Origin of the sequence: Vibrio sp. 03-59-1 (assembly GCF_013114135.1) — a bacterium.
GTDB lineage: Bacteria > Pseudomonadota > Gammaproteobacteria > Enterobacterales > Vibrionaceae > Vibrio > Vibrio cortegadensis.
In genome coordinates this window covers 288,357-346,027 of the sequence record NZ_VTYA01000004.1, presented here as the reverse complement: position 1 = coordinate 346,027, position 57,671 = coordinate 288,357, and the positions used below count along the sequence as shown (strand labels likewise).

Genomic DNA, 57,671 nt, shown 5'->3' with positions numbered 1-57,671 from the left:
GAGGTGTTTTGCTTTATTCGTCGCTACTCATATGACGATTATTGGCGAAAGTAATGATTAATATAGTAGAGAATAAAGCTGTCTTCTGTATTTTCCAGAAATCGCGTTGCCTTGTCCTAGTGCGCTAAGAATATCCATGAATGCTTTTTTGAGATCACCATCTTGAACATTTAAATCTAAACGGATAAAAGACCATAATAGCTCTAATGCTTCTTCATCACGACTTACTTGGTGATATTGCAATGCCAAGTCATGAGCTAATTGTGTATTACTTGTATCTTGTTGAAATTGTAATTCTAGAGATTGGATTTCAGGACTATCTGCGGCTTGTTGGTGCAGTTCTAGCTTCGCAATCATGCTCTTATAATAGTTGTCTTGATATTCAAGAGGGATAGTTTTCAATTGAATTTCAGCATCAGAGAACTGACCCATTTCGAGCAAACAGTCTGCAATGGCGAGTTTTACTTCACCCTTAGTGGTTATGGATTCCGGTAGCTCACGTAAAGCTACTAATGCTTCCGCATGCTCGCCAGATTGCATTTTTTCTAATGCGTGGCGTAATTTTATCTCATCTTGATTCGGCAAATGTTTGTCTAGCATTGCGACGATAGATTCGATGGTTTGAGGTCCACCAAGGCCATCAACAGGTTGGCCGTTAACGAATAAGGCAATAGTGGGTAGGGCTTGTACGCCAAATTGGCCAGCGATGGTTTGCTCTTGCTCGCAATTGAGCAGTGCCAGAGTGAAGGCTCCATTATATTGTTGAGAAAGGCTTTGTAGCTCAGGGATAATTTGAGTGCTTTCTGGATGAGACGGAGCCCAAAAATGGATGAGTACAGGAGCTTGTGACGAACCTTCTAGTATTTGACGAAAGTTACTTTCATTGAATTCTACAACATGAGGTGACTGCATTCCGGAAATCCTTGGTAATTATCTCGAGTTCAGATTAGTTATTAAATATGGGTTCTGCTCTCTAACTTCAAGAGCTGAATCGAAAAACGCCCAAACTTAATAAAAATTAGTGGGCGTTTTCGATGCTTGATACGAATGATAAGGGGTGGTGCTCAAAACAATAAAAATAGTGTTAATGCAACACCAATACCTATCAAATTGAGTTGGTTTAGGGTCATGTATTTACCTGTCGTAACACGCTAATTGCAATCGGGATATGCTCATTTTTATAATGACAGGTGATTGTTACGAGTAAGTGACAATGTTTAATCGATCGCCACTTTATTTTGATTCAGTGATGAATACTAATAGCTAGGTCTTCCGCCCAGCCCTAAGCCAAAGCCTTTAGTCATAAGTTCTAATAATCATAAGTTCTAAGCGGCTTTGCGTAAGATAGGATCTAACCATTTCGAGGGTAGAATACGTTTTAGAAAGGCAAACACTTTCGTTGGAGTCGTGATCCTATAGCGTAACTTGGGTGACTTGGACTCTAATGCATACAGCAGTGGTGCGATACAAGCTTCTGCAGGGAGTACAAACGCATTGTTCGATTCATCGTTAGCTAGACGTGAGATTTGTTGCTGGTAGTAGGTGCTATGGACACTGTCTTCAATGTTTATCCACTTTTTAAATGCAATAAGCGCATTGGCTCGAAACTGAGTTTCGATTGGTCCGGGCTCGATAAGAGAAATATGAATGCCTGATTGATATAGCTCAAGGCGTAGAGTGTCAGTCCAACCTTCTATGGCAAATTTGGAAGCGTTGTATGCCCCTCGATATTTCATGGCGGCAAAACCGAGAACGGAGCTATTTTGAATAATACGCCCTGTTCCTTGCTTTCTCATTGACGGGAGAAGTTGAAGTACGAGTTCATGCCAGCCAAAAAAATTGGTTTCAAACTGCGTTCTTAATCCATCGGTTGGTAGATCTTCTAACGCTCCTGGCTGTCCATAAGCACCATTATTAAACAGTGCATAAAGATTTCCATCACACAAGCGTAGCGCCTCTGTCGCGCCAGAACGGATGCTATCAGTGCAACTTAAGTCTAACTGGATGCAAGTGAGACCTTCCTGCTGAAGTTTTACAACATCATCCTGGTTTCGGCATGATGCGATGACTTGATAACCTTGTTGATGTAGCGCATGAGCACAAGTGTAACCAATCCCCGTTGAACATCCTGTAATCAATATAGCCTTTGACATTGTGACTCTCATTAATGGTCTTGTATGAATTTAATTTTGGTTTTGCAGTAAATTTTTAAGAGCTGGCTCTATTCTAGAGTAAGCAAAAATGAACCCCAGCTCGGTTAATTTTTTAGGCTTGGCTCGAATACTATCAAAAAGCAAGCATGAGGATTCTCCCATCATTAATTTCAATATCCATTTAGGAGTGAAAAGTAAATGAGGTCTTTTTAGTGCTTTAGCTAAAGAGCGGCTGAAAGTTTTATTGGTAACGGGATGAGGCGCACAAACATTGAATTCACCACTAGCATGTGGCGTTTCTACTAAATAAACAATGGCTCTCACCATGTCTAACATATGAATCCAAGGCATATATTGCTTGCCTTTGCCTATTGGCCCACCGAGCCCTAGCTTGTAAGGCAGTAGCATTTTGTCCAAGGCTCCCCCATCTTTACCTAGCACAATCCCAGTTCGAAGGAGGCATACTCGTGTGAGCTCAGATTGAGAACGCTTCGCGATTTGTTCCCAGTGGGAGCAGACTTGATGCGGAAAACCAACTTGATGGACATGAAGACTTTCGTCGAAAGGGTGATCTTGTTGATCACCATAATATCCTACGGCAGAACCGCTAATAAAAACGCTAGGAGGTTCAGTGCTCGCATGAATGAGTTCGACGATTTTTTCAGTGAGTTTCCAACGGCTATTGCAGATGGTTTCTTTTTGCTTGGCGTTCCATCGTTTTTCTGCAATCGCTTCACCTGCCAGATTAATGACAACATCAACATCATTAAGATCGCTAAAGTTATCTAATGTGTTGATGTAAGTGATATTTCCAGTATTCGCGTGTTGTAAGTTTTGCTGTGCGTTTTGCGGGTTTCTCGTCAGTAATATAATTTGCTCCGTTCTAAAGCATTTAATGAGTTCCTTTCCAATAAAACCCGTTCCACCTGTCAATAGTATCTTCATATTCCCTCCGCTGTGTACCAATTATAGACAGTTAAGCCGTAATAAGCTCAGGTTGAAGTGAGCTGGTGTGAAATAAACAGTGGAAAAACTCAATTATATTCAGCTGCTTGTGCGGGCGGTTCACATTTTTAACAATTGAGTAGCTAAATGTATTAAGTGCCTAACCTTTGTCACACCTATATAGACGACTATTTGCCATGATGGTTTCATAGGTATGACAGTTTCATAGGTTAATGAGTGACTTGAGGCAATATCGTATCGATAAACCGTGGTTATTTTCTGAAATAGCCGATTCACAACGATGAATTAGGAGATCTATGGCAGCAATACTTTCGCTATTTAAAGCCATGCTGGGGAGCTTTAGAGATTTACTCCCTATCGTGCTTGTTATCGCTTTTTTTCAGTTGGTTGTTTTACAAGAGCCACTCCCTAATTTAATTTCTATCCTTGTTGGATTGTTGTTGGTGGTCCTTGGTTTAACCTTTTTTATTTTTGGATTGGAGATGGGGTTATTTCCAATCGGGGAATCGATGGCGCAAGCCTTTGCCCGCAAAGGGAGCGTATTCTGGCTCATTTGTTTTGCCTTTTGCTTAGGGTTTGGCACCACGATAGCAGAACCTGCGTTAACGGCAGTCGCAGATGAAGCGGCAGAGGTGGCAGCTGAAGGCGGTATGATCATTCATACTGAAGCGGCCATGAGTGATTATGCGGATGGACTGCGTTTGACGGTCGCATTTTCTGTAGGGATAGCCATTGTTCTTGGGGTATTGAGAATTTTAAAAGGGTGGCCAATTCATTATATGATCATTGCTGGCTATATCGGTGTGGTGATCCTTACTGGATTTGCGCCTGAAAATATTATCGGGATCGCTTACGATTCAGGAGGGGTGACCACGTCTACTATAACTGTGCCATTGGTGACGGCTTTAGGGGTAGGGTTAGCGTCTTCGATCAAAGGACGCAACCCAATGATTGACGGCTTTGGTTTGATCGCCTTTGCCTCCTTGTTGCCTATGATGTTCGTTATGGTCTATGGAATGGTGGTGGCATGATTTCATTTTCCGATTTTATTGACACTTTCACTGGGACTGTTTTAGATGTTGTCCCAATTGTGACCATTATATTTGGTTTCCAAGTCGCGGTATTACGTAAACCCATAAGTAATTTACCTAAAGTAATATTGGGTTTTTTCTATGTCATTTTAGGTCTTTCTCTTTTTTTAATGGGGCTAGAACTTGCGCTGTTTCCACTTGGCGAAACCATGGCTCAGCAGTTAACCGCTCCAGAGTTTTTATATGATTTTAAAGTGAGTGTAGGTCAGTCACTCGCTTGGATTGATTACTATTGGGTTTACCTTTTTGCCTTCTTTATTGGTTTTAGCACCACAATCGCAGAACCATCGCTTATTGCTGTTGCGATAAAAGCCAATCAAGTGTCAGGGGGAAGTATCAGCGTGAATGGGTTAAGAATTGCGGTAGCTCTAGGGGTTGCGATTGGAATATCTTTGGGCAGTTATCGAATTGTAGTCGGAGACCCGATTCACTATTACATCATCGCAGGTTATATCGTGGTGGTGATTCAAACCTTTTATGCTCCTAAATTAATAGTGCCTTTGGCATATGATTCTGGAGGAGTGACAACGTCAACGGTAACCGTACCCTTAGTTACGGCTTTAGGGCTAGGGCTAGCTTCTACCGTTCCGGGACGAAACCCGATGATTGATGGCTTTGGTCTGATCGCCTTTGCCAGTTTATTTCCTATTATTTCAGTTATGGCGTATGCCCAAATTACCCAATGGTTAAACCAAAAAGGCTCGTCAGAGGAGAAAGAAAATGCGCTTTAAACTCATTTTGGCTTTTGTAGAGGATAGCAAGACCGATGTAGTTCTTGATGCTGCTCGAGATGCCGGTGCAACGGGAGCGACGGTGATCAACAACGCTAGGGGCCAAGGTGTGAATAAAAAACGCACATTCTTTGGTTTAACTCTTGAAGTGCAAAAAGACGTGTTGTTATTTGTTGTTGAGGAACACCTTTCGCGTCATATCTTGGAAAGAATCAGTGAGGTCGGGGAGTTCGACCAAGAGTCAGGGCAGGGAATAGCGATACAGATTGATATCGAAGATGCGGTCGGGGTTGCCCATCAAGTTGAGACATTAACAAAAGTTGTTGAGGAAGAAATATGATCAGCCATGAAAAAATACGCATTAGAGACGTAATGGCCAATACCTATGTCATTGTTGATGGGCTAACGACGGTACATGAAGGTATCAAACTGGCTAAGCAGCATAAGGTTAAAGCGCTTATCGTGAATAAGCGTCATGATGACGATGAGTACGGTATTGTTTTAATGAATGATATTGCGAAGAAAGTGCTCGCGCAAAATCGTTCATCTAAACGCACTAATATTTATGAAATCATGACAAAACCAGCGTTAGCCGTTGATCCTAGTATGAACGTTAAATATTGCGCTCGGTTATTTGAACGTTTTGGCATCAGCCGTGCGCCAGTCATCGAAGATGGAAAGATTATTGGAATGGTGAGCTACAACAATATCGTGATAAATGGCATGGCGAAAGATGACGACTAAAAGAGGAATGCGTACAATAGCGTCAACTTAAAATAAGGAGACGCTTGTCTTGAATCTTTTTTTCGCTTCAGATTTACACGGCTCACTGCCTGCAACTGAACAGATGATTTCGCAATATGTGAAATCAGGAGCTAAGCATCTAATTTTGTTAGGTGACATTTTAAATCACGGCCCGAGAAACGCGATTCCTGAAGGGTATAATCCCCCTGAGGTTGCACAGCTTCTTAATCAGTATGCGGATCAGATCATTGCTGTTAGAGGCAACTGTGATAGTGAAGTGGATCAGATGTTGTTGTCATTTCCAATGATGATGGATTACTCGTGGGTATTGCTAGAAAGTGGTCAACGTCTATTTTTGACACACGGTCACACTTATAATTCTGATAAGCGACCAGCTTTACGTGACGGTGATATTTTGGCTCATGGTCATACCCATATTCCGGTAGCAGAAGAGCAAAATGGTGTGGTGATCTTCAACCCAGGCTCTGTGACTATTCCACGTAATGGTTACTCTGCAAGCTTTGGACTACTCCGTAATAATAGATTGCAAGTTATTGGCTTTGACCAATCGGTAATCAAAGAAGTGACCATCTAATAAAAAGGGAAGCGATAATGCTTCCCTTTTTCGTATTAGTTTGTAAATAACACCGTGGAACCATGGTTTAAGCTGGTTAAGAGCAGTGTCTTTTGGTTTACGATATCAATCCGGCGGCTTTGCTGAGAATCTAACTTAAATACCTGAGTAATTAGTGTTAATTGCTCGGGAGTGAACTCTTTACTTTGAGCAGAAGAGACATCTTTAAACTCAGTTGGAGAGATTAATAAATAGTTATCACTAATATCCCATTCGCCAGTTTCTGAAATGTTGATGGTGTTTTGGCTCTCTTTCTCGTTACCGAACAGCTCCATTCGAGAGACGCGGATGTATGAACCATTTGGCAAATATTTTACGTTTGATATCACTTCAACTTTACTTAGCGGCCCAATCGCACTCTCTTTATCATTATTGGTGATCAGTGAGACCATTCTAGATTGCCACTCTTTAGACGTAAGCACCTGTTCAACTTTGATGTCGCTTCCCCAATACATCCATGCACTTAATACAGAGGAGAGGGCTAACGCGAGATAAGCCAATTTTAATTTCATCATCTTACCTTACTTACAGACTTTATTTAGATTGGAGAGTTCAGTGAAAATTCGTAAGGTGACATTCTCACCAGAAAACTCCACAGGATGAATGTAATTCAACACTAACCGATTGTTTTCTCCACCCGTTGCAATGACTTCGCTAGGCATTAGTTCATCACGGTGACGTTCATTGTAGCTTTCAATACATGTTTTTATTGAAGGCACCCATTTAGAAATATCAGGATGGTTCAATGGTGTTTTAATCGGGATATTATCCACCACCGCAAGTTGACGGAATTGTGACTCTGCTGGATTTGTGAATAGTAAAACCAATAAAGGAAGCAGAATGGCAATGCTCACGAGAATCTTTGGTAGCCAACTGAGTAACTTTGAATCAAATGAGGCGGTTTCTTGTGTTACTGCGCCAAGGTTTGATTGTTGTACTTCCACTTCAACGATAGATGCTGGTGGTTCTGATTCTACATTTGTGCTGCTTTCTTCAACTGTCGTTTCATTTGGTATAGGTAAAACGGTATCACTTGACGCTAATGGAGCGGAACGTTCTACGTTGGCAATGAGTTGATAGCCTCGCTTAGGCACTGTCTTAACGAAGGCAGGGGATTTTGTAGAATCTTTAAGCATCTTGCGTAGTGTTGATATCGCCTGAGTTAGGCTTGAATCATCAACTTCAAATCCTTGATCTCGCCAAACAAACTCATGGAGTTGATTACGAGTGATGACTTCATTGGGTTTCTCGCATAGCAATAATAGGATACGACTCTCATTGCTACCTAGTCTAACCGTTTCGCATTCCTCTGCTTGATCCATAAGAGAATTACTATTTGGATCAAAAACAAAGCGCTTCGCAAGTATGAACTTAGTACCGATATTACTCATTGAATTCTTCTTTATTAGATGACTTTCAGGGGATTTTATTCGGCCAATCATCGATTAATTGTCAATCTTGCAGGCTGAATTTATGTTCTTTGATATTTTTTCGAAATAATCATAGTTAAAATAAAATAAAAAAACACTGTTTTTATGATTTTTGACCTTGAATTTACATTTGTCATCCTCATGTTAAATAACAAGATAGACGAAATCGCATTTACAGTAAGCCGCGATCTCACAGTATATATGCTATGGAGCGAAGATGAGCGAAACAGTAACGAACAATAAAGAAACCCGTGGTTTTCAGTCAGAAGTAAAGCAGTTACTTCACCTAATGATTCATTCACTGTATTCAAATAAAGAAATATTCCTACGTGAATTGATTTCAAATGCTTCAGATGCCTCAGATAAATTACGTTTTCAAGCGCTCTCTGATTCGAGCTTGTATCAAGGTGAAGCTGATCTTGGTGTTAAACTGTCATTTAGTAGTGAAACCAATACCTTAACTATTTCTGATAACGGCATCGGTATGAGCCGTGATGATGTTATTGAGCATCTGGGCACGATCGCTAAATCAGGTACTGCGGACTTCTTTTCAAAATTATCGGATGATCAAAGTAAAGACTCACAATTAATCGGTCAGTTTGGTGTTGGTTTCTATTCGGCATTCATCGTAGCTGATGCGGTAACGGTTCGTACTCGAGCTGCCGGTTTAGCAGCCGATGAAGCGGTACAGTGGCACTCAGAAGGTGAAGGTGATTACACCATTGAAACCACCACAAAAGAGTCTCGTGGTACGGATATCATTTTACATATGCGTGACGAAGGTAAGGAGTTCTTATCTGAATGGCGCTTACGTGAAGTGATTGGTAAATATTCGGATCATATTGGTATTCCGGTTTCTATCTTAACGAAAGTAAAAGATGAAGAAGGAAAAGAGACGGATGAGACCGAGTGGGAACAGATCAACAAAGCACAAGCTCTGTGGACTCGTAATAAATCAGATATTTCAGAAGAAGAGTATCAAGAGTTTTATAAGCATGTATCGCATGACTTTGCTGATCCATTAACTTGGAGCCATAACCGAGTTGAAGGTAAAAACGATTATACGAGCTTGCTCTATATTCCTGCAAAAGCTCCGTTTGATATGATGAACCGTGAACATAAGAGTGGCCTAAAACTTTATGTTCAACGCGTATTCATTATGGATGATGCGGCGCAGTTCATGCCTTCTTACCTACGTTTCGTCCGAGGCTTAATTGATTCAAACGATCTACCGCTTAATGTTTCGCGTGAAATTCTGCAAGACAATAAAGTAACTCAGTCACTACGCAGTGCATGTACTAAGCGAGTGCTTACTCTGCTTGAGCGTATGGCAAAGAAAGACGATGAAAAGTACCTTTCTTTCTGGAAAGAGTTTGGCATGGTGCTAAAAGAAGGCCCTGCTGAAGATATGGCAAATAAAGAAAAGGTTGCCGCTCTGTTGCGCTTCGCTTCAACTCATGTCGATTCTTCAGAACAGACGGTTGGCCTGCAATCGTATGTAGAGCGTATGAAAGAGGGACAAGATAAGATCTATTTCCTGACAGCAGATAGCTACGCAGCGGCTAAAAACAGCCCACACTTAGAGCAGTTCAAAGCGAAAGGCATCGAAGTTGTATTGATGTTCGATCGAATCGACGAATGGCTAATGAATTACCTAACCGAGTTTGATGGTAAACAGTTCCAATCGATCACTAAAGCGGGTCTGGATCTTGGTCAGTTTGAAGATGAAGCTGAAAAAGAGAAGCAAAAAGAGACACAGGAAGAATTTAAGTCTGTTGTTGAGCGCACACAAAGCTACCTAGGCTCTCGTGTTAAGGAAGTTCGCACTACCTTTAAGCTAGCAACAACACCAGCCGTAGTCGTTACTGATGACTATGATATGGGGACTCAAATGGCGAAACTACTGGAAGCAGCAGGTCAAGCGGCTCCAGAAGTTAAGTACATTTTTGAGATTAACCCAGAGCATGAGCTTGTGAAACGTATGGCTGATGAAGCGGATGAACAAGAGTTCGGTCGTTGGGTAGAAGTTCTGCTTGGTCAGGCTATGCTTGCTGAACGTGGCTCTATTGAGGACTCTTCTCAGTTCTTAGGTGCTATCAACCAGCTTTTGACTAAAGTTTAAGTAGTAAAAAATTCAAAAGCTCGCTTCGGCGGGCTTTTTTAAATTAAAAGTCACTAAAATCGGCAAAATGACGCTAACGTGACTTTATCAGTTGCGAATTAACGCCAGCTCGTATTCTTTAGTCTTAGGCACAACTTATGGATAATTTTTGTGTTAGAATGCTGAGCTTGAATCTCTGGTTCAAGGCGTGTATTTTGCGCGCTCACTTTTAATAAACGTTATACCGAAACTTATCGTTGGTTATTTAAGTATTGGTGAATGTATGGCTCAACGATTGTGGCTGCTTTATGCAGTGTCGTGGAGAGTCGTATTGTTTCATCACCCGACTTATTGTGAGCTTCGGTATAAATCATAATTTTTAAAGAGGATTAAACATGCGCATCATCCTTCTAGGTGCTCCAGGTGCTGGTAAAGGTACACAAGCTCAATTCATCATGGAAAAATATGGTATCCCACAAATTTCTACTGGTGACATGCTACGTGCTGCGATCAAAGCGGGTACAGAGCTAGGTAAGAAAGCAAAATCAGTGATTGATGCTGGTCAATTGGTTTCTGATGATCTTATTCTTGGTCTTATCAAAGAGCGTATTGCTCAGGCTGATTGTGAGAAAGGTTTCCTACTTGATGGTTTCCCTCGCACAATCCCACAAGCTGACGGTCTAAAAGAGATGGGCATCGCCGTTGATTACGTTGTTGAATTCGATGTTGCTGACAGCGTTATTGTTGAGCGCATGGCGGGTCGTCGTGCTCACCTAGCTTCTGGTCGTACTTACCACGTTGTTTACAATCCGCCAAAAGTGGAAGGTAAAGATGATGAGACAGGTGAAGATCTTGTTGTTCGTGATGACGACAAAGCTGAAACCGTTCTTGCTCGCCTAGGTATCTACCATGAGCAAACAGCACCATTAATCTCTTACTACAGCAAAGAAGCTGAAGCAGGCAATACTAAGTACCTTAAATTTGACGGTACTAAGCAAGTTGCTGAAGTTAGTGCAGATATTGAGAAAGCACTAGCATAATTGGCTAAACGTCAGTTTTAGATTTTGTTATATTAAAGGCGACCATTATTGGTCGCCTTTTTTTGTTGAGCCGTTTCATGCGATTTACGCGAAAACACTCTGAATGAATCATCATACTTATCTGCATCATAAACGCTGTAGAAAGGTATAAGTTAATTAAGATATTTATGGATAATAAAAAACAAGGTGTTCTTCTGGTTAACTTAGGTACACCTGATGAGCCAACAGCACCGGCAATAAAACGTTTCTTAAGTGAATTCTTACATGATCACCGTGTTGTCAGTTTGTCGCGTTGGTTATGGTGCCCAATATTGCATGGTGTCATTTTACCTATTCGAGCGCCTAAGGTTGCGAAGTTGTACGAAAGCGTATGGATGGATGAAGGCTCGCCGTTGATGGTGTACTCCAAAAGGCAAGTCGAAAAGTTACGAGTTCAAACGAATTTACCGGTTGAGCTTGGAATGACTTATGGATCGCCAAGCTTGAAAAATGGCATTGAAGCACTAATGGCTCAAGGTGTAGAGGATATTATTGTTCTTCCTTTGTACCCACAGTATTCAGGCACAACGACCGCAGCGGTTTCGGATGGGCTGACGAAAGCATTTAAGCAGATGCCTGTCATACCAAGTTATCGCTTGATTCGAGATTACTATCAGCACCCGTTATACATTAAAGCGCTGGCCCAGCAAGTTAGGCAGCAGTGGGAGAAAAGTGGGCGAGGGGACTACCTTCTGTGCTCATATCACGGGATCCCAAAACGATTAGCGGATCAGGGGGATATATATCCTCAGCATTGTGAAGAGACAACTCGATTGCTAGCACAAGAGCTCGAATTATCAGAAGACAAGATTGGTATGACTTATCAATCTCGATTCGGTCGAGAGGAGTGGTTGACGCCCTATACGGATAAAACATTAGAGATGTTGCCTGCTAAAGGGATTAAGAAGCTAGATATCATGGCCCCAGCGTTTTCTGTTGATTGTCTTGAAACATTGGAAGAGATATCAGAACAGTGCAAAGAGATATTTGTTGAGGCTGGTGGTTCAGAGTTCAACTACATTGAATGTTTGAATGATGCAGATGACCATATCGAAATGATGGCAGATCTGGTTGCCAATTAGTATATTTATTATACTTAAATGAACAGCGTTTTATCGGCAGTCGCTTTAATGAATTTGCTTGGTTGATGGATTTACGTATTGATTTTAAAGAAAAAGGGCTGCAATTAATGCAGCCCTTTGTATATGTGTTACTGAATGAACTAAACTAATTGAGCTTGTTGCTCTTCAATAATTTCAGCACTTGACGCTGATACTTCCGCGCCATGCATCCAACGAACTAACGTATTTGCACACATCAATAATACGACACCACAAATAGTTGCAGTAACCGCAATGCCGCCAAAGATAGCCATAGGGCCAAATTCGCCTACGTGTGAACCGATTAGACCCGCAACATAGTTTGCGATTGCGTTGAAGCCAAACCATGCACCCATCATCAGTGATGCTAGACGTAGCGGAGCAAGTTTAGTCACAAGCGACAGTCCAATTGGTGATAAGCATAATTCACCTAACGTATGGAAGAAGAACGCACCCACAAGCCAAAGCATTGATGTCTTAACGGTTGTGTCACCGCCTTGTTCCATTACTGCACCAACCATGCATAAGAAACCTAAAGCAAGGAAGAACAGAGCTAAGGCAAATTTAACTGGTGAGTTTGGTTCACGCTTACCAAGTTTTACCCAAAAAGCGGCAAGAACAGGCGCTAGACCGATAATGAAGAATGGGTTAAGAGATTGGAACCAAGCGGTAGGGACTTCAAAACCACCAATCATACGATCAGTATATTGTTGAGTGTAGATATTCATCAGGCCACCGGCTTGTTCGAAGCCTGCCCAGAATACAATAACAAATAGACCCATAACCAAAACAACTTTCAAGCGGTCGATCTCTTGTGGCGTTAATGGCGCTTTGTTTTGAGAGTTCTTCATATCTCGGTCACGTACTGCTGCTGGAACGGTACCAATATCGCCTAGCCATGATTTAGCCAGTGTTATTTGCATGATTAAACTAATGACCATACCAATACCAGCAACAAGGAAACCCGCTTTCCAACCATATGAGCCCGTTACAGAACCAGAAACAATACCCGCAAGTAATGCACCGATATTGATACCCATATAGAAAATGGTGAATGCACCATCACGGCGGTGATCACCTTCGTTGTACAGGTCACCCACCATCGTTGAAATGTTAGGTTTGAACATACCGTTACCAGCAATCAGGAGTGCGAGACCTAAATAGAATGCTTGTTCAATACCTAAACCGATAGCGTGAGTTGGTAAAGCTAGAGTGAACTGACCAATGGCCATCAATAAACCACCTAGCAGTACAGATTTACGCTGACCTAAGTAGTTATCTGCAATGTAGCCACCGATGAGTGGTGTGATGTAAACCAGACCGGTATAGATGCCATATAAATCTAAAGCGTCTTTAGTTGACCACCCCATACCACCATTAATCGTGGTATCAGTAAGAAAAAGAACTAAGATGGCACGCATTGCGTAGTAAGAGAATCGTTCCCATAGTTCTGTACCAAAAAGAAGGAACAAACCTCTAGGGTGACCGAAAATGTTGTGTTGGTTTGGCATAAGTTTTACTTATTTTAGTTATTAAAGAATTTAATGTGTGGTTAGGTATACATATTGGAATTAATAACTGCAATAGTTGAAATGTATAGGTGATATGAATAGTTAGTGCTAACTGTTTGAAAATAATAAACTAAGTAGAGGAAGCGGTGGTTGATTAATGAGGTGAAAACTTATTTCTCATTTTTGTCTTGAGGAAAATAACAGCAAAGGCGCTCGAAAAAATAGCAATTTATGACGATAATTTGGTTGTCCTAACTCCGAGCATATTGGTATGACGTAAACTTATGCTAGGATGTGGAAAAAAATATGGCTAGAAAAATTATGAAACGTTGGTATTTACTCTATTGTAAGCGCGGTGATCAAAGCCGAGCAAAGCAACATTTAGAGAATCAGGGGGTGGAGTGTTTTTACCCTGAAGTCACAGTAGAAAAAATGTTGAGAGGTAAGCGACAAACTGTAAAAGAACCTCTTTTTCCATCGTATGTCTTTATACGTTTTGACTTTGAAGTAGGACCAACATTTACCACTGTCAGGTCAACCCGCGGTGTGGTTGATTTTATTCGGTTCGGAGCCGTTCCAAAAGAGATTCAAGGCGACTTAATATTTGAATTGAAACAAATAGAAAAAAATACCAGTGATATTTCTGATGAAAGCCTTCCAGAGAAGGGCCAAGAAATAGCAGTGAAAAGCGGACAATTCTCTGGAATTAAAGCGATTTTCCAAGAATCAGACGGCGAAGCTCGTTCTATTATGCTGGTCAAAATGATCAGTAAAGTCATACCTGTGAGCATTGATAATAAAGATCTGGATTTTGATCTTTAATGATTGAACGCTACCGCTAGTGGTTAGAATTTTATGCAATATCACAGTGGTTCTCCCATTAAAAAAGGCACTAAAAAGTGCCTTTTTTCGATCCAGTGATTGATGAATTAATTCACCTCAAGCTGTACTACGCTTCATAAGCATCGTTGTGAACGGCTTGTACAGCTCGACCTGATGGGTCAACACAGTTTTTGAATGACTCATCCCATTCAATTGCTTTTGCAGAAGAACAAGCAACTGAAGGGCCGCCAGGGACACATTCCGCAGCAGATTCTAGTGGGAATAGCTCTTCAAAAATTTCACGATAAGCATAACCCTCTTTAGTTGTTGGAGTGTTGTATGGGAAGCGGAATGCAGCCGTTTCCATCTGCTTATCTGTTACTTTAGCATCGGCGGTTGCTTTCAACGTATCAATCCACTCATAGCCCACACCATCAGAGAACTGCTCTTTTTGGCGCCATGCGATGTTGTGTGGCAAGTAATCTTCAAAACACTTACGTAAAATGTGCTTCTCCATTTTTCCGTTGCCACACATCTTATCTTCAGGGTTTAAACGCATTGCAACATCAATAAACTCTTTGTCTAAGAAAGGTACGCGTCCTTCAACGCCCCAAGCGGCTAGTGATTTATTTGCACGAGCACAGTCAAACATATTAAGCGCTAACAGCTTACGTACGGTTTCCTCATGAAATTCTTGAGCGTTTGGCGCTTTATGGAAGTATAGGTAACCGCCAAAGATTTCATCAGCACCTTCGCCAGACAGAACCATTTTGATGCCCATTGCTTTAATCTTACGAGCAAGAAGATACATAGGCGTTGATGCACGTATCGTTGTCACATCGTAGGTTTCAATGTGATAGATCACATCGCGAATGGCATCTAACCCTTCTTGGATTGTGTATGTCATTTCGTGGTGGACAGTACCAATTTGGTCTGCCACTTCTCGTGCTGCTTTAAGATCTGGAGCGCCTTCTAAGCCGACAGCAAAAGAGTGTAGCTGAGGCCACCATGCTTCTGACTGTTCGTCATCTTCAATACGCAGAGCTGCATAACGTTTTGCTACAGCAGATGTAATAGATGAATCGAGACCACCAGAGAGAAGAACACCATAAGGAACGTCAGTCATTAGTTGGCGTTTAACGGCATCTTCAAGAGCTTGAGTTAACTCTTCCATACTGGTTGAGTTGCCTTGTACCGCAGCATATTCATTCCAGTCACGAGTGTAGTAACGTTGTGGTTCAGCATCGTTAGAGCCGTAGAAGCAACCCGGAGGGAATTCACTTACTGTTTTACATACGGGTACGAGAGCTTTCATTTCTGAAGCAACGTAGTAGTTGCCGTGCTCATCATAACCCTGATAAAGCGGGATAATACCGATATGGTCACGACCGATAAGATACTGATCTTTCTCTTCATCGTATAAAACAAAAGCGAAAATACCGTTTAGCTCTTCAAGAAGATCGGCACCCATATCTTCGTATAGCGCTAAGATCACTTCACAGTCAGAGTCGGTCTGAAATTCATATTTACCTTCATAGCGAGCTCGAATTTCTTGATGGTTGTATATTTCGCCATTGACCGCCAGGATGTGTTTTTTATCCTGACTATAAAGCGGTTGAGCGCCACTGTTTAAGCCAACAATAGCCAAACGTTCGTGAGCTAGAATTGCATTGTCTGATGCATAGATACCAGACCAATCAGGTCCGCGATGACGAAGCTTTTTCGACATCTCTAAAGCAATAGGGCGAAGTGATGCAACATCACTTTTAATGTCTAGAATGCCAAATACTGAACACATACAACTTCCTTTTAATATAATTCGGTGCGATTGACTTTAATTTGCCATTTTGATTAAAAAAAGCAACCGTATTGCTTTAATTAAATATCAAATAGCTTTAATGATTAGAAAAAATTTAACCAAAAGCGAGTTTTGGTTGATTTTATCTAGTTATGGTGTGTTTTTTGAGCGATAAGGCTCTAAAGGTAGAACTTTAGAGCCTATTGGGTAAGGGTTAAGGCTTGTTAAAATTTGGTTTTAACTGCTTACATACATGACGAGCAAAACCTGAACCAGCTTCACTGTATATGTTAAATGCGGCATCAACACCATTCTCGACTAAACTGTCAAGTTGGTCTGTGTATTCAGCAATGGCGGCAATTTGACCTTGATAGTTGCGTAACTGTAGCTGCTCTAGGGCAATTTGGTTCCCTTGGTGATGAGGCATTGCAAGTAGTACGAGTTTGACATTTGCGGTGTCGAGTATGCGTTCCCAAAAATCGGGATCGGTTGCATCTCCTGAAATGACATTTCGTCCCTGAGTTCGATGTTGGTGTGCTGCATCTTCTCGTACTTCGACCCCAAGACTTATTTTTCCATATCGAGTACGTAACTCATCGTACGCACCAGTACCAATTCGACCCATTCCCAAAATCAAGATTTGAGCATGACCAGGGTTGATCAGTTGATCTCGGTTGTTGAGTTTCTCTGCCGCATGTTCTTTTAGCCACTTACCTGAACGCTGATACAGTCGATGGCCCTTACGGTTGAGTGGTGCTGCTAGTATGAAAGAGATAGAGACGGCAATCGCGATAGCAACCAGTATTTCTCCAGACATCCAGCCCATTTTAAATGCTAACCCACTGACGATAAGGCCAAATTCACTGTAGTTGAATAGAGACAAAGACGCGAGAAGTGACGTACGAACTCGAAATTTAAAATGGTTGAGCACCCAAAAATATAAGACCCCCTTAATTGGCAGTAGAAGTATAAAGAGTAGGGCCATCACCCCACCTTCAATGGTGGGTTTTACTGAGAGGCCAATATTTAAGAAAAAGCAGACAAGAAATAATTCTTTGAGATTAAATAGTGACTTAGACAGCTCTGATGCTTTTTTATGCCCAGCTAACAGCATGCCTAAAATCAGAGCACCAAGATCGGGCTTCATACCTACAACTTGAAATAACCCCGCACCAACCACTAATGCAAAAAAGACACCGCATAAAACGAGCATTTCACCGTGTCCGACCCAGTCAATAATTTTAAAGAAAATAGGGCGAAGAAAAGGTAAGAGGAAAAGCGCGATAGCGTACCATTCAGGTAGCTTTCCTGTTGATGCGGTTAGGAAGACCACAGCGAAGATATCTTGCATAACCAAAATACCAATGGCAATCGTGCCGTAGGTGGCATTCATTTCTCCTTTTTCTTGCAGAGACTTAACTGCAAAAACAGTACTAGAAAAAGAGAGTGCGAAACCAAGCAGTACGATTTGCTCAAGCGACATAGCGGCTAAAGATGAAATGCCAAGTATTTTGAAACCGAATAATAACGCACTGAAAATGGCAGTAGAGAGAAGGTTATGTACACTGGCTCCTGCCCATATTTCTTTGGATAAGAGTGTTTTTACGTCAAGTTTAAGGCCAATGGTGAAAAGCAGTAATGTCACACCTAAATCAGCAAGAGTGATTATGGTATCACTGGTTTGAATTCCAAAAGCATGCAGACCAAACCCGGCAAGCAGAAAACCAACTAAAGGGGGGAGGTTGCATTTAAGAGCAAAAAATCCGGCGATAAATGCCGTTGTGATTAAAATTAGTTCCATAGTTTTATAATTTTTATTCCTAGCTAAAAAACGGGCCGTGTTTATTCAAACACGGCCCGAGGCATTACTAAAGGATATTCACTTAATCTTCGAGTAATTTTTGTAACAGAACCCCATTTAGCATTGCTCGTTTGATCATAGCAAATGCTCCTTTAGTGGGTTGTTTATCGATTTCAGAAGCGACGATAGGTAATCCACTGTGGAATGTTGTTAGAGATTGGTTCTCTACATTTCGTCGTATCGCAGGGAATAAGATGTCTTGAGCTTTAGTAATATCACCCGCAATAATCACTTTTTGTGGATTGAACAAGTTGATTGTCATTGCAATTGCTTTACCAAGTTGATTTCCAACTCGAACCAAGCTCTGTTTTGCAAGTTCATCACCCGCAATAGCATGGCTGCATACATCATCAATAGTGATAACAGAAAGAGAAGCTAATGATGATTCATACCCTTGAGCAATTAATTTTTTGACTCGATCAATAATGGCAGGGTTAGCCGCTACGGTTTCTAAGCAGCCAAAGTTACCGCACTGACACTGCTCGCCAAGGGGATCGATCTGTATATGACCAATTTCACCAACGTTACGATTAAATCCTAAAAAGACTTGGCCGTTAACGATGATACCAGCACCGGTTCCGCGGTGGACACTGACAAGAATGGAGTCTTGGCTATCTTGGCTTGCGCCAAAGTAGTGTTCTGCTAATGCCATACCACGAACGTCATTACCAACAAAACACTCAACTTTAAACGCTTCGGTGAGCATTTTTCCAAGTGCTAAATTATCGATATCCGTATTTGGCATGTATTCCACAACGCCCGTTGTCGGGTTTACAAGGCCAGGAAGTGTTACGCCTATTGCAATAAGTTGATCGATACTTGATTGATGTTGTTTGATGAAAGCATCAAGGTGAACCAAAAGACCTTTCATTAATTCAGACTGATCTCGATATACTAACTCTTGTTGATCGAAAGCAAGTTCGACACCACCAAGGTTGTACAAACTGAATTGAATGTAGTCACGACCCAAACGCACTGCAATTGAATGAAAAGGTTCTACTTCTGTTGTCAGAGATATCGCTCTTCGGCCACCAGTAGAAGCTTGCTGCGCGACTTCTTTAATTAAGCCACGCTCAAGAAGTTGGCGGGTAATTTTTGTAACACTAGCAGGTGCAAGTTGACTTACATCTGCGACTTGGATTCGAGAGATTGGCCCTTGTTGGTCAATCAAACGATATACCGCTGCACTGTTTAGTTGTTTAACTAAATCTACGTTACCTATTTGTCCGCCATTCATGTTTAATTTTGCTCGTATTGTCCGTTAACTACAGTCGCTTGAACTTTGAAGTCATTATCAAAAATAGCAAGGTTAGCAACCATACCTTTTTTGATTCGGCCTAGCTTATTATCTACACCAATTGCTTGGGCAGGGTAAAGCGTCGCCATTCTTAGAGCTTCGTCCAATGCGATACCAGCGTGCTCAACTGTATTTTGTACAGCTTCGATCATAGTCAATGCTGAGCCGCCTAGTGTGCCGTTTTCATCAACACACTTACCATCACGGTAATATACTTTCTTACCGACAAAAATAAAGTAATCCATGTTAGCGCCTGCTGGAGCTGTGGCATCGGTCACTAATACAAGCTTTTCACCCTTAATTTTATGCGCGATACGAATATTGGCATAGTCAACGTGGAAGCCATCAGCGATAACGCCCGCGTACACATCCGGAGTATCATAGATTGCGCCAACAACGCCAGGTTCGCGTCCAACCATTGGAGTCATGGCATTAAATAAATGAGTGGCGAATGTGATACCCGCTTCAAAGCCTTTTCTTGCTTCAGTATAAGTTGCATTGGTATGGCCGATCGACACGACAATCCCTGCATTGTGCAAACGCTCAATATGTTCAGGATCATTCAACTCAGGCGCAAGCGTAACTTTGGCAATCAAATCGTTGTTTGCACAGATCAGATCAATCATTTCACTATCAGATTGACGAATGTGTTCTACACTATGGATGCCTTTTTTCATTACATTTAGATAAGGACCCTCTAGATGTAACCCAAGAGATTGATTTTGATGGGTATTGTGGTATTCGCGAGCGGCGTTAATAACCGCTTTCATGTCTTCGTCTGACGAGGTAATTAGCGTGGGTAAAAAGCTGGTACAGCCCGATTTTAGATTTGCTTTATGCATAATCTGCATCGTGTCTGCACTAATTTCGTCATTCAACATGACACCACCACAGCCATTAAGCTGAAGATCAATGAAACCAGGGCTAAGGTTTGCGCCGTTGAGGTCTACATTTTTAATGGTTGTAGGTAACTCTGATATCGGGCAGATTGCTTTAATCATTGCGTTTTCAATGATTAAAGCTTGATCGATTAAAATGTCACGACCCGTATATATTTTACAATTACTTAGCGCATACATGGTTAGCTAATCCTTATTTCTTGGGAGTGTGGTGAGTTATCTAGCAGCTAAAACTAAGTATACCTCTTTATCTGATACTTAGTTTGCGAACATCAATTAGATAACGGATTATCTTTCATAAAATGATATTTTGAAAGTGTGATGTTACTAAGTTTATGAAAAATAATAATTTAATTTGTTTTTATCTGGACGTTGTCATAAAGATTGCATTCACTGATTTGAATATTACGTCATATTTTTCTTATGAATATGAATCTCTAATCTTTAAACAATATCGCTAATTGCTCATTTTTTTTAATTGTAAAATAAGTTTTATGATCTCGCTAGCAAAAACCTCGATTTTTGACCAGATCTGGTGATTATGATCACAAATGAAGAGCTTTTAATTTGCGGAGCAAAATTAATAGCCTAAACTGAAAAGGACTAAATTGAGGGGCTGAAAAAAGTTTCTCTGACAAATTCTAAATTCCTATAGGGGGAACTAACAGTGAATATTCTTGGATATGCACAGAAGCTAGGTAAAGCATTAATGCTGCCAATCGCAACGCTTCCAATTGCGGCGCTTCTTTTAAGACTAGGTCAACCAGATTTACTTGATATTGCATTTATGGCTTCTGCTGGTAATGCAATCTTTAGCCAGCTACCTCTACTTTTCGGTTTAGGTATTGCTATTGGTCTTTCTAAAGATGGTAACGGTGCTGCAGGTCTTGCTGGTGCTGTGGCTTACTTTGTGTTGACCGCTACTGCTACAACAATTGATGCCAGTGTTAACATGTCATTCTTTGGTGGTATCTTCGCAGGTATCATTGCTGGTCACTCTTATAACGCTTTCCACGCGACTCGCCTACCTGAATGGTTAGCATTCTTCTCTGGTAAACGTCTTGTTCCAATCATGGCAGGTTTGTTTGCTCTAGTTGCGGGTGCGGTTTCTGGTGTGGTATGGCCTGGCGTTCAATCTGGTCTTGATGCTTTAGCTCACGCGGTATCAACGTCTGGCGCTGTTGGTCAATTTGTTTACGGTACTCTTAACCGTGCATTGATTCCTGTTGGCTTACACCATGTATTGAACTCTTACTTCTGGTTCGGTATGGGCACATGTCAAGAGATCGTAGTTGCAGGTCAAGGCGCATTTGCTGGTATTACACAACTTTGTGTTGACCCTGCGATTGCTAAAACACTTGTTGTTGGTCAGGAACATACATTCACATTCGCTAACTCTGTTACTCCTGAAATTACTACAGTAGTAAAAGAAGTGACTGAAACTCTGAAATCTGGCGACCTACACCGTTACTTCGGTGGTGATAAAGGTGCTGGCGTATTCATGAACGGTTTCTTCCCTGTAATGATGTTTGGTCTGCCAGGTGCTGCTCTTGCAATGTACCTAGCGGCTCCAGCTGAAAAACGCAGCCAAGTTGGTGGTGCTCTGTTCTCTGTTGCATTCTGTTCATTCCTAACGGGTATTACAGAACCTCTAGAGTTTATGTTCGTATTCCTAGCTCCTGCTCTATACGCAATGCACGCTGTATTTACTGGTCTGTCTCTAGTGGTTGCGAACATGTTCGGAACACTACATGGCTTCGGTTTCTCTGCAGGTCTGATTGACTTTGTCTTGAACTGGGGTCTTGCAACTAAACCAGTAACACTACTATTTATTGGTCTAGCATTTGGTGCTCTATACTTCTTTACTTTCAGCTTCGCAATCCGCGCATTCAATTTGAAGTCGCCAGGTCGTGAAGATGATGATGAAGAAGCCGCGCCTTCTGGTGATGCTCCTAAAGGTGACATTGCACGTCAATACTTGAAAGCTTTAGGTGGTCACGAAAACCTAACATCAATTGATGCTTGTATTACTCGCCTACGTCTTACACTCAAAGATCGTTCTATCGCTGACGAAGCAGTACTTAAAAAGCTTGGTGCGAAAGGTGTGGTTAAACTAGGTGAAAACAACCTTCAAGTGATTCTTGGCCCACTAGCTGAAATCGTCGCTGGCGAAATGAAAGCGATTGGTGCTGGTGAAGACCTATCTGATGTGAAACTGCCTTAGTTATCACAAGCTAAAAATTGACTTTAATGCCTCCTTTGGGAGGCATTTTTTGTTTTTCAAAGAATGAATCACTTACTTATTGTTCGATGTCAGTTTTATTTAAGATTAAACGCACGGTAGTAGTTGTGTCTAAGCTTATAATTGTGGATGATTGACGGCTATATATTCTGACAATACTAAACCATAGAGGTGCTATAGATGAGTGAAGCTGAGGCTCGTCCATCGAATTTTATTCGCCAAATCATTGATAAAGATTTAGCTGATGGTAAACACTCGAGTGTTCATACTCGTTTTCCGCCAGAACCAAACGGCTATTTGCATATTGGTCACGCGAAATCTATCTGTTTAAATTTTGGTATTGCTCAGGACTACCAGGGGCAGTGTAATCTGCGTTTTGATGATACTAACCCTGAAAAAGAAGACGTTGAGTACGTTGAGTCTATTAAAAATGACGTAAGTTGGTTAGGCTTCGAGTGGGCTGGTGATATCTGTTATTCATCAAACTATTTCGATCAGTTATACGCTTATGCAGTTGAATTGATTAATAAAGGCTTAGCGTATGTTGACGAGCTAAGTCCAGAGCAGATCCGTGAATATCGTGGCACGCTAACTGAGCCAGGTAAACACAGCCCGTACCGTGAACGCTCACCTGAAGAAAACTTAGCGTTATTTGAAAAAATGCGCGATGGTGGCTTTGAAGAAGGTAAGGTGTGCTTACGCGCAAAAATTGATATGGCATCGCCATTTATGGTTATGCGTGATCCAGTTATTTATCGTGTACGTTTTGCGCATCACCATCAAACCGGTGATAAATGGTGCATTTACCCAATGTACGATTTTACTCACTGCATTTCTGATGCGTTAGAAGGGATCACTCACTCTATCTGTACTCTTGAATTCCAAGATAACCGTCGTTTGTACGATTGGGTATTAGAGAACATTACGATTGATTGCCAACCACGTCAGTATGAATTTAGTCGCCTAAATTTAGAATACACGGTGATGTCTAAACGTAAACTGAGCCAACTGGTTACAGAGAATCTAGTCAATGGCTGGGATGACCCACGCATGCCTACGATTTCGGGCTTGCGCCGTCGTGGCTTTACATCGGCGTCTATTCGTGAATTCTGTAAACGTATCGGTGTAACGAAGCAAGAGAACATGATTGAATTTGGTTCATTAGAATCTTGCATTCGTGATGATCTGAATGAAAACGCACCTCGCGCCATGGCTGTTCTTGATCCTATTAAAGTGGTTATCGAAGACTTTAATGCGGATAGTGTCGAAGTTCTGAACGTTTCAAATCATCCAAATAAGCCTGAAATGGGCTCTCGTGAGGTACCATTCACGCGTGAGATTTGGATTGAGCGTGATGACTTCCGCGAAGAAGCGAACAAGAAATACAAGCGTTTAGTGCTTGGTAAAGAAGTTCGTCTACGTGGCGCTTATGTGATTAAAGCTGAGCGTATCGAGAAAGATGATGCAGGTAATATCACTACGATTTTCTGTTCATACGATAATGAAACTCTAGGTAAGAACCCAGCAGACGGCCGTAAAGTAAAAGGTGTTATTCACTGGGTATCGGCTGACAAAGGCCTACCTGCTGAAATTCGCTTGTACGATCGTTTGTTTACGGTACCTAACCCAGCAGCAGCGGAAAACTTCTCAGATACGTTAAACCCTGAGTCATTAGTCGTACTGCAAGGTTTTGTCGAGCCAAGTCTTGCAACGGCTAAAGCTGAATCGGGTATTCAGTTTGAGCGTACAGGCTACTTCTGTGTTGATTCAAAAGATTCAACTGCAGATGCTCTAGTCTTTAACCGAACTGTTGGTTTGCGTGATACGTGGGCGAAAATTGACGGTTAATCTCTGTATAGTGAGATAACGGGTTAAATAAAAAAGCCAGTGATGTGAGTCACTGGCTTTTTAGTTTCTGTTCAACCTATTTGAATCTAAAAGATTGATTACGCTTGTGCTGTAAGTAAAAAAAATACCAGCTAAGTTACTGGTATTTAGATGTTTATATGAATCTACTTCGCTTTATGTGCATCTGGGTTATCTTTACATGTCCCATCACCACATTTGCCGTATAGATATAAGCTATGGTTTGTTAGGCGAACGTTGTATTTCTCAGCAATCTCACTTTGGCGTTGTTCAATGATATCGTCCGAAAATTCGATAACTTCACCACAGTCAAGACACACAAGATGGTCATGATGGTGCTGTGTTGAAAGTTCAAAAACCGATTTACCACCTTCAAAGTGATGACGAGTCACAATTCCTGCATCATCAAACTGGTTAAGAACGCGATAAACAGTAGCAAGACCAATTTCTTCACCTAGGTCTATCAGCTTTTTATAGAGTTCTTCAGCACTGATATGTTGGCATTCTGGTTGCTGTAATACTTCTAAAATTTTGAGCCTTGGAAGGGTAACTTTAAGCCCAGCATCCTTTAGCGCTTGGTTATTGTCCGACATATACTTTCCTGTGGTGATTTGCAGCAATTAACAGAAGTCATTATTACAAGTATTATAGGTTACTCAGAGATAACAATAAACCACGAACTTCAAAGGGTTACTAGTTTACTTTTGTAAAGTTGTGAATTGTCACTTATAGTGGACATCTGACCAGTTACAATTTGATAACATAGGGAACGTTCGGACAGGAAGTTATGAATAAGAATTTAGCAAAGATATATAAACCAGGGGTGGTTAAATTTGCACTGAATATATGGCCTCCATTTTGGGGAGCGGGTATTCACATTGAGCGAATCAGTGGCGATTTTAGAACCGTGAACATGAAGTTAAAGTTACGCTGGTGGAACAAAAATGCCAATAGAACCCAATATGGAGGCAGCATTTTCTCATTAACAGATCCTGTTTACTCTTTGATGTTAATGGGTATTTTAGGCGAACGATATTATGTATGGGATAAAGAGGCAAGCATTAACTTTATGAAGCCTGGGCAATCAGACCTTTATGCCGACTTTGAGATCTCACAAAATCAATTAGATGATATTTACCGCTCAACGGTTGATGGGGATAAGTGTTTTCCTGAATTTATTATCCATATTAAGGATAAGAAAGGGAATGTTGTCGCGGAAGTACAAAGAAAACTTTATGTGCGTAAGAAGCCGCAATTTAGAGAAGAAGAGTTATTAGAACAATAAAAAAGCCTCCAGTGGCGGAGGCTCTTAAATTTTGGATTGCTGGGTTAGATTAGTCTTCTAATTCAGCTAGGCACATCTCTTCATGGATCTGTTGAACCCATTTAGAAACACGCTCATCCGTGAGTTCTGGTTGACGATCTTCATCAATACATAGACCAACGAAGCTATTTTCATCGCCATCAACTAGTGCTTTTGATGCTTCAAATTCGTAGCCTTCAGTTGGTGTGTAACCAATGATAGTACCGCCTTTAGCTTCAACGATATCGCGGATAGTGCCCATCGCGTCACAGAAGTACTCAGCGTAATCTTCTTGATCACCACAGCCGAAAATAGCAACAAGCTTAGTTGAGAAATCAATCGCTTCTAGTTCTGGGAAGAAATCGTCCCAATCACATTGTGCTTCACCGTAGTACCACGTTGGAATGCCAAGCAATAGCAGATCAAAGTTATCAATATCTTCTTTGCTGCTTTTTGCAATGTCTTGAACGTGAACGAGCTTTTTGCTCAGTTGCTTTTGGATCGTCTTTGCAATAGCTTCGGTATTACCTGTATCGCTACCAAAGAAGAGACCTACACTTGCCATAGAATCGTTACCTTTAATATTTGTCTGTTTTAACACAAAGTTACGTGAAGGATTAGCCTAATCCAGTTCCTTCCCAGCTAAGCTGAATGAGCCCTTTAGCAACAAATCCAGCACAACCAAGAAATAGAACCATCCATACAATTCGACGCCCGAAAACTGGAACATTACCTTGTTTCAAGACATCTTTGATCGCCATACCTATTAAGAAAAAGATACCAGCAAACAATAGATCCAATCCAAAAGATTCCAATTGATTCATGTAGTCGTAAAGCATGAGTGTCCTTTTATGCCAATTTTACTTGCGCGCACTATACCACTGTTGTGACACAAAGTTAATCATGGTGTCACCGTCTGCTTCTCATTAATTTGTATTTATTAATCGCAGCAGAACTATAAGAATTTGCGGATTGCTCTTAGTACTTCAACTGGTTTTTCAGCATGTAACCAATGCCCTGTATTCGCAATGACATGAGCCTTCGCATTCGAAAACTGTGATTGAACATCGGCCTGGTGATCGGCGGTCAAATAGTCAGAGTCTCCCCCTTTAACGAATAGGGTAGGTGTCATTGACTTAGTTATTGGTTCCCAATCTAAAATCGATAAGTAGTTGTTCATGATCGAATCTACATTAAAGCGCCAACGCATTGTGTTTTCGACTTTTATGATGGATTTAGACAAAAACTGCCTGACACCATCGATTTCAATATGTTCAGCCAATGTTGTCATCACTTCAGATCGTGACGAGAGATTCGCGGCTGATACGGCAGTCAGACCAGCGAAGACATTGTCGTGTTTACGTTGATGATAGGCGACAGGAGCCATGTCCAAAATGATCTGCTTCATCACAAGGTGTGGCGCGAGATCAGTGACTTTCATTGCGACTTTCCCCCCCATCGAGTGTCCGATTAAGATTACCGACGCGAGATCTAAGTGATCAAGCAGCGAGATAATATCTTCAGCCATTACCTGGTAATTGTGAACATCGGAGTGAAAAGAGAGGCCGTGATTACGAAGATCAATGCTAAGTACTTGATGATCTTCCTTAAGGTCTCGTGAAAGCAGGCCTAAGTTGTCCAAATTTCCAAATAATCCGTGGATCAAAACGACAGTTTGACCTTGGCCTTCGAGTTTGTAGTTAAGAAGTGCTGACATTTTATCTTATTCATGATGGGTTTAACGTAGAGTATCGGTAAAGATCTCGCTATAATCCATCAGAGTTTAAACATTGAGATTGTGAAAAGCGAATGAAAACAATTGAGGTTGATGAGGATCTATACCGTTTTATTGCTGGCCAAACCCAACATATCGGTGAAAGTGCGTCGGATATTTTACGCCGTTTATTGAATGTTGATGGGCAAGCTGTGAAACCACAGCCCGTAGCTAATAAGCCACAGGGTATTGTTGTAAGTAAGGATGCGGGTAAAGTAAACCACATCGACAGCGTTAAAGAGATGCGCTCTTTACTTATTTCAGATGAATTTGCCTCACTGAAAAAGGCAATTGATCGATTTATGTTAGTACTGTCGACTCTGCACACGATTAACCCAGAGAGCTTTTCAGAAGCGACTCAGGTGAAAGGGCGTAAACGAGTCTATTTTGCAGACAACGAAGCAACATTACTGGCAAATGGTAATACGACCAAGCCAAAGGCAATCCCTAATTCGCCTTTCTGGGTTATTACCAATAATAACACTAGCCGTAAAAGGCAGATGGTAGAACAGCTGATGAGCAGGATGAATTATCAGGCTGACTTAATCGAAAAAGTATCAGCTTCAATTTAAAAAGTCTGATTTAAACCTCATAATGCCACGCTAAGAGTCGATATTATGAGGTTTTTTTTATTTTTTGGTTTTTATATTAAAAGGATGTCAATAAATGGCTATGCACCCTCGTGCCGGGCAGAAAGCTCAGCAAGAAGATTTACATAATATTCCGGCTTTAGTTGCAAATTACTTCTTACTTCAACCTACCCCTGGTCACTCTGATCATAAAGTGTTATTCGGTACCTCTGGTCACCGTGGTACAGCAGACAAATCAACATTTAATGAGAACCATATTTTAGCGATTGCCCAAGCCGTAGCTGAAGTACGTGCAGAGAAAGGCACAACGGGCCCTCTATTTGTTGGTAAAGATACGCATGCATTGTCTGAACCTGCGTTTTCAACGGTTGTAGAAGTACTGATTGCCAATGGTGTGAAAGTTATCACTCAAGCGGATAATGGCTATACGCCAACGCCTGGCGTATCACATGCGATTTTAACTTATAACTTAACGCACGATGATAAAGCGGACGGTATCGTTATTACGCCATCACATAATCCACCTCAAGATGGCGGGATCAAATATAACCCTGTTCACGGTGGCCCTGCTGAAGGCGAACTCACACAGGCGATTGAAGATCGCGCAAATGCTTTGATTACTGAAGGCTTACAAGGCGTTAAACGTATGCCTCTAGCGGATGCAAAAGCATCAGAGTTATTTGTTGAGCTTGATTTGGTAAAACCATACATCGACGATTTAGTGAATGTTGTTGATATGGATGCGATTCAAAAATCAGGTTTGAAACTAGGCGTTGATCCACTTGGCGGTTCTGGTATCGATTACTGGCGTCAAATCGGCCAAGCGTACAACCTAGATCTTACATTGGTAAGTGAAGCGATTGATCCTTCATTCCAATTTATGTCACTTGATAAAGATGGCGTTGTTCGTATGGACTGCTCATCGCCATATGCAATGGCAGGTTTGTTAGCGCTTAAAGATGACTACGATCTTGCTTTTGGTAATGACCCAGATTACGACCGTCATGGCATTGTGACTTCTAAAGGTTTGATGAATCCTAACCATTTCCTAGCGGTTTGTATTGATTACCTATACCGTCACCGCGAAGGGTGGGGCAAAGAAGTTGCTGTTGGTAAAACTCTAGTATCAAGTGCATTGATTGACCGTGTGGTTGCGGATTTAGGCCGTGAACTTTGCGAAGTTCCAGTTGGCTTCAAATGGTTTGTTGATGGCTTGTACGAAGGTAAGTTTGGCTTCGGTGGTGAAGAGAGTGCTGGAGCCTCTTTCTTACGTAAAGATGGTACGCCTTGGTCTACTGATAAAGATGGCATCATTCTTTGTCTGCTTGCGGCTGAAATTACCGCGGTAACGGGTAAGAACCCACAACAGTATTACGAAGAGCTTGCAGCAAAACATGGTGAGTCTAAGTACAACCGTATCCAAGCTGTGGCTAATGGTGCGCAAAAAGACGTACTTAAGAAACTCTCTCCTGAGATGGTATCTGCAGAAACACTGGCGGGTGACGCGATTACGGCTCGATTGACTCACGCTCCGGGTAACGGTGCAGCCATTGGTGGTCTTAAAGTGACGACTGAAAATGGTTGGTTCGCGGCGCGTCCATCAGGAACGGAAGACATCTACAAAATTTACTGCGAAAGCTTTAAAGGTGAAGATCATCTAAAAGCCATTGAAGCCGAAGCTCAAGAGATTGTAAATCAGGTCTTTGCAGCCGCAGGTCTTTAAAGCGAAATGATGAAGCTGTGCGGTATGAACTAAGAGCTATTAATAGTAAATATCGAACTCTTTAGTCTATCTAGGAACCCAGTACTCACTGGGTTCTTCTATTCAGAAGCGGTTAACTTCTCGACCATCATTGAGTAATTCATTGTGGCTTTTTGTAAGATAGTCGTGCCATTTACACATTGTTTGGCCAGTCGTCTGGTACAACAAACCAAAATTCTCCCTCTTTAGTCTGTCCATGAATAAAGCGATCTTCTGGCCGTTCAACCGGCAGACCAAACACATCAATTCCAGCAGCCCAACACTCTTTTGGTAGGTGATAAAGCGGCTGACCAATACGATCCCATTGATGCTGGTAGCACCAAAATCCTGATATTTGGCTCGTGTTGAGTGTGTAACCAAGGCAATGTCCTGGAATCGGTTCGTGATCAAATGGATTTACATAAAGCCGACCTTGCATTAGAAGATGTTCAGATCGGTTCTCATATTGGGGGTATTGCTGGATAAAAGGATCAGATTGGCTCATTTTCAGCTGGTGATTCAACATTCGGGATAGCTTTTTATCCAGTTGATCATGGGCATTAGGGCCAAACCAAGTGCCTTGGTGCAAAAGGTAGAATTTAATCGCGATCTCCCAATGCTCATACTCTTGGTGTGGAGTTTCCAATATCAAATCGATCGCCCCAAGTGTTTGTCCGCTAGGTGCGTTGATCTGTACCTCTTCTAAAGAAAGGTCGTAATGTTGTGATTGCTGTAGAGCGTGAGTGCAGAGATATTGATAGAGAAAACCGAGCCGAGGATTTCCGCAATAATGCTTATCGTCAGCCAAAGGCGGAATCGATAGTTTGGAAAAATCTTCAAACGGTGCTTGTAACTGAAAAAGAGCAGGGGTGTTGATTATCCATTGGTAAAAACGCTGTAACGAATTCATCTCTTTCCTTAGAAGATAGCGACCTTTCAACATTGTAGCGTGGATAGTAGAGTAACTTGAGTATAAAATCTTACGATAAATAGAAACATGGACAAAGCAATGAACAATATTCAGCTGGAAAAGATTTTAAACGAAAAATTGTCACCTCAGCTTATTAAAGATTACAGCCCTAATGGAATGCAGGTTGAAGGTGCAACAGAGATCAAACGAGTGGTTACGGGTGTGACGGCTTCACAAGCTCTCATCGACAAAGCGGTAGAGTTAAATGCCGATGCGCTGATCGTCCATCACGGCTATTTTTGGAAAGGTGAAGCGGAACCTATTCGTGGGATGAAAGGCAAGCGAATTCGCACCCTCATCAAAAGCGATATTAATCTTTATGCTTATCACCTGCCGCTAGATATCCACCCAGAGCTCGGTAACAACGCGGAGTTGGCTCGTTTACTTGATATTGATGTGGAAGGTGGACTAGAAGGTCACCCGCAGTCTGTGGCGATGTTTGGCCGTTTTAAGCAAGCCATGACAGGCAGTGAATTAGCGGAAAAAATGGACCAAGTTCTTGATCGTACCCCTCTTCATATTACACCAGAAAATCAAGATAAGCTGATTGAGACTATTGGTTGGTGTAGTGGTGGCGGGCAAGATTATATTGAGATGGCGGCGCAGCATGGGTTAGATGCTTTTATGTCCGGTGAAGTGTCTGAACGCACGACTTACACTGCCCGTGAACAAGATATTCATTACTTCTCTGCTGGTCATCATGCAACGGAGCGTTATGGCATTAAAGCGTTGGGCGAATGGTTAGCGGCAGAGTACGATCTTGATGTGACATTTATTGATATCAATAATCCAGTTTAAAGCCACTTCAGCAGCTACACATACAAACAAAAATGAAAAGGCTTGATCAATTGATCAAGCCTTTATGCTTTGTTAGAACTTAGAACTTAGAACTTAGAACTTAGAACTTAGAACTTAGAACTTAGAACTTAGAACTTAGAACTTAGAAAAGCTATTCACGTTCATGCAATGGTTTGAAATCACGTTGCTCTTCACCAGTATAAAGCTGGCGAGGACGACCAATACGGTTAGTTGGGTCGGCATGCATTTCATTCCAGTGTGCAATCCAACCCACTGTACGAGACAGAGCAAAGATTACAGTGAACATTGATACTGGGATACCAATCGCTTTCAGAATGATACCTGAGTAGAAATCGACATTCGGGTAAAGTTTCTTCGAAACAAAGTACTCATCAGATAGAGCAATACGTTCAAGTTCCATTGCCACATCAAGTAGTGGATCTTTAATATCTAATTCTTTCAATACTTCATGACAAGCTTCGCGCATTACTGTTGCGCGTGGATCATAGTTTTTGTAGACACGGTGACCAAAGCCCATTAAGCGGAATGGGTCATCTTTGTCTTTTGCTCGTGCAACATACTCTTCGATGTTATCAACTGAACCAATCTCTTCTAGCATACGTAGACATGCTTCGTTAGCACCACCGTGAGCTGGTCCCCATAGAGAAGCAATACCTGCCGCGATACAAGCAAATGGGTTAGCACCAGATGAACCTGCTAAACGAACGGTAGACGTTGAGGCATTTTGTTCGTGGTCGGCATGCAGAGTGAAAATTTTGTCCATCGCACGAGCGACAATTGGATTCACATCATAGTCTTCACATGGATTAGCAAACATCATGTGTAAGAAGTTTTCCGCATAGCCTAGGTCATTGCGTGGGTAGATAAACGGTTGACCTATTGAATATTTGTAACACATTGCTGCCAGTGTCGGCATTTTAGAAATAAGACGGTATGCCGCTATTTCTCGGTGTGTATCATTGTTGATATCAAGTGAATCGTGATAGAAAGCCGCAAGTGCTCCAACCACACCACACATTACTGCCATTGGGTGAGCATCACGACGGAAGCCGTGGAAGAAACTAGCAATTTGCTCATGAACCATGGTGTGACGTGTAACAATACGTTTAAATTCATCATATTGTTCACGAGTAGGGGCTTCGCCATAAAGTAGAATATAACAAACTTCTAGATAGTCTGAATTATTGGCTAATTGATCAATCGGGTAGCCGCGGTGTAAAAGAATGCCTTTATCACCATCGATGAATGTGATTGATGATTCACAAGACGCAGTGGCAAGAAAACCAGGGTCAAAAGTAAAGAAACCATTTGAACCTAGAGTACGAACGTCAATAACGGGAGTACCTAATGCACCCTCCATGATTGGCAATTCAATTGGCGCTTTACCTTCAACGTGAAGGGTAGCTTTCTTATCCGCCATAACAATCTCCTTTGTTTATTATTTAATCCGTCCAGGATGTTTATGTGACAATTTTTTACTGCTCTTAGGTCCTAAAGTCAATTTTTCTATTTTTTTGTGTGCACTTGTTATGATTTTTCATATTAAAATCGTTAAAAATCTGTTCTACGTAGCATAATTTGTTACATCAATTGTATTAAGATGTTGCCAGTCGTATAGTGATGCTGAAAATTTTGGTGAAATCCTTATAAATTCAAGGCTGAAATGAATTGTGAGGTTGGATTTTTAGTCTTGTTGTTAACATTTTTATTACATTTAACTCGGCGTTAAAGGCGGATTGATGTTAGGTAAATGTTAACTTTTGTGGGTTTGCCACCAAAATTTGTATATAACTATAAATGCTCAATGGAGCTGAGTGAGCAAGCCTGTGAAAGAAAGAAAATCAAGACCTGTTAATTTAGATTTACAGACCATCCAATTCCCAATTACTGCAATTGCATCAATCTTGCACCGTGTTTCTGGTGTGATTATGTTTGTGGCGATTGGTATCCTGCTTTGGTTGCTATCTATTTCCCTCTCTTCCCCTGTTGGTTTCATGGAAGCAAGCGACATTGTCGATGGCTTTTTCGTGAAATTTATTCTTTGGGGCATCCTAACTGCTTTGGCTTATCACATTGCTGGTGGTATTCGTCATCTTCTTATGGATCTTGGACATTTTGAAGAGCTCGAATCTGGCGCAATGAGTGCGAAGGTAGCTTTTGGTGCGACAGCTGTATTGTCATTACTTGCGGGGGTTTTAGTATGGTAAGCAACGTTTCATCGTTTGGCCGTAATGGCGTGCATGATTTCCTATTAATTCGTGCATCTGCAATTATTATGACGCTTTACACTATTTACCTAGTGAGCTTCTGTGCTTTCTCAGGTGATATCTCTTACGTATCTTGGACGCAATTCTTTGGTGGTACTTTTACTAAAGTCTTCACCATGCTTGCGCTTCTGTCTGTACTGATTCATGCATGGATCGGTCTATGGCAGGTTCTTACGGATTATATCAAGTGCACAAAACTGCGTGGCGGTTTACAGCTTGGTATTGTTGCCGTATTGCTTGGATACTTTTTCTCTGGCCTATTTATTTTGTGGGGTGCGTAAGTGACTATTCCTGTTCGTGAGTTTGATGCCGTAGTAATTGGCGCTGGTGGTGCTGGCATGCGTGCCGCGCTACAAATTTCAGAGCAAGGCCTATCTTGTGCATTGCTTTCAAAAGTTTTTCCTACTCGTTCTCATACTGTATCTGCACAAGGCGGTATTACCGTTGCTCTTGGTAATGCGCATGAAGATCACTGGGAACAACATATGTACGATACGGTAAAGGGCTCTGATTATATTGGAGACCAAGATGCGATTGAGTACATGTGTAAAAATGGTCCTGAGTCCGTTATTGAACTAGAGAAAATGGGGCTTCCATTCTCTCGCTTTGATAATGGCACTATTTACCAACGTCCGTTTGGTGGCCAATCTAAGAATTTTGGTGGCGAGCAAGCCGCTCGTACTGCAGCAGCGGCAGACCGTACGGGTCACGCATTGCTGCATACGCTTTACCAGCAAAACATTAAGCATAAAACGACAGTGTTTTCTGAGTGGTATGCACTTGATCTTGTTAAAAATGAAGATGGTGCCATTCTTGGAACAACGGCGTTATGCATGGAAACTGGCGAAGTTTGTTACTTTAAATCTAAAGCAACGATCCTAGCGACTGGTGGTGCTGGCCGTATTTACGCTTCAACAACTAACGCCCATATCAATACAGGCGATGGTGTTGGCATGGCGATTCGTGCAGGCGTACCAATGCAAGACATCGAAATGTGGCAGTTCCACCCAACGGGTATTGCTGGCGCAGGCGTTCTTGTTACTGAAGGCTGTCGTGGTGAAGGTGGTTACCTTCTGAATAAAGATGGCGAACGTTTCATGGAGCGTTATGCTCCGAATGCGAAAGACTTAGCGGGTCGTGATGTGGTTGCTCGTTCAATGATGATCGAGATCCGTGAAGGACGCGGTTGTGATGGTCCTTGGGGTCCACACATTAAGCTGAAACTGGATCACTTAGGTAAAGATACGCTTGAGTCGCGTCTTCCTGGTGTTTGTGAGCTCTCTCGTACGTTTGCTCACGTTGATCCAGTGAAAGAGCCGATTCCAGTTATCCCAACGTGTCACTACATGATGGGCGGCGTTCCGACTCAAGTTTCTGGTCAGGCAATTAAGCAAGACGAATCGGGTGCGGATGTCGAAATCCAAGGTTTATTCGCATGTGGTGAAATTGCATCAGTATCGGTACATGGCGCGAACCGCTTAGGTGGCAACTCACTGCTTGATTTGGTTGTATTTGGACGTGCGACTGGTCTTCACTTGGGTGAAACACTCGATAAGCAAGCGGAAGCTAAACCCGCGACTGAAGCGGATATTGAGAAATCTCTTGAGCGTTATAACCGTTGGGAAAACAGTACCGGTGGCGAAGACCCAGCTCAAATTCGTAAAGATCTTCAACAGTGTATGCAAAATAACTTCTCGGTATTCCGTGAAGGCGATGCAATGGCTAAAGGCTTGGAAGAGCTTAAAGTTATCCGTGAACGTCTGAAAAATGCCCACCTTTCTGACAAGTCGACAGAATTCAACACTCAACGTATCGAGTGTTTAGAGTTAGAAAACTTGATGGAAACCGCATTTGCAACAGCTGTTGCGGCGAACTACCGAACTGAAAGTCGTGGCGCTCATGCTCGCTTTGACTTCCCTGAGCGTGACGATGCAAATTGGCTATGCCACTCCGTTTACAACCCTGAGACAGAGTCTATGTCTAAGCGTAATGTGAATATGGAACCGGTTCACCGTGAAGCATTCCCACCGAAAGCTCGTACGTACTAAGGAGAGGACACTATTATGAAATTGAAATTCTCTTTGTACCGATATAATCCGGACGTCGATCAAAAGCCGTACATGAAGGATTATACTTTAGAAGTAGAAGAAGGCTCTGACATGATGTTGTTGGATGCGCTTATTTTACTGAAAGAGCAAGATGCGAGTATTTCATTCCGTCGTTCATGCCGTGAAGGTGTGTGTGGTTCAGATGGTTTGAATATGAACGGTAAGAATGGCTTAGCGTGTATCACATCGTTGTCTGCATTGATGACACAAGATACTATCGTGATTAGACCTTTACCGGGTCTTCCCGTGGTTCGTGACTTGATTGTCGATATGACTCAATTCTATGACAACTATGAAAAAGTGAAACCATTCTTGGTGTCTGATGGTAACGTACCACCAGCGCGCGAAAACCTACAAAGTCCAGATGAACGTGCTCATTTAGATGGTCTGTATGAATGTATCATGTGTGCATGTTGTACCACTTCATGCCCGTCGTTTTGGTGGAACCCTGATAAATTCATCGGACCAGCGGGTCTTCTTGCGGCGTATCGTTGGCTAATTGATAGCCGTGATACCGCTACAGATGAACGTTTATCTAATCTTGACGACGCATTTAGTGTTTTTCGTTGCCATGGCATCATGAACTGTGTAAGTGTTTGTCCTAAGGGACTTAATCCGACGAAAGCAATTGGCCATATCAAGTCAATGTTGGTAAATCGTTCGGTTTAATAAACAATAAAATTGCTGGCTCATGTTGAGCCAGCGTTTATAGCTCGGCATAGACCGCAGCGAATGTGAAACTACTGGTTAAGGGAAAATATGCAGAACGGCGTGATGAAGGCATGGCTCGAGTCTTCACACTTGGCTGGCGCCAATGCAACTTATGTAGAAGAACTCTACGAACTGTATCTTAGCGATCCTGATCTGGTAAGTGAGGAGTGGAAACGTGTATTTGATGAGTTGCCTACGCAAGCATCAGAAGTGGTTGAACAACCGCATTCACGTGTCCGTGATTACTTCCGTCGACTCGCGCAAGAAACAAAGCATTACAATGTCCAAGTTAGTGATCCCGATGTCGATGCAAAACAAGTAAAAGTACTGCAACTTATCAATGCTTACCGTTTCCGTGGGCATCAAGCTGCAAACCTAGACCCGCTTGGGTTATGGAAAAGAGATGCAGTCGCTGAACTGGATCCATCATTTCATACACTCACTGATGAAGACCTCAATGAAACATTCAACGTAGGTTCTTTCGCTATTGGTCAAGAGACCATGGTATTGAAAGATCTGCATAAAGTGTTGAAGCAAACTTATTGTGGTTCAATCGGTGCAGAATACATGCATATGACTAATACAGAACAGAAACGTTGGATTCAACAACGTTTAGAGTCTGTTTCTGGTCAACCATCATTTAATAAAGAAGAGAAGAGAGCATTTCTAGATGAGCTGACAGCAGCTGAAGGTCTAGAACGCTATCTTGGCGCTAAATTCCCCGGTGCAAAACGATTCTCTTTAGAAGGTGGTGACGCGTTGATTCCAATGACGAAAGAGATCATTCGTCATGCTGGTGGTCAAGGTATGCGTGAAGTGGTTGTTGGAATGGCCCACCGTGGTCGTTTAAACATGCTGGTTAACGTACTGGGTAAAAAGCCACAAGATCTGTTTGATGAATTTGCGGGTAAAAAGCACGATGACACATGGGGAACCGGCGATGTTAAATATCACCAAGGTTTCTCTGCTGACTTTGCTGCTCCTGGCGGTGATGTCCATCTAGTTCTTGCGTTTAACCCTTCTCACTTAGAAATCGTAAACCCTGTAGTTATTGGTTCCGTTCGTGCTCGTCAAGATCGTTTAGGCGATTGTGATGGTAGCCGTGTTCTACCAATTACAATTCATGGTGACTCTGCGATTGCTGGTCAAGGTGTAGTACAAGAGACGTTTAATATGTCTCAAGCGCGTGGTTTCTGTGTGGGTGGTACGGTTCGTATCGTGGTGAATAACCAAGTTGGTTTCACTACATCTAACCCTCGTGATACACGCTCTACTATGTATTGTACTGATATCGCGAAGATGGTTCAGGCCCCAATTTTCCACGTGAATGCCGATGACCCAGAAGCGGTAGCATTTATTGCACGATTAGCGCTTGATTACCGTAATACATTTAAGCGTGATGTCGTGATTGATTTGGTTTGTTATCGCCGTCATGGCCATAACGAAGCCGATGAGCCGAATGCAACTCAGCCACTGATGTATCAAAAAATCAAAAAACACCCAACACCACGTAAGCTGTATGCTGATGTGCTGATTGATCGCGGTGAATTTGATATTGAAACGGCAACGCAGCTAGTTAACGAATATCGAGATGCGCTTGACCATGGTGAAGTCGTGGTTAAAGAGTGGCGTCCTATGACATTACACTCTGTGGATTGGTCTCCATATTTAGGCCATGAGTGGAATATGGAATGGGATCACAAAATTGATATTGAGCGCTTAAAAGAGCTTGGTAATCGATTATGCCAATATCCAGACAGCCATAAACTACAAAGCCGTGTTAATAAGCTTTATAACGATCGTACCGCAATGATGTTGGGTGAAAAACAACTCGATTGGGGTATGGCAGAAACATTAGCATATGCAACATTAGTTGATGATGGTAAGCGTATTCGTATCTCAGGCCAAGATTCTGGTCGTGGTACTTTCTTCCATCGACACTCTGTTTTGCATAACCAAGATGATGCGAGTACTTACGTTCCTCTTGCGAATATCCACGATAGCCAAGGTCCTTTCCAAGTGTTTGATTCGGTTCTTTCTGAAGAAGCGGTATTAGCATTTGAATACGGTTACGCAACCGCAGAGCCGGGTGGGTTAACTCTTTGGGAAGCTCAATTTGGTGATTTCGCCAATGGTGCTCAAGTGGTTATTGACCAATTTATTTCATCAGGTGAGCAGAAGTGGGCACGACTATGTGGCTTAACGATGTTGCTTCCTCATGGTTATGAAGGTCAAGGTCCCGAGCACTCGTCAGCACGTTTAGAGCGTTACTTACAGCTGTGTGCTGAACAGAATATGCAAGTGGTTGTTCCGTCAACACCTGCTCAGGTTTATCACATGTTGCGCCGTCAAGTTGTCCGTCCTATGCGTCGTCCACTTATCGTGATGTCTCCTAAATCATTGTTGCGCCATCCGTTATGTACTTCTTCTTTAGAAGACCTAGCTGAAGGCTCATTCCAACCTGCCATTGCAGAAGTGGATGATTTAGATGCGTCAGGTGTGAAACGTGTTGTGTTCTGTTCTGGTAAAGTTTATTACGACTTGTTAGAGCAGCGCCGTAAAAACGAGCAAGAAGACGTAGCGATTGTCCGAATCGAGCAGATTTACCCATTCCCTAAAGAGGAAGTGGAAGCGGCAATTGCACAATATACCAATGTAGTGGATTTCGTATGGTGCCAAGAAGAGCCGCAAAACCAAGGCGCTTGGTACTCTAGCCAGCATAACTTCAGAGCCGCAATTCCTGCAGGCGCTGATCTTAAATACGCGGGACGTGCAGCTTCTGCATCTCCAGCGGTTGGTTATATGTCAGTACACTTGAAACAGCAGAAAGCGTTAGTTGACGACGCTTTGACCCTAGCTTAAGAACTAGAAGAATAAGGACGAAACAGATATGACAATTGAAATTCTGGTTCCAGATTTACCTGAATCAGTTGCAGATGCGACAGTAGCAACTTGGCACAAGAAACCAGGTGAAGCGGTTGCTCGTGACGAAGTTATTGTTGATATTGAAACTGATAAAGTTGTACTAGAAGTACCAGCTCCTGAAGCGGGTGTTCTGGAAGCAATTATCGAAGAAGAAGGTGCAACGGTTCTTTCGAAGCAGCTTATCGCTCGAATCAAGCCAGGAGCTGTTGCGGGTGAACCGACAACGGACACTGCTGAAGATACTGAATCCTCTCCGGATAAGCGCCATAAAGCGACATTAACGGAAGAATCTAATGACGCTCTAAGCCCAGCCGTTCGCCGTTTACTTGGTGAACATGGCTTGGAAGCAAGTCAAGTGAAAGGCACTGGTGTTGGTGGCCGTATCACTCGCGAAGATATTGATGCGCACTTAGCCGCAGCAAAATCGGCACCAGTTGTTGCTGCACCTGAAGTTGAAGCGCCAGCGGCGGCACGTACTCAAAAACGTGTACCGATGACTCGCTTACGTAAAACAGTCGCTAACCGTCTGCTTGAAGCGAAAAACAGCACGGCAATGTTGACGACGTTTAACGAAGTGAACATGAAGCCGATTATGGATCTTCGTAAACAGTACAAAGACCAATTCGAAGAGCGTCATGGTACTCGCCTAGGTTTCATGTCTTTCTACGTGAAAGCAGTAACTGAAGCATTGAAGCGTTACCCTGAAGTGAATGCGTCTATTGATGGTGATGACATTGTTTATCACAACTACTTCGACATCAGTATGGCGGTATCAACGCCGCGCGGTCTTGTGACTCCAGTTCTAAAAGACTGCGATACACTCGATTTTGCTGATATTGAAAAAGGCATTAAAGAGCTTGCGATTAAAGGTCGAGACGGCAAACTGACCGTTGACGAAATTATGGGCGGAAACTTCACTATCACCAATGGTGGTGTGTTCGGTTCATTAATGTCAACGCCAATCATCAACCCACCACAAGCAGCAATTCTTGGTATGCATAAAATCCAAGAACGCCCAATGGCGGTAGATGGTAAAGTTGAAATCTTACCAATGATGTATTTGGCATTGTCATACGATCACCGTTTAATTGATGGTCGTGAGTCGGTTGGCTTCCTAGTAACAATTAAAGAGTTGCTAGAAGATCCTGCTCGCTTACTACTCAACGTTTAGTACAACAAGCGTTTAGTATAACCAAACGTAAAAGAGGGGGCTTAATGATTAAGCTCCCAATGAATTCAGGCTAGGCAGCTCAACACCTAGCCTTTTAAAAGTCGGGTAATGAGTCGACATTACTTGGCACTCGCTCAAGAGTAACCCTACAGACGCCTGACTCAGTATTATGCTGATTGTCTAATGGAAATAATAAATCCCTTAAGGGATAAACAAATGGAATAACACAATGAATTTGCATGAATATCAAGCCAAACAGCTGTTTGCAGAATTCGGTTTACCAGTACCAGAAGGTTTTGCGTGTGATACACCTCAAGAAGCTTTCGAAGCGGCTGGCCGAATTAGCACTGAAAAGAAAGTCGTAAAATGTCAAGTTCACGCAGGTGGTCGTGGTAAAGCGGGCGGCGTAGAACTGCATGACACTAAAGATGGTGTTAAAGAGTTTGCACAAAAGTGGCTTGGTAAAAACCTAGTGACTTTCCAAACTGATGCAAATGGACAACCGGTGACTAAAATTCTGGTTGAAGAAGCATCAAATATTGCCAATGAACTTTACCTTGGCGCAGTGGTAGATCGTGCGACTCGTCGTATCGTATTCATGGCATCAACTGAAGGTGGTGTGGACATTGAGAAGATTGCAGAAGAGACTCCAGAGTTGATTCACCAAGCAGCAATTGATCCTCTTGTCGGCCCTCAAGCTTATCAAGGTCGTGAACTGGCATTTAAACTTGGCCTAGTTGGCGATCAAATCAAACAATTCGTTAAGATCTTTATGGGTCTTGGCAATATGTTTGCTCAGTATGACTTAGCTCTACTTGAAATTAACCCATTGGTTGTGACGGCAGAAGGTAATCTTCTATGTCTTGATGGTAAAATCAATATCGATTCAAATGCGATGTACCGTCAACCTAAACTGCGTGAAATGCACGATCCATCTCAAGAAGATGAGCGCGAAGCACATGCAGCACAATGGGAACTTAACTATGTTGCACTAGACGGTAGCATTGGTTGTATGGTTAACGGCGCAGGCCTTGCTATGGGTACGATGGACATCGTAAACCTACACGGTGGCCAACCTGCTAACTTCCTAGATGTAGGTGGCGGCGCAACCAAAGAACGTGTAACAGAAGCATTCAAGATCATCCTATCTGACACCAATGTTAAAGCCGTTCTTGTTAATATCTTCGGTGGTATTGTTCGTTGTGATCTCATCGCTGATGGCATCATCGGTGCAGTAGAAGAGGTTGGTGTGAAAGTGCCAGTTGTTGTTCGTCTTGAAGGTAACAATGCACCTTTAGGTTCTCAAAAACTTGCGGAAAGTGGTCTAAATATCATCGCTGCAACGTCTCTAACAGAAGCAGCTGAAAAAGTCGTTGCTGCAGCGGAGGGCAAATAATGTCTGTATTAATTAATAAAGATACGAAAGTTATCTGCCAAGGCTTTACTGGCGGTCAAGGTACATTCCACTCTGAGCAAGCTATCGCATACGGTACGCAAATGGTTGGTGGTGTGTCGCCTGGTAAAGGTGGTCAAACTCACTTAGGTTTGCCTGTGTTTAATACGGTTCGCCAAGCGGTTGAAGAAACGGGCGCTACGGCTTCAGTTATCTACGTACCGGCTCCTTTCTGTAAAGATGCGATTCTTGAAGCGATCGACGCAGGCATTAAGCTAATTGTAACGATCACTGAAGGCATTCCTACGCTTGACTTGCTGGACGTTAAAGTACGTTTAGATGAAGCGGGCGTGGTGATGATTGGGCCTAACTGCCCAGGCGTCATTACTCCTGATGAGTGTAAGATTGGCATTATGCCTGGTCACATTCATAAGAAAGGTAAAGTTGGTATCGTATCTCGTTCAGGTACATTAACTTACGAAGCGGTTAAGCAAACGACTGATGAAGGCTTTGGCCAATCAACGTGTGTTGGTATTGGTGGTGACCCTATCCCGGGCTCTAACTTCATCGATATTCTTAAGCTTTTCCAAGAAGACCCTGAAACTGAAGCGATTGTTATGATCGGTGAAATCGGTGGTACAGCGGAAGAAGAAGCCGCTGCTTATATCAAAGCAAACGTCACTAAGCCTGTTGTTTCTTACATTGCAGGTGTAACCGCGCCTCCTGGTAAGCGTATGGGTCACGCTGGTGCAATTATCTCTGGTGGTAAAGGTACTGCTGAAGACAAATTTGCAGCATTAGAAGAAGCGGGCGTGAAAACAGTGAAAAGCCTTGCTGATATTGGTAAAGCATTGCGTGAAATTACTGGTTGGTAAACCTGACTACTCATCCGTTGTGATGAATAAATAATATAAACCCCGAGCTTTTTGGCTCGGGGTTTTTGTTTATCTAAAACTAAAAACAGAATGGCTAGTTTTTAACTTTGACTACTTGGCTGAGCATGAACATTGCTGTTGCACTGATGACGACTGAAGGACCTGCCGGGGTATCAAAGTGCCAAGACAAACTTAACCCGGCTAAAACAGCTACCGCACCAATGAGCGAGGCGATGCCAGCCATCTGTTCTGGCGTTCTCGCGAACTTCCTTGCCGTTGCTGCTGGAATAATCAGTAGTGACGTCATGATTAGTGCGCCGACAAACTTCATCCCAATCGCGATGACCAAACCGACCAGTAACATCAAAATTAATCGCATCAAATCAATATTAATGCCTTCAACTGCGGCTAAATCTTCACTTACCGTTGTGGAGAGCAGTGGACGCCAGAAGATGAATAAGATGCAACTAACCGTGAGTACGCCAAGATAGATGAAGCCAAGATCCGCTGGCGATACAGCGAGTAAATCACCAAATAAATAGCTCATTAAATCAACTCGAACATTGTCTAAAAAGCTGACTGCAACTAAACCCAGTGATAAAGAGCTATGTGCAAGAATGCCAAGTAGAGTATCGGTCGCGACAAGTTTTTGTTTTTGTAATGTGACGAGTAAAACCGCTAAGCCTAAGCAGCAAACTAATAGTGCTAAATACAAATTAATATCTAATAAAAAACCTAACGCAAGCCCCATAAGTGAAGCGTGTGCAAGAGTATCGCCGAAGTAGGCCATCTTTCGCCACACGACAAATGAACCTAATGGTCCCGCAATCACTGCAATACCAAGTCCTGCAAGGATAGAAGGAAGTAGAAACTCAATCATGACGATGTCCGTGGCTGTGGTGAGAACAAGAATCGGCGTCACCTTTTACCGCCTGACCAGAAAGATCATGGTGGTGGTGATCATGTTGGTGATGATAAAAAGCCAACGACTCCTTCGTCGCTGAACCAAACAGTGCGATATATGAAGGGTGCTGTGTAATATCAGCGGGCGCACCTGAACAACAGATATGATGATGAAGACAGATGACATTGTCCGTTTTTGCCATCACAAGGTGTAGGTCATGGGAGACCATAAAGACACTACATCCAAAGCGATGCCTGATCGCGTCGATCAGATTATAGAGATCAATTTGCCCCTGAATATCAACGCCTTGAGCTGGCTCGTCGAGCACCAATAAATCGGGTCTTCTTAGTAATGAACGGGCAATTAAAACACGTTGGTTTTCACCGCCAGAGAGCTGATGCATGTTGTTGTGCATTAAGTGTTCACCACCAACTAAACGTAGTGCTTCAGTCAACTCTTGGGCTGAAAACTTGCCTGACATCTTAAGAAAACGTTTTACATCGAGCGGTAGTGAGTCGTTAAGTTTTAGTTTCTGGGGAACATAGCCAATTTTGAGTGATTTTAGTCTGTTGATAGAGCCATCGTATTGGTTATGTAAACCTAAAATAACTTTGACTAAGGTAGATTTACCAGCACCATTAGGGCCAATAAGTGTGGTGATTTTACCCTTTTCGAGAGTCAGGTTGATGCTATCTAGCACGCGCTTCTCACCAAAATCGACACTTACGTTGTTCAGTTTGACTAACGTCGACATGAATAGAACTCATTTGCAATTAACTAATGTTATAATGTAACATTTATGACTTACCCACGCTACTGTTTCCATTTGAGGCTTTATGTTCCGATTTACTTATCTTGTTCTCGTTGCTTTGTGTTTACCTTCAGCAGCATGGGCATCGACAATTCTAACCAGTATTAAACCGATACAAATGATCACCCATGAGCTGACAAAGGGAGTCGTAGAGCCAGATGTTATTTTAAGTTCCAATGCATCTCCTCATGACTATGCGCTTAAACCGTCGGATGTAAAAAAAATCAATAATGCAGGTCTTATTGTTTGGTTTGGTCCTGAACTTGAACCGTTTTTAAGCAAAGTGATCAGCAGTCAAAAAAATGTACTGACCATTAGCGAAATTAAAGGGCTGCCACTGAGAGAGTTTGGGGGAGGTCACGAAAGTCATGCTGGCCACGATCATGGCAGTCATGATCCACATTTTTGGCTTGGTTTAAAGCCATCGCTTCAGGTAGCAGAAGCGATTACAGCAAGATTGATTCAAAGTGACAGCAAGAACCAAAGCTTATATCAAAAGAATCTGAATGACTTTAGCCAACGTTTGCTAGCAACAGAAGCGGACGTGTCGGCGATACTGGCTCCGGTCAAAACGGAAGGCTATTATGTATTTCATGACGCTTATGGCTATTTTGAACAAGAGTTTGAGCTTAATAACTTAGGCCACTTTACCGTGAGTCCAGACCGTAAGCCGGGCGCTAAAACGTTAATTAAAATACGTAAAGCCCTAAGAGAAAATGATATCCAATGTGTCTTCTCTGAACCACAATTTACGCCTGCTGTCATTGAATCAGTGACTCGCGGAACGAATGTGACGATTGGTATTCTTGATCCTGTTGGCTCTCAAATCGAGGTTAAAGATGGTGCTTATTTTGAGTTTATCAAAGGGATGGCGAACAGTTACTCTTCATGCTTGCAACGTTAAGCTTTAATTGACTAAGACCATATTAACGAACAAGGCACATGATAAATACAAAACTATTATGTGTCTTAGCTGACTTTTCTCTATTTAATATAAATATTCGAGATTAAAAAATTAAATTTGATCAACCGCTTACCGTCACATTCCCCTTAAAATAAAAATCAGCTACTATATGTGTCGTTATTGGCACAGAATGGTGATTTATCATTTTATTAAAGTGCCTTTGAGGTATATATTTTAATTTGATTATTACTTAAGGATAGCGCTTGCTGAGCTACTGTTTACGAGTACTTCTTATTGCTAGTATCGCATTCAATGGGCTAGCAGAAGAGCATTCACCTTCAATATTTTACCCTTTACCTATTCAATCTGAAGGGAAGTTTTTGGCTGCAAAAAACTTACATTTGAGTAGTAATGGTGGAATATGGGTTCAAGATGTACACAGCAACGTTTTATTTTATGATGGGCGTCACTTACTGCCACGAAATGGTAGCCTACTTGACTCCGTAGGTGATCAGCTAGCTTATTTAAATGACAGTTTCTGGAGCTTTGCTGCTAATGAAGTCTACCGGAGTTACCCTAGCCAGAAAAAAGAGCTTATCTTTAGCTTAGAGCCCGGGTCTGAAATTAGAAAAATAGGCTCATCAAACAATTATATTTGGGTCAGTGATGACTCTAACTTCTATACTTATGATGTCACTACAAGTGAAATAGAGACCTACTCTTTACTTGAACTGTATAAACATAATCAGAGTAGTTATGTCTATATCAATGATGCACAGCGTGTTTTATCTAAATGGGTATTAGCAACGACCTCTGGATCATATCTTTCGGATGGTGATCAATTTACCCACATTGCCAATTCGAAAAAGAACTTCACAGAAAAAATATACTTCTCATCTAGCCGCCGAGAGCTATTAATTGGCACTTTACGTGGTGCGCTCATTATTGATCTCAACGCCCCAAGCAAAATTGGCCCATTCATTGGTGATTCGCATGTTTTGTCGTTTGCGGAAACGAACCAAGAGTATTGGATTGGCACAGAGCACGGACTATTCGTCTACTCATTGCTGACTGGAGTTGTTCGCAAGGTGACGTCCAGTTCACAAGACAACTTCTCTTTGTTAGGTGATAAAATTTATGCCCTCTTGAATGATGAACTTGGCGGTATGTGGATCGCGACAGATCGTGGCATTCGATATTACTCATTACATAGTAAAAAATTCACTCGGGTTTCAGAACGAAAGTTACTCTCTCTTTTTAGCGATTCTTCAATGGTTAAAATTGCCCAGGACCCTCGCTTGGGTAATTTAGTCGCGACTACGACTGGTATTTACCAACACCGAAAAGGGGGTGAACCTGAGCTGTTATATCGTGGGAGGGTAAACGATTTTGTTGTGGGTAACGGTGACTTATGGCTTGCAACAGGTGAAGGGCTTTTAAGGTTTGATATTCAAAGTAGAAGAGTGACTCGTCAGCTTTTATCGGATGAATTTCAATCTTTATCAATTGATAGAGTCGCACTAGATGATGAACGCCTCTGGTTCTCTTCACGTGGACGTTTAGCACAGTTAAATATTAAGAACGGCGCATACAAAAGTTTCGGCAAGGACTGGATTGTAGAAAGTTTTCTGCCGGCGAAGATAACTCACCTATTACCAACAAAAACCGGTGACTTAATTATTGGAACCGATCATGGTGTTTACACTTATTCGGGACAAAAAATCTATTTCAATCGTGAGTCTGAAGTTTTTGGCCAAGTGATCGATATTACTCAAGCTAAAGGTGGGAAGTATTGGGTAGTAAGTAGTTATGGAACATTTACTTTCGACAGGCATTATCAAAATCTGACCCCTGTAACGCTAATTGAAGATAGTATTAGCCCTGAATGCTTAATGAGTACTTCTAGAGGGATGTGGATGAGCAGCTCAAAAGGGCTCAGTTTCTACAGCCATAGTGCCGATCTGCTTAAGCACTATGGCTCTCCATCTGGTTTGATAACGAATGAATTTTTACCAAGGATTTGTGCAACAGATAAGTCCGAGCCAGGCCAAGATATTAGCTTGGTGCTGGGCTCTAAGTATGGTTTGGTTAAGATAAAAGAGCGCGAGTTACTTGTATCAAAAGCACCGAAAAATACAGTCATTTTTAGCCAGGTGAACATTGATCACTCTCCAATTGCGGTTGGCGGAAATATAAAAGATGGTTACCAGTTTCCTTATGGTTCATCGTTGAGTTTTCTTATTGGTATTTTGCCGGAAGCGTCGACATTGTTGCTCGAGTTCAGGTTAAATCTAGAGGATGATTGGATCGCTTTCGAAGGTGGTCAATTGACTTTATCTCATTTATTGCCGGGTGAGTATCAATTACAAATAAGGCCATCAATAACAATTATTCCTGATACTCAATCATTAACCACACTTAATTTTACGATACAAAAGCCATGGTATTTGACCAGTTTTGCTATTTTTAGCTTTTTCCTCATTATGGGAATATTAGTAGCGATGGTTATTTTTTGGCGTTCTCGTTTAATCATGAAAATCAACAGAAACCTAAAGGCAAAGGTCTTACTAAAAACCGATCAATTGCGTAATCAGAGCCGGGTATTGTTAAGTAACAATCAACAGTTAAGGAAGCAATTTCAAGTTCGAAATATTCTTGTTGGAAATGTTGCGGTTGCAGCGAAAAGGAGCGTAACAGAAATGGGTGCGCGTCTTCACTTAGAGGATGATAAATCGGCCACTCAGAAATATAGCGATGTTATCCACCTACTTAATGTTCTATTTAATGATAAGGACAATGTTAGCGGAGAAAGGGAGTCGCATAATTTCTTACAAATACTAAATGCCGTTATCGATGCATGGCGTGAAGAGTTCATTAAAGCGGGGTTAAGCGTAAAAGTTGAAAACAGCGCAATGAACCAGCACATACAAATTGACTATTTTAATTTAGATATTCTGTTTAACACTCTTTTTTCTAGCGTTTTAAAGCGTTGCTATCGAGGACAGGAATTAAGCATTCAAATCAGCGAAAGTGATTCGATGCTGGTGATTGCATTGACTGATTTTGGCGCTCCCGTTCCAGTGTTTAAACCAACAATACACAAAGACAATATCGTGAACTTGTCGACTTTTGATTTGAGTATTGAAAATCTACCCACCTCGGTTGCTATCAGTGGCGGCGAGCTATTTGTGTATGACTTTGACTCTAAGAATCGCCTTGAAATGTCGTGGCCTATTATTGAGCTTGAAATTCAGGGGCCACCAGAAAAGGCGATAAATCTAGAAAATTCAGCGGTGCCTTCGCATACACTGACAAGAGAAGAAGCATGGATAAACTCGGTGAAGCATTTAATCAGTGAAAATTACTCGAGTCCAGACTTTGGCACTTCCTCTGCGGCTAAAATGCTTTTTGTATCGGAGCGGAGTTTACAACGTCGCTTTAAAGCAGCCTTAGATCGGACATTTAAAGATTACTTAAATGAGTATCGACTTGAAAAGGCGTGTGAAAGCTTGTTAGCAGGTGAGAAAATAGCTGACATCGCATTTGAATGTGGTTTCAATGACCCATCATACTTCAGCCTGCGTTTCAAACACCACTTTGGCCTTTCTCCATCAAAATTTGTCGAGAATCATACTGGTCAATAATTTCATCGTGAGTATGTTCCTTTCTATTCTTGAGCCTTTCTTTGAATAAACCAAAATAAACGTCTTTGTGCGGTTCTATTTTTAGTCGTGCGATTACGTTTCACGAGAGTTCCTTGAGGGAAATGAAATTCAAATATAGCTAAGACTTATAGTATAGAGGAAAGCTTGAGGAGAGATAATCAAATAGTAGTGGTTAAGGAAAAAAAAGATCGTGGCATGGTCGGGGGGACTATGCCACGGGTGCCAAGGACACCTTCGCTTGCTGCCTGAGGGATATGGGATACCCATATCACTTCTGGAATCTAATGTTTTAGAGGTTTCCCTCTTGACGTGGTTAACTATAAGTCCTTGCTCTTATTTCCTTCATAAAATTAACGACATGTTTACCTGATAAAACCGCCAAGTTGTAAGGTTTTCTTTAGGTTGTTGTATTTTAAGTGTTTTTCCTTTCTGTTCTTTACCTGAACTTACTTTTTTGACTCATTACCCACAGAATTCTCTCTAATTTGACGTATTTAACGAGCTTGTTTTTAACGTTTTTTACGTTCGATTTTCTGCAATCTTTGATTTCACTCAATAAAAGTGGGGAGAATCGCGGTTATCATTATCGCTAATGAAAATATTTCTCATTCCTAATTATAATTGAGACCTGCTATGAAACTATCACAACTGAGAGAAGGCGATTGCGCGAGTATTCTGTCTTTTTCTGAAATATCTAATGACGTAAGAAAAAAGCTAATGGTTATGGGCTTGCTTCCAAATACGTTAGTCAAGGTAGTGCGTCGAGCACCGATGGGTGATCCGCTTCAAGTTGAAGTTCGTGGTGTGTCTTTAGCAATACGTGAAAATATTGCTGCAGCAATTCTAGTGGAGCAAAAATAATGCAGTATGAAATACTAACGGTTGGTAATCCAAATAGTGGTAAAACGACACTGTTTAATGGCTTAACTGGCGCGAAGCAGCAAGTTGGTAACTGGGCTGGTGTAACCGTAGAGAAGAAAACAGGACGTTATGCTCACTCTGGCGATCAATTTAAGCTAACTGACTTGCCGGGTATTTACGCATTAGATAGTGGAAATGACAGTAATAGTATTGATGAGTCCATTGCTTCTCGTGCTGTCATTAGTCACCCTGCGGATTTGATTATTAATGTTGTTGATGCAACATGTTTAGAACGTAGCTTATACATGACCTTGCAACTTCGTGAGCTAGGTCGACCAATGGTTGTCGTTTTGAATAAGATGGATGCCCTTAAGCGTGAACGCCAAACATTAGATATTAAAGCGTTAGAAAAAATGCTTGGCTGTCCAGTATTCACGTTGTCGGCAAATAACAAACAGCAAGTGAACCGTTTTAAAGACAAGTTACATAAAGCACTGGTTCAAGGCGTTGCGCTGAAAGAGCTTGTTTTAGATTATGGTCAAGAATTTGAGAGTGCCATTGCTACCATTGCGCCTGTTTTTGCTGGCCAAGAAGTGTCATCTCGCGCTCTAGCTATACGTGCATTAGAAAATGATTTATTGGTTAATAACCCTCTTTCTCAATCTGACCGTGAACTGATTAACCAACAGCAAGAGGCTTGTAGTTTAGATATTGACCTACAAGTAGCTGATGTTAAATATAGTTTCTTACATGAACAGTGTAAAAAGGCACGTCGTACAGAAGGCAAATTAAGTCATAGTTTTACTGAAAAAGCGGATAACCTCATTCTGAATAAATGGGTTGGTGTACCTTTCTTCTTCGTAGTGATGTATTTGATGTTTATGTTTTCCATCAACATTGGTGGTGCATTCATTGATTTCTTTGATATTGGCGTTGGGGCTCTGCTTGTTGATGGCGGTCACTACTTGCTTGATGCTCACCTGCCAGTTTGGTTAGTGACACTTATCGCTGATGGTGTTGGTGGTGGTATCCAAACAGTTGCAACCTTCATTCCTGTTATCGGTTGTCTATACCTATTCTTAGCCGTTTTAGAAAGTTCTGGTTACATGTCTCGTGCGGCATTTGTGCTTGATAAAGTGATGCAAAAAATCGGCTTGCCAGGTAAAGCGTTTGTACCGTTGGTGCTTGGGTTTGGTTGTAACGTACCGTCAATCATGGCTACGCGAACATTAGACCAAGAGCGCGAGCGTAAATTAGCGGCATCTATGGCACCATTTATGTCTTGTGGTGCTCGACTGCCGGTATACGCACTTTTTGCTGCGGCATTCTTCCCTGATAGTGGTCAAAATATTGTTTTTGCTCTTTATGTATTAGGTATTGTTGCTGCTGTTCTTACTGGCGTTGTGCTGAAACACACACTATACCCAGGCTCTAGTGATAGCTTGGTGATGGAAATGCCAGATTACGAGCTGCCAACCATCCAAAATGTACTGATCAAAACGTGGCAAAAGCTGAACCGTTTTGTATTGGGTGCTGGTAAAACGATCGTTGTGGTTGTGACGATTCTAAGCTTCTTGAACTCAATTGGTACTGATGGCTCATTTGGTAATGAAGACAGCGAAAAATCAGTACTGTCGAAAGCGGCGCAAGTTGTCACTCCTGTTTTTGCTCCAATTGGTATTAATGAAGATAACTGGCCAGCAACGGTTGGTATTATTACGGGCATCTTTGCTAAAGAAGCGGTTGTAGGTACATTGAACAGCCTTTACACGTCAGCGGAAAGCGAAGAGTCTGAATTTGATTTAATGGGTAGTTTGGAAGAGGCGGTAATGTCTATTCCTGAAAACCTTACCGGTCTAAGTTACTCTGATCCACTAGGCATTGAAGTCGGCGATTTAAGTGATTCATCGGCAGTCGCGGAAGATCAAGAAGTGGATACATCGATTTTTGGTAACTTGAAGTCTCACTTTGTAAGTGGTCATGCGGCATTTGCTTACTTAATCTTAATCCTTCTGTACACACCTTGTGTTGCCGCTATGGGGGCTTATGTTCGTGAGTTTGGTCAAAACTTTGCTCGCTTCATTGCGGTGTGGACAATGGCTCTAGGTTACGGTGGTGCAGCTTTATACTACCAAGTTGCACACTTTGCGGATCACCCAATGACAAGCTCTATTTGGGTTGTCAGCTTGATTGCCGTCTCTGTTATCGCATATCAGTTGATGAAAAGAAAAGGGCGTAAAGAACAAATGAATCTAGAGGTACAAGTCGCATGATTTTATCTGACCTAAAGAACTACATCACCGAAAATGGCAGCGCGTCGAGAAATGAACTGGCAAAAAAGTTTACTTTAAGTGAAGACGGTGTGGATGCCATGCTGAGTGTGTGGGTGAAAAAGGGTCAGATATCTCGCTTGATCGATACCAATAAAGCGAAAAAAGTGACTCGAGTTCGTTACAGCACAATTAAGAGTGATGAGCTATCGTTAACCGTAACGATGTAAGAGCTAACACGGTTCACTTTTAGCTTTCTATCGCTAGAAATAAAAACGCCGCATCTTTATCGATGCGGCGTTTTTGATTATAGATTCTTATCCGTATTTAAGATAACGCTCCAAATCCACCCTATGCTGATGGTTCGTTAATACTAAATATAGGGCTGTCTTGAAGTTTTGTTTGCAGTTGTTTCAGGAGAGAAACCTGGTCATCGTCAGACCTAAACTCACCTGGAGTATTGCCCCAAACAGGGCCGGGCCAAGCTACATCAGAAATGAAACGCGCGATATGATGAATATGTAACTGTGGAACCATATTACCTAGAGCACCAAGATTAATTTTATCTGGAGTAAAGAGCACTTCCAGTGTTTGGTTGATCGTTTGAGATTCAACTAAAAACTGCTGTTGTTCATTCATCGGTAAATGGTGAAGCTCTTTTAGCTCATTTCTTTTTGGGACGAGAATGACCCAAGGAACGGCGTTGTCTTTATGAAGTAATGCGATGCAGAGTGGAAAGTGGCCAATAACCGTCGTATCTTTGGCTAACTGAGGGTGAAGAATAAAGTCCATATGCAAAATATCAGTCGATGATTCGTGCACTGTTTATAACATAGAAAAAGAAAAAGGTTGGCGATTAAGCCAACCTTTTCAATAATTCTAATGGAAATTACATGCGGTCAAGCGTGTTGATACCAAGTAGAGATAGACCTTGTTTGATCGTTTTAGCGGTAAGCGCAGAAAGCTTCAAGCGGCTTTGCTTAACGGCTTCATCTTCAGCGATCAAAATCGGGCATGCTTCATAGAAACTAGAGAATTGACCTGCGAGTTCAAATAGGTAGCTACACATGATATGTGGCTGACCTTCACGAGCAACAGATTGAACCGCTTCTTCGAATTGAAGTAGCTTAGCAATGAGAGCTTTCTCTTTGTCTTCTTTAGCTAGAATTTCACCAGACAGTGAATCCATAGACAGACCAGCTTTTGCGAAGATAGAAGCAACACGTGCATAAGCATACTGCATGTAAGGAGCTGTATTGCCTTCGAATGCTAGCATGTTGTCCCAGTCAAAAATGTAATCCGTTGTACGGTGTTTTGAAAGGTCAGCGTACTTAACCGCAGCCATTGCGACAGTATTAGCAATGTTCGCTTTCTCTTCACTTGCAAGATCAGGGTTTTTCGATTCGATCAGTTTCTGTGCACGTTCTTCAGCTTCATCAAGAAGATCCGCTAGACGAACCGTACCACCAGCACGAGTCTTGAATGGACGACCATCTTTACCTAGCATCATACCAAACGCGTGGTGCTCAAGAGTCACCTCTTCTGGTACGTATTCAGCCATGCGAACGATATCCCACGCTTGCATCAGGTGTTGATGTTGACGTGAATCGATGAAGTAAAGCACACGATCTGCACCTAGTGTTTCGTAACGGTATTTTGCACAGGCAATATCCGTTGTAGTGTATAGGAAGCCACCGTCGCGTTTCTGGATGATAACACCCATCGCTTCGCCATCTTTGTTCTTATACTTATCTAGGTAAACAACATTTGCGCCATCGCTATCAACAGCAAGACCTTTTTCAACAAGATCGTTAACGATAGGAGCAAGCATATGGTTGTACTTACTTTCGCCCATCACATCATCTTGAGTTAGAGATACGTTAAGACGATCATAGTTGCGTTGGTTTTGAATCATAGTAACGTCAACGAGTTTTTTCCACATTTCTGCGCAGTACTCATCACCGCTTTGTAGTTTCACAACGTAACCACGAGCTTTAAGAGCAAATGCTTCGTCTTCATCGTAAAGTTTTTTCGATTCACGGTAGAAAGCTTCAAGGTCAGCAAGTTCCATTGAAACTTCGCCAGACTCTTGTTGAACGCGCTCAAGGTTAGCAATCAACATGCCGAATTGAGTTCCCCAGTCACCGATGTGGTTAGCACGGATTACGTTGTGACCTAAGAATTCAAGAGTACGAACAACCGCATCACCGATGATCGTTGAACGTAAGTGACCAACGTGCATCTCTTTAGCAACGTTTGGCGCAGAATAGTCAGCAACAATAGTTTGAGTCGCTTCTAGTTGTACGCCTAAACGTTCGTCAGCAAGTGCCGCTTCCGCTTGTTTTGCTAAGAAAGCTTCGTCTAGGAAAATATTTAGGAAGCCAGGACCTGCAATCTCAACTTTACTTGCGATTCCATCTAGATCCAAAACATCCAATACTTTTTGAGCAAATTCTCGAGGATTGGTACCTAGTCGTTTAGCAACACCCATCACGCCATTCGCTTGGTAGTCGCCAAATTGTGGTTTTGCAGATTGACGTACAGCAGCAGGACTTCCTGCAGGTGCGCCAGCGGCTTCAAGAGCCTTAGATACTTTGTCATTAATCAGTGCTTGGATATTCACACGCGTTCCCTTCAATTCAAGGATGGTAAAGAATGATAGCGGTAATGTGTCTACTACTACTTGTTACGCAATAAATGCAGGAACAAAAGGAGAGCAAGACGAGAATTATTCACTATGATTCTTGTTTAAGTTCACAAAAATGGCGGTAATGATACCAATTTAATGGCCTTTCTTACAGGGCGATAGTAGGAAATTTTGCCATTTAATGTGTCCGATAATACTTACAAGAGAGTGGCTATTTATTCAAATGCCGTTACTATTTATTAAATTTAAAACTATGGGTTAAAACATGTCAGGAAATCTATCCGAATTAGACCTCACTCCAAATCAAATGCTAGGCAAACTGGATGTCTTCATGCAAAAAATAGCAGATTTGGGAGAACAGATCGGTATTGACTTAACCTTTGCTCAATCTGACCATATTGCGTTAAGAATTAATGAGTTCCATGTCGCTAAGTTAGCACATCACGCGTGGTTAGAGCATGGAAACGTGATTTCTGAAGCGATTATAAATGGTCGACCGATTATTGTTCTTGAATTCAATCAACCGCTGAAGAGTTTAGGCTGGAGTATTGAATGTTTAGAGTTGCCATATCCTGCTGAAGGAAAAGTCTACGAGCAGCAAGATTGGGAACATGTGGAGTTTGTTATTCCATCGCATGCACAAACGGCAGACGAGTATTTAGATGATTTGAAACAGACCTATCCTCAATTCGCTCTGAACTGGGATAAGTTGGGCGATTTAGGCATCAAAACGAAATTGTCGAGCCCTAAGGGAGAAGGCGAACGTTTGAACAATCCAACCGTCGCTTTTAAGCATCAAGGTATTTGTATCAAACTGCATCCACATTCACTTAAAAAGATTGTGGAGTCAGAGCAAGAATAATTCGGCAGTAGTTAGATAGAAACCAATAAAAAAGGTCGAGAGTAAGTCCCGACCTTTACTTATTTAGTTGTCGCCGAATTATAGAATTACCGTCTTATTGCCATAAACAAAGACATGATCATTCACGACTTTAGTTAAGGCTTTGCTCAGTACATTCTTTTCAACATCGCGTCCAGCTCGCGCCATATCTTGAGCGTTGAAATTATGATCGACAGGAATCACGTCTTGCTTAATGATTGGACCTTCATCTAGATCGTTGGTTACGAAGTGAGCGGTAGCCCCTATGATCTTAACACCACGCTCATAAGCTTGTAGGTAGGGTTTTGCACCAATGAAGGCTGGCAAAAAGCTATGATGGATATTGATGATTTTGTGGTTGTATTTTTCGACAAAACTTGGTGTCAATATACGCATATATTTGGCTAACACTAAATAATCGGCATTGTACTGATCAATGACCTCAAACATTTTATCTTCGTGCTCTTCTCGATTTAATCCTTCATGAGAAACACAGTGGTATGGAATATCAAAACGCTCAGTAAGAGATTGAAGCGTGTCGTAGTTACCCACAACCGCAGCAATGTCTACATCTAAACTACCATCGAAATTCTTCATCAGAATATCACCTAGGCAGTGAGACTCTTTGGTGACGAGAATAACAACACGTTTACGTGAGGAATCAACCAGCTTTCTTTGAGTGTTTTGAGGTAAGGCTTGATCTAAATCCGCAAGAAAAGTTTCATCGTTAAAGAATCCTTCCAGTTCTGTACGCATAAAGAAGTGGCCACTGCTGTTATCAACGAATTCATTATTATGGATAATATTGAGTTGATGTTTGTAACAGATATTGGTGATTTTTGAGATTAACCCCGGAGCATCAGAGCAGTGGGTTAACAGTGTTTTTTTTTCCATTTGATCTTACTTCCATGCAATATTTTTTTTGGACTAAAAACTAATTCCAAGCGCTTCGAACGGTGAAGCATGCCGCAATATAAGAGCTATAATTAATCTATTATCAATATAGTTTCAACAAAATATCTAAGCAGAACGCTTGTCTTGGGATTATTTTCGATAGTTTTGTTGTTTCTGATACTCCTAATATGATGCATTAAGGCGGAACTTATGGATAAAGAGCTACTAGCACGAAAGTTATACAGTGAACGAGTCTGCGAACTGTTAGGTGAAAATGAAGTTGATGAAACAGTGTTGTCTGAGATGTGGGAAAACAAGGCCTCACCTTCTGATGCTGCAAAAGCGATGATGGATGACAGTGGTTTTGACGGACCGGCTTGGTTGTCACGTTACTTGAAACGAAAATAGAGCGGATTCACATCGTTTTGTAAACCATACTTTTTTAATTACGAACACCTTCCGGTGCGGAGTCAATCTGATTCGCACCGGCTCACTAAAACTGACATAATCCCCTCAACTTTTTATTTCCTGCTGCTATTTTTCTATGATCTCTAAAACTTTTTCTGAGAGTGGTGCTCTAGGCAAAGCAATACCTGGTTTTCAACCTCGTCAGTCCCAATTGGACATGGCTGAAGCGGTGGCGGCTGCCATTAAAGATCAAACTCAGCTGGTGGTAGAAGCTGGAACGGGGACCGGAAAAACATTCGCCTATCTTGCTCCAGCCTTGCTCAGCGGTAAGAAAATAATTATCAGCACAGGGTCTAAAAACCTTCAAGAGCAGTTGTATCATCGTGATTTGCCTTTAATGGTGAGTTCACTCGGATTTTACGGCAAAGTTGCTCTGCTGAAAGGGCGCTCCAATT

52 protein-coding genes (1 of these 52 only partly in view) are annotated in these 57,671 nt (G+C 41.9%); 31 read left to right on the top strand and 21 right to left on the bottom strand.

The features are described 5' to 3' along the window. Positions 1–57: 57 nt before the first annotated feature. The 3 genes from F0249_RS06305 to F0249_RS06295 all read right to left on the bottom strand — a co-directional run bounded on the left by F0249_RS06305 (position 58) and on the right by F0249_RS06295 (position 3,098). Positions 58–912, bottom strand: coding sequence for a co-chaperone YbbN (locus tag F0249_RS06305; RefSeq protein ID WP_171756162.1), 855 nt, complete (start codon positions 910–912; stop codon positions 58–60). Between the two features lie 413 nt (positions 913–1,325). Beyond that, entirely contained in the window at positions 1,326–2,153 is an 828-nt protein-coding gene (locus tag F0249_RS06300) for an SDR family oxidoreductase (RefSeq protein ID WP_171756161.1), read from the bottom strand. 30 nt (positions 2,154–2,183) lie between these two features. Beyond that, positions 2,184–3,098: a TIGR01777 family oxidoreductase gene (locus tag F0249_RS06295; RefSeq protein WP_171756160.1), complete on the bottom strand. Its 915-nt coding sequence runs from the start codon at positions 3,096–3,098 to the stop codon at positions 2,184–2,186. Positions 3,099–3,415: 317 nt separating this feature from the next. Here F0249_RS06295 and F0249_RS06290 point away from each other — a divergent pair, with 317 nt between their 5' ends. Genes F0249_RS06290 through yfcE form a run of 5 tightly spaced genes read left to right on the top strand, consistent with a single transcriptional unit; the run spans position 3,416 to position 6,280 of the window. Further along, positions 3,416–4,150, top strand: a complete 735-nt coding sequence (locus F0249_RS06290; protein ID WP_017053277.1) for a DUF1538 domain-containing protein — start codon at positions 3,416–3,418, stop codon at positions 4,148–4,150. Continuing rightward, entirely contained in the window at positions 4,147–4,941 is a 795-nt protein-coding gene (locus tag F0249_RS06285; protein WP_017053276.1) for a DUF1538 domain-containing protein, read from the top strand. Before F0249_RS06290 ends, F0249_RS06285 begins: the two co-directional genes overlap by 4 nt. Next, complete coding sequence (locus F0249_RS06280) at positions 4,931–5,281, top strand: P-II family nitrogen regulator (protein ID WP_017053275.1); 351 nt, start codon at positions 4,931–4,933, stop codon at positions 5,279–5,281. The genes F0249_RS06285 and F0249_RS06280 overlap by 11 nt, the downstream gene beginning before the upstream one ends. Continuing rightward, positions 5,278–5,685 (top strand): CBS domain-containing protein, encoded by a 408-nt coding sequence (locus F0249_RS06275; protein ID WP_017053274.1) that lies wholly within the window; start codon positions 5,278–5,280, stop codon positions 5,683–5,685. Before F0249_RS06280 ends, F0249_RS06275 begins: the two co-directional genes overlap by 4 nt. Before the next feature lie 49 nt (positions 5,686–5,734). Next, positions 5,735–6,280: a phosphodiesterase gene (gene yfcE / locus F0249_RS06270; RefSeq protein ID WP_136993979.1), complete on the top strand. Its 546-nt coding sequence runs from the start codon at positions 5,735–5,737 to the stop codon at positions 6,278–6,280. A 35-nt stretch (positions 6,281–6,315) separates the two neighbouring features. On the opposite strand, the gene F0249_RS06265 is transcribed toward yfcE, so the two are convergent. Both F0249_RS06265 and F0249_RS06260 read right to left on the bottom strand, forming a co-directional pair. Beyond that, positions 6,316–6,831 (bottom strand): regulatory protein ToxS, encoded by a 516-nt coding sequence (locus F0249_RS06265; protein WP_113795830.1) that lies wholly within the window; start codon positions 6,829–6,831, stop codon positions 6,316–6,318. 9 nt (positions 6,832–6,840) lie between these two features. After that, the gene (locus F0249_RS06260) at positions 6,841–7,710 is read right to left on the bottom strand and encodes a transcriptional regulator (protein ID WP_171756159.1); all 870 of its coding nucleotides are present in this window, start codon (positions 7,708–7,710) and stop codon (positions 6,841–6,843) included. A 256-nt stretch (positions 7,711–7,966) separates the two neighbouring features. On the opposite strand from F0249_RS06260, the gene htpG reads away from it, so the two are divergent. From htpG to hemH, 3 genes are all read left to right on the top strand, one after another. Beyond that, positions 7,967–9,871: a molecular chaperone HtpG gene (gene htpG, locus F0249_RS06255; protein WP_017053270.1), complete on the top strand. Its 1,905-nt coding sequence runs from the start codon at positions 7,967–7,969 to the stop codon at positions 9,869–9,871. Positions 9,872–10,245: 374 nt separating this feature from the next. Further along, positions 10,246–10,890, top strand: coding sequence for an adenylate kinase (adk, locus tag F0249_RS06250; protein WP_017053269.1), 645 nt, complete (start codon positions 10,246–10,248; stop codon positions 10,888–10,890). A gap of 167 nt (positions 10,891–11,057) precedes the next feature. Further along, complete coding sequence (hemH, locus tag F0249_RS06245) at positions 11,058–12,011, top strand: ferrochelatase (protein ID WP_017053268.1); 954 nt, start codon at positions 11,058–11,060, stop codon at positions 12,009–12,011. A 140-nt stretch (positions 12,012–12,151) separates the two neighbouring features. Here hemH and F0249_RS06240 read toward each other — a convergent pair whose 3' ends face one another. Next, on the bottom strand, positions 12,152–13,540 hold the full coding sequence (locus F0249_RS06240) for a peptide MFS transporter (protein WP_171756158.1): 1,389 nt from the start codon (positions 13,538–13,540) through the stop codon (positions 12,152–12,154). 321 nt (positions 13,541–13,861) lie between these two features. Between F0249_RS06240 and rfaH the strand changes: the two genes are divergently transcribed. After that, entirely contained in the window at positions 13,862–14,362 is a 501-nt protein-coding gene (rfaH, locus tag F0249_RS06235) for a transcription/translation regulatory transformer protein RfaH (protein WP_029203442.1), read from the top strand. Between the two features lie 127 nt (positions 14,363–14,489). On the opposite strand, the gene asnB is transcribed toward rfaH, so the two are convergent. The 4 genes from asnB to nagA all read right to left on the bottom strand — a co-directional run bounded on the left by asnB (position 14,490) and on the right by nagA (position 20,397). Continuing rightward, on the bottom strand, positions 14,490–16,160 hold the full coding sequence (asnB, locus tag F0249_RS06230; RefSeq protein WP_136993974.1) for an asparagine synthase B: 1,671 nt from the start codon (positions 16,158–16,160) through the stop codon (positions 14,490–14,492). 214 nt (positions 16,161–16,374) lie between these two features. Next, positions 16,375–17,961, bottom strand: a complete 1,587-nt coding sequence (locus F0249_RS06225) for a cation:proton antiporter family protein (protein ID WP_171756157.1) — start codon at positions 17,959–17,961, stop codon at positions 16,375–16,377. 82 nt (positions 17,962–18,043) lie between these two features. After that, positions 18,044–19,258, bottom strand: a complete 1,215-nt coding sequence (locus F0249_RS06220; RefSeq protein WP_017053263.1) for an ROK family protein — start codon at positions 19,256–19,258, stop codon at positions 18,044–18,046. 2 nt (positions 19,259–19,260) lie between these two features. Beyond that, positions 19,261–20,397, bottom strand: a complete 1,137-nt coding sequence (gene nagA, locus F0249_RS06215; protein ID WP_171756156.1) for an N-acetylglucosamine-6-phosphate deacetylase — start codon at positions 20,395–20,397, stop codon at positions 19,261–19,263. A gap of 487 nt (positions 20,398–20,884) precedes the next feature. Between nagA and nagE the strand changes: the two genes are divergently transcribed. Together nagE and glnS are read left to right on the top strand one after the other, a co-directional pair. Next, positions 20,885–22,441 (top strand): N-acetylglucosamine-specific PTS transporter subunit IIBC, encoded by a 1,557-nt coding sequence (gene nagE, locus F0249_RS06210; RefSeq protein ID WP_171756155.1) that lies wholly within the window; start codon positions 20,885–20,887, stop codon positions 22,439–22,441. A gap of 198 nt (positions 22,442–22,639) precedes the next feature. Continuing rightward, positions 22,640–24,307 carry a glutamine--tRNA ligase gene (gene glnS, locus F0249_RS06205; protein ID WP_017053260.1) on the top strand — a complete coding sequence of 556 codons (1,668 nt, stop codon included), beginning with the start codon at positions 22,640–22,642 and terminating at the stop codon, positions 24,305–24,307. A 164-nt stretch (positions 24,308–24,471) separates the two neighbouring features. On the opposite strand, the gene fcrX is transcribed toward glnS, so the two are convergent. Continuing rightward, positions 24,472–24,918 carry a ferric iron uptake transcriptional regulator FcrX gene (gene fcrX / locus F0249_RS06200; RefSeq protein WP_017053259.1) on the bottom strand — a complete coding sequence of 149 codons (447 nt, stop codon included), beginning with the start codon at positions 24,916–24,918 and terminating at the stop codon, positions 24,472–24,474. 194 nt (positions 24,919–25,112) lie between these two features. Here fcrX and F0249_RS06195 point away from each other — a divergent pair, with 194 nt between their 5' ends. Beyond that, positions 25,113–25,610, top strand: coding sequence for a DUF4442 domain-containing protein (locus F0249_RS06195; protein ID WP_017053258.1), 498 nt, complete (start codon positions 25,113–25,115; stop codon positions 25,608–25,610). Positions 25,611–25,659: 49 nt separating this feature from the next. Here F0249_RS06195 and fldA read toward each other — a convergent pair whose 3' ends face one another. The 3 genes from fldA to F0249_RS06180 form a co-directional block, all read right to left on the bottom strand. Beyond that, complete coding sequence (gene fldA / locus F0249_RS06190; RefSeq protein ID WP_029203441.1) at positions 25,660–26,193, bottom strand: flavodoxin FldA; 534 nt, start codon at positions 26,191–26,193, stop codon at positions 25,660–25,662. A 52-nt stretch (positions 26,194–26,245) separates the two neighbouring features. After that, positions 26,246–26,467: a DUF2788 domain-containing protein gene (locus F0249_RS06185; RefSeq protein WP_017053256.1), complete on the bottom strand. Its 222-nt coding sequence runs from the start codon at positions 26,465–26,467 to the stop codon at positions 26,246–26,248. A 116-nt stretch (positions 26,468–26,583) separates the two neighbouring features. Beyond that, positions 26,584–27,345 carry an alpha/beta fold hydrolase gene (locus tag F0249_RS06180; RefSeq protein ID WP_171756154.1) on the bottom strand — a complete coding sequence of 254 codons (762 nt, stop codon included), beginning with the start codon at positions 27,343–27,345 and terminating at the stop codon, positions 26,584–26,586. Positions 27,346–27,437: 92 nt separating this feature from the next. Between F0249_RS06180 and seqA the strand changes: the two genes are divergently transcribed. Together seqA and pgm are read left to right on the top strand one after the other, a co-directional pair. Continuing rightward, a complete protein-coding gene (gene seqA / locus F0249_RS06175) occupies positions 27,438–27,974 on the top strand; it encodes a replication initiation negative regulator SeqA (protein WP_171756153.1) in 537 nt (178 codons plus the stop codon). A 94-nt stretch (positions 27,975–28,068) separates the two neighbouring features. Further along, positions 28,069–29,715 (top strand): phosphoglucomutase (alpha-D-glucose-1,6-bisphosphate-dependent), encoded by a 1,647-nt coding sequence (pgm, locus tag F0249_RS06170; protein ID WP_171756152.1) that lies wholly within the window; start codon positions 28,069–28,071, stop codon positions 29,713–29,715. A gap of 172 nt (positions 29,716–29,887) precedes the next feature. Here the strand turns inward: pgm and F0249_RS06165 are convergent, their stop codons facing one another. Then, a complete protein-coding gene (locus F0249_RS06165; protein ID WP_017053252.1) occupies positions 29,888–30,643 on the bottom strand; it encodes a DUF1853 family protein in 756 nt (251 codons plus the stop codon). A 99-nt stretch (positions 30,644–30,742) separates the two neighbouring features. On the opposite strand from F0249_RS06165, the gene F0249_RS06160 reads away from it, so the two are divergent. Next, complete coding sequence (locus F0249_RS06160; protein ID WP_171756151.1) at positions 30,743–31,501, top strand: Nif3-like dinuclear metal center hexameric protein; 759 nt, start codon at positions 30,743–30,745, stop codon at positions 31,499–31,501. Positions 31,502–31,652: 151 nt separating this feature from the next. Here the strand turns inward: F0249_RS06160 and F0249_RS06155 are convergent, their stop codons facing one another. Further along, on the bottom strand, positions 31,653–32,942 hold the full coding sequence (locus F0249_RS06155; RefSeq protein ID WP_017051350.1) for a citrate synthase: 1,290 nt from the start codon (positions 32,940–32,942) through the stop codon (positions 31,653–31,655). A 394-nt stretch (positions 32,943–33,336) separates the two neighbouring features. Between F0249_RS06155 and sdhC the strand changes: the two genes are divergently transcribed. From sdhC to sucD, 8 genes are all read left to right on the top strand, one after another. After that, positions 33,337–33,729 (top strand): succinate dehydrogenase cytochrome b556 subunit, encoded by a 393-nt coding sequence (gene sdhC, locus F0249_RS06150; protein ID WP_017051349.1) that lies wholly within the window; start codon positions 33,337–33,339, stop codon positions 33,727–33,729. Beyond that, the gene (gene sdhD, locus F0249_RS06145) at positions 33,723–34,070 is read left to right on the top strand and encodes a succinate dehydrogenase, hydrophobic membrane anchor protein (protein WP_017051348.1); all 348 of its coding nucleotides are present in this window, start codon (positions 33,723–33,725) and stop codon (positions 34,068–34,070) included. The genes sdhC and sdhD overlap by 7 nt, the downstream gene beginning before the upstream one ends. After that, positions 34,071–35,837, top strand: coding sequence for a succinate dehydrogenase flavoprotein subunit (sdhA, locus tag F0249_RS06140; RefSeq protein WP_171756150.1), 1,767 nt, complete (start codon positions 34,071–34,073; stop codon positions 35,835–35,837). A gap of 15 nt (positions 35,838–35,852) precedes the next feature. Continuing rightward, positions 35,853–36,566, top strand: coding sequence for a succinate dehydrogenase iron-sulfur subunit (locus F0249_RS06135; RefSeq protein ID WP_017051346.1), 714 nt, complete (start codon positions 35,853–35,855; stop codon positions 36,564–36,566). Between the two features lie 90 nt (positions 36,567–36,656). Continuing rightward, a complete protein-coding gene (sucA, locus tag F0249_RS06130; RefSeq protein ID WP_171756149.1) occupies positions 36,657–39,470 on the top strand; it encodes a 2-oxoglutarate dehydrogenase E1 component in 2,814 nt (937 codons plus the stop codon). A 28-nt stretch (positions 39,471–39,498) separates the two neighbouring features. After that, complete coding sequence (gene odhB, locus F0249_RS06125) at positions 39,499–40,704, top strand: 2-oxoglutarate dehydrogenase complex dihydrolipoyllysine-residue succinyltransferase (protein ID WP_017051344.1); 1,206 nt, start codon at positions 39,499–39,501, stop codon at positions 40,702–40,704. Between the two features lie 229 nt (positions 40,705–40,933). Beyond that, positions 40,934–42,100, top strand: a complete 1,167-nt coding sequence (sucC, locus tag F0249_RS06120; protein ID WP_113795843.1) for an ADP-forming succinate--CoA ligase subunit beta — start codon at positions 40,934–40,936, stop codon at positions 42,098–42,100. Next, complete coding sequence (gene sucD / locus F0249_RS06115) at positions 42,100–42,972, top strand: succinate--CoA ligase subunit alpha (protein WP_017051342.1); 873 nt, start codon at positions 42,100–42,102, stop codon at positions 42,970–42,972. Before sucC ends, sucD begins: the two co-directional genes overlap by 1 nt. Positions 42,973–43,066: 94 nt before the next feature. On the opposite strand, the gene znuB is transcribed toward sucD, so the two are convergent. Together znuB and znuC are read right to left on the bottom strand one after the other, a co-directional pair. Next, on the bottom strand, positions 43,067–43,852 hold the full coding sequence (znuB, locus tag F0249_RS06110) for a zinc ABC transporter permease subunit ZnuB (protein ID WP_017051341.1): 786 nt from the start codon (positions 43,850–43,852) through the stop codon (positions 43,067–43,069). Then, the gene (gene znuC / locus F0249_RS06105; protein WP_017051340.1) at positions 43,845–44,630 is read right to left on the bottom strand and encodes a zinc ABC transporter ATP-binding protein ZnuC; all 786 of its coding nucleotides are present in this window, start codon (positions 44,628–44,630) and stop codon (positions 43,845–43,847) included. Before znuC ends, znuB begins: the two co-directional genes overlap by 8 nt. An 82-nt stretch (positions 44,631–44,712) precedes the next feature. Between znuC and F0249_RS06100 the strand changes: the two genes are divergently transcribed. The 5 genes from F0249_RS06100 (at position 44,713) to F0249_RS06080 (ending at position 52,617) form a co-directional block, all read left to right on the top strand. Then, on the top strand, positions 44,713–45,591 hold the full coding sequence (locus F0249_RS06100; RefSeq protein ID WP_171756148.1) for a zinc ABC transporter substrate-binding protein: 879 nt from the start codon (positions 44,713–44,715) through the stop codon (positions 45,589–45,591). Positions 45,592–45,854: 263 nt separating this feature from the next. Then, the gene (locus F0249_RS06095; protein WP_171756147.1) at positions 45,855–49,235 is read left to right on the top strand and encodes an AraC family transcriptional regulator; all 3,381 of its coding nucleotides are present in this window, start codon (positions 45,855–45,857) and stop codon (positions 49,233–49,235) included. Positions 49,236–49,889: 654 nt separating this feature from the next. Then, a complete protein-coding gene (locus tag F0249_RS06090) occupies positions 49,890–50,117 on the top strand; it encodes a FeoA family protein (protein WP_017051337.1) in 228 nt (75 codons plus the stop codon). Continuing rightward, positions 50,117–52,390 carry a Fe(2+) transporter permease subunit FeoB gene (gene feoB, locus F0249_RS06085; RefSeq protein ID WP_171756146.1) on the top strand — a complete coding sequence of 758 codons (2,274 nt, stop codon included), beginning with the start codon at positions 50,117–50,119 and terminating at the stop codon, positions 52,388–52,390. Before F0249_RS06090 ends, feoB begins: the two co-directional genes overlap by 1 nt. After that, positions 52,387–52,617 carry a FeoC-like transcriptional regulator gene (locus tag F0249_RS06080; RefSeq protein ID WP_017051335.1) on the top strand — a complete coding sequence of 77 codons (231 nt, stop codon included), beginning with the start codon at positions 52,387–52,389 and terminating at the stop codon, positions 52,615–52,617. The genes feoB and F0249_RS06080 overlap by 4 nt, the downstream gene beginning before the upstream one ends. 121 nt (positions 52,618–52,738) lie before the next feature. On the opposite strand, the gene F0249_RS06075 is transcribed toward F0249_RS06080, so the two are convergent. After that, positions 52,739–53,179 carry an HIT domain-containing protein gene (locus F0249_RS06075; protein WP_171756172.1) on the bottom strand — a complete coding sequence of 147 codons (441 nt, stop codon included), beginning with the start codon at positions 53,177–53,179 and terminating at the stop codon, positions 52,739–52,741. Positions 53,180–53,276: 97 nt separating this feature from the next. Next, positions 53,277–55,010 carry an arginine--tRNA ligase gene (gene argS / locus F0249_RS06070; RefSeq protein WP_171756145.1) on the bottom strand — a complete coding sequence of 578 codons (1,734 nt, stop codon included), beginning with the start codon at positions 55,008–55,010 and terminating at the stop codon, positions 53,277–53,279. A 289-nt stretch (positions 55,011–55,299) separates the two neighbouring features. Between argS and F0249_RS06065 the strand changes: the two genes are divergently transcribed. After that, a complete protein-coding gene (locus F0249_RS06065; protein ID WP_136993964.1) occupies positions 55,300–55,896 on the top strand; it encodes a VOC family protein in 597 nt (198 codons plus the stop codon). Positions 55,897–55,974: 78 nt separating this feature from the next. On the opposite strand, the gene purU is transcribed toward F0249_RS06065, so the two are convergent. After that, positions 55,975–56,808, bottom strand: coding sequence for a formyltetrahydrofolate deformylase (purU, locus tag F0249_RS06060; protein ID WP_113795851.1), 834 nt, complete (start codon positions 56,806–56,808; stop codon positions 55,975–55,977). Positions 56,809–57,018: 210 nt separating this feature from the next. On the opposite strand from purU, the gene F0249_RS06055 reads away from it, so the two are divergent. Continuing rightward, positions 57,019–57,216, top strand: coding sequence for a hypothetical protein (locus tag F0249_RS06055; RefSeq protein ID WP_017051330.1), 198 nt, complete (start codon positions 57,019–57,021; stop codon positions 57,214–57,216). A 136-nt stretch (positions 57,217–57,352) separates the two neighbouring features. Beyond that, positions 57,353–57,671, top strand: partial view of an ATP-dependent DNA helicase gene (locus F0249_RS06050; RefSeq protein ID WP_171756144.1) — the beginning only. It continues 1,631 nt past the right edge of the window; the window shows 319 of its 1,950 coding nt (coding positions 1–319); its start codon is at positions 57,353–57,355; its stop codon lies beyond the right edge, outside the window.

Excerpts from the sequence above, each read along its gene's own strand:
- F0249_RS06100 (WP_171756148.1), top strand. The coding sequence starts at position 44,713 with ATGTTCCGATTTACTTATCTTGTTCTCGTTGCTTTGTGTTTACCTTCA.
- F0249_RS06160 (WP_171756151.1), top strand. The coding sequence starts at position 30,743 with ATGAACAATATTCAGCTGGAAAAGATTTTAAACGAAAAATTGTCACCT.
- F0249_RS06240 (WP_171756158.1), bottom strand. The coding sequence starts at position 13,540 with ATGCCAAACCAACACAACATTTTCGGTCACCCTAGAGGTTTGTTCCTT.
- odhB (WP_017051344.1), top strand. The coding sequence starts at position 39,499 with ATGACAATTGAAATTCTGGTTCCAGATTTACCTGAATCAGTTGCAGAT.
- purU (WP_113795851.1), bottom strand. The coding sequence starts at position 56,808 with ATGGAAAAAAAAACACTGTTAACCCACTGCTCTGATGCTCCGGGGTTA.
- sucC (WP_113795843.1), top strand. The coding sequence starts at position 40,934 with ATGAATTTGCATGAATATCAAGCCAAACAGCTGTTTGCAGAATTCGGT.
- F0249_RS06180 (WP_171756154.1), bottom strand. The coding sequence starts at position 27,345 with ATGTCAGCACTTCTTAACTACAAACTCGAAGGCCAAGGTCAAACTGTC.
- F0249_RS06300 (WP_171756161.1), bottom strand. The coding sequence starts at position 2,153 with ATGTCAAAGGCTATATTGATTACAGGATGTTCAACGGGGATTGGTTAC.
- htpG (WP_017053270.1), top strand. The coding sequence starts at position 7,967 with ATGAGCGAAACAGTAACGAACAATAAAGAAACCCGTGGTTTTCAGTCA.
- znuC (WP_017051340.1), bottom strand. The coding sequence starts at position 44,630 with ATGTCGACGTTAGTCAAACTGAACAACGTAAGTGTCGATTTTGGTGAG.
- nagA (WP_171756156.1), bottom strand. The coding sequence starts at position 20,397 with ATGTATGCGCTAAGTAATTGTAAAATATATACGGGTCGTGACATTTTA.
- hemH (WP_017053268.1), top strand. The coding sequence starts at position 11,058 with ATGGATAATAAAAAACAAGGTGTTCTTCTGGTTAACTTAGGTACACCT.
- fldA (WP_029203441.1), bottom strand. The coding sequence starts at position 26,193 with ATGGCAAGTGTAGGTCTCTTCTTTGGTAGCGATACAGGTAATACCGAA.
- F0249_RS06185 (WP_017053256.1), bottom strand. The coding sequence starts at position 26,467 with ATGCTTTACGACTACATGAATCAATTGGAATCTTTTGGATTGGATCTA.
- F0249_RS06305 (WP_171756162.1), bottom strand. The coding sequence starts at position 912 with ATGCAGTCACCTCATGTTGTAGAATTCAATGAAAGTAACTTTCGTCAA.
- fcrX (WP_017053259.1), bottom strand. The coding sequence starts at position 24,918 with ATGTCGGACAATAACCAAGCGCTAAAGGATGCTGGGCTTAAAGTTACC.
- F0249_RS06195 (WP_017053258.1), top strand. The coding sequence starts at position 25,113 with ATGAATAAGAATTTAGCAAAGATATATAAACCAGGGGTGGTTAAATTT.
- F0249_RS06285 (WP_017053276.1), top strand. The coding sequence starts at position 4,147 with ATGATTTCATTTTCCGATTTTATTGACACTTTCACTGGGACTGTTTTA.
- F0249_RS06075 (WP_171756172.1), bottom strand. The coding sequence starts at position 53,179 with ATGGACTTTATTCTTCACCCTCAGTTAGCCAAAGATACGACGGTTATT.
- glnS (WP_017053260.1), top strand. The coding sequence starts at position 22,640 with ATGAGTGAAGCTGAGGCTCGTCCATCGAATTTTATTCGCCAAATCATT.
- F0249_RS06065 (WP_136993964.1), top strand. The coding sequence starts at position 55,300 with ATGTCAGGAAATCTATCCGAATTAGACCTCACTCCAAATCAAATGCTA.
- sucA (WP_171756149.1), top strand. The coding sequence starts at position 36,657 with ATGCAGAACGGCGTGATGAAGGCATGGCTCGAGTCTTCACACTTGGCT.
- sucD (WP_017051342.1), top strand. The coding sequence starts at position 42,100 with ATGTCTGTATTAATTAATAAAGATACGAAAGTTATCTGCCAAGGCTTT.
- znuB (WP_017051341.1), bottom strand. The coding sequence starts at position 43,852 with ATGATTGAGTTTCTACTTCCTTCTATCCTTGCAGGACTTGGTATTGCA.
- seqA (WP_171756153.1), top strand. The coding sequence starts at position 27,438 with ATGAAAACAATTGAGGTTGATGAGGATCTATACCGTTTTATTGCTGGC.
- adk (WP_017053269.1), top strand. The coding sequence starts at position 10,246 with ATGCGCATCATCCTTCTAGGTGCTCCAGGTGCTGGTAAAGGTACACAA.
- F0249_RS06155 (WP_017051350.1), bottom strand. The coding sequence starts at position 32,942 with ATGGCGGATAAGAAAGCTACCCTTCACGTTGAAGGTAAAGCGCCAATT.
- F0249_RS06275 (WP_017053274.1), top strand. The coding sequence starts at position 5,278 with ATGATCAGCCATGAAAAAATACGCATTAGAGACGTAATGGCCAATACC.
- F0249_RS06295 (WP_171756160.1), bottom strand. The coding sequence starts at position 3,098 with ATGAAGATACTATTGACAGGTGGAACGGGTTTTATTGGAAAGGAACTC.
- sdhD (WP_017051348.1), top strand. The coding sequence starts at position 33,723 with ATGGTAAGCAACGTTTCATCGTTTGGCCGTAATGGCGTGCATGATTTC.
- F0249_RS06260 (WP_171756159.1), bottom strand. The coding sequence starts at position 7,710 with ATGAGTAATATCGGTACTAAGTTCATACTTGCGAAGCGCTTTGTTTTT.
- F0249_RS06135 (WP_017051346.1), top strand. The coding sequence starts at position 35,853 with ATGAAATTGAAATTCTCTTTGTACCGATATAATCCGGACGTCGATCAA.
- F0249_RS06055 (WP_017051330.1), top strand. The coding sequence starts at position 57,019 with ATGGATAAAGAGCTACTAGCACGAAAGTTATACAGTGAACGAGTCTGC.
- asnB (WP_136993974.1), bottom strand. The coding sequence starts at position 16,160 with ATGTGTTCAGTATTTGGCATTCTAGACATTAAAAGTGATGTTGCATCA.
- F0249_RS06165 (WP_017053252.1), bottom strand. The coding sequence starts at position 30,643 with ATGAATTCGTTACAGCGTTTTTACCAATGGATAATCAACACCCCTGCT.
- feoB (WP_171756146.1), top strand. The coding sequence starts at position 50,117 with ATGCAGTATGAAATACTAACGGTTGGTAATCCAAATAGTGGTAAAACG.
- F0249_RS06220 (WP_017053263.1), bottom strand. The coding sequence starts at position 19,258 with ATGAATGGCGGACAAATAGGTAACGTAGATTTAGTTAAACAACTAAAC.
- F0249_RS06090 (WP_017051337.1), top strand. The coding sequence starts at position 49,890 with ATGAAACTATCACAACTGAGAGAAGGCGATTGCGCGAGTATTCTGTCT.
- F0249_RS06280 (WP_017053275.1), top strand. The coding sequence starts at position 4,931 with ATGCGCTTTAAACTCATTTTGGCTTTTGTAGAGGATAGCAAGACCGAT.
- pgm (WP_171756152.1), top strand. The coding sequence starts at position 28,069 with ATGGCTATGCACCCTCGTGCCGGGCAGAAAGCTCAGCAAGAAGATTTA.
- F0249_RS06080 (WP_017051335.1), top strand. The coding sequence starts at position 52,387 with ATGATTTTATCTGACCTAAAGAACTACATCACCGAAAATGGCAGCGCG.
- F0249_RS06290 (WP_017053277.1), top strand. The coding sequence starts at position 3,416 with ATGGCAGCAATACTTTCGCTATTTAAAGCCATGCTGGGGAGCTTTAGA.
- F0249_RS06225 (WP_171756157.1), bottom strand. The coding sequence starts at position 17,961 with ATGGAACTAATTTTAATCACAACGGCATTTATCGCCGGATTTTTTGCT.
- F0249_RS06265 (WP_113795830.1), bottom strand. The coding sequence starts at position 6,831 with ATGAAATTAAAATTGGCTTATCTCGCGTTAGCCCTCTCCTCTGTATTA.
- rfaH (WP_029203442.1), top strand. The coding sequence starts at position 13,862 with ATGAAACGTTGGTATTTACTCTATTGTAAGCGCGGTGATCAAAGCCGA.